This window comes from uncultured Campylobacter sp. (assembly GCF_938041645.1).
In the GTDB taxonomy this organism is placed as follows: Bacteria; Campylobacterota; Campylobacteria; order Campylobacterales; family Campylobacteraceae; genus Campylobacter_B.
In genome coordinates, this window is sequence record NZ_CALIST010000022.1 from 110,334 (window position 1) to 168,004 (window position 57,671).

Below are 57,671 nucleotides of genomic sequence, written 5' to 3' on the forward strand. Positions count from 1 at the left end.
ATATTTAGCGCAGGCAAAAATCTAAGGGTGCACTTGCCGGATTTTAGGATCAAAAGTCCGTTTTGCAGGGCTTTATTAAAGATCTCGCTCAGATTTTTTTCATCGCGTAGCACGAGGCCTTGCATCAGACCGAGCCCCACGCGCTTTTCGATCAGGCTAGGATAGTCTGCGGCGATGGCGTCTAGTTTTTTGATAAATCTTTTTATAGTCTTATCAAGCTTACCGCTCGCTTTTAAAAACTGAAGCTGCGAAAGCACCGCAAGCGCCGTAGAGGTCGCCAAAAAGTTACCGCCGAAGGTGCTGCCGTGCTCGCCCGGAGCGAAAATGTTTTGCTGCGCCACGCACGCGCCGATCGGTACGCCGCCCGCAAGCCCTTTGGCAAAGGTGATGATGTCGGGGCGGATGTCGTAAATTTGCGACGTCGCAAACTCGCCCGTGCGATATACGCCGCACTGCACCTCGTCGGTTATTAAAAGCAGCTTTTTCTCTTTCAAAACAGCCGCCAGCCTTTGCACGCTCACCTTATCCAGAGGCTTGATACCGCCCTCGCCCTGGACTAGCTCGATCATCACGGCGACGCTATTTTCATCGATATGCGCGATGATATCGTCGATATCGTCGAAAAATTTAAACCCGGGCATATAGGGCGCGAAAATTTCCGGATGAAATTTCTCCTGCCCGGTAGCTTGTAGCGTCGCTAGCGTGCGACCATGGAAAGAATTTCGCAGAGTTAGAATTTCAAATTTTTTATTAGGGAAATTTACGGTGCCGTATTTGCGCGCCATTTTGATCGCAGCTTCGTTAGCCTCCGCGCCCGAGTTGCAAAACACCGCGTATGTGCGGTATCCCAAAAGCTCGCTAATCTTTTGAGCCAGGGCTTCTTGAGGCAAAATTCTATAGATATTTGAGCCGTGGATGATCTGCGCGGCTTGCGTGCCGATCGCTTCCAGCACGATCTCATTTGCGTGCCCCAGGCAGTTTACGCCGATGCCCGCGCCAAAATCCACGTAATCCTTGCCCGCTTCATCATAGACTATCGAGCCCTCACCTCTTACTAGCGCCACGTTTACGCGCGCGAAATTATCCATCAAATAATTCATTGTTTGTACTCCACTTTAGGCAGATGCCAAGATTTGTAATAAGCTACCATGCGAAACGCAACCCCTAAAACCAGCAAAATAAGCACCGAAACTACGCCGCCAAGTCCCAATCCATCAAGCACGAAATATATCAAGCCCACGCCCATGCTTATCGTGCCATAAAGCCCCGTATGCAAAAACCACGGCACTTCGTTCAGCAGCACGTCGCGCAAGATGCCGCCGCCCACGCCGTTGCAAAATGCGATCAGCACCACGCCGAAAACGTTATGATTATAGCTTAGCGCAACCATCGCCCCGACGATCGAAAAGCTTACGACGTCGATCGCATCGGTTAGAATAAATAAAAATTTACCCTCCAAATCGCGGTTCTCGTAAAGTTTGGCAAAAATGGCTACGGCGCTTACCGCAAGCACGATGGTTACGGGCGCGTAGTGCGTGAATGAGTAGATCTCGCGGCTTACCAAGGTGTCGCGCATGATCCCGCCGCCAAGCGCCGTCAAAAATGCCGCAATAAAGATCCCAAGCCAATCGCAGCCCTTCTTTACGCCGAATAAAAACCCGCTAAGCGCCGCCGAAGCGATGCCTATGCACTCCGTAAACTCTAAAATACTCATATCACAAACCGCTAAAATCCTTTTAAAAACGCATTTTACAACAACTAAATATAAATTTGGGTAAAGCGCGACGGGCGGGAGAAATTTAGGCGCGGTGAGATAAATTTCAGAGCGGCGGATAAAATTTGAGCGCGGCGAATTAAAATTCTACGAGATAGAATTTTACGAAACAGAATTTCTCTAGATAAAATTTTACGCGGCAGAATTCTACGCGGCTAAAATACGGCGTCGCTTCCGCGTAAATATAAAATTTAGACTTGAAATTTCTTGAAATTTATAAATGCCTGTGAGATAAAATTTCACAGAATTTTATCGCGGCTAAAACATACGGCGTCGCGGTCTGGCGCAAATTTTAGCTTTAAATTTACGGCATAGCTGAGCTAGAAAGAATTTAGCGCCAACGAGACCGGCTTTATATTTGGCAGCTAACGGCGCATAAATTTTGATTTGAAATTGCGCCCTTGTTTTGGCGCCGTGTTTTGGCGCCATAAAATTTCATCTTATTTTACGATGACCTAGCCCGAGTGGAATTATACGTAAAATTTTAAAATTTAGCGGTCGAATTCTGCGTAAAATTTTACGCCGAGCCCCCGCTAGATTAGCGCAGCCGCTCTTTTAAAATTTCCCAAATGCCGGGCATTGCCAGCAGTCCATTATGCGGCGCGGCGGCTATTTCATAAAATAGATCGCCCGCCTTAAGAGATCCCGCAAGATCATACGAGTGATGCACCGGTATCAGCTCGTCGGCGGCGCCGTGGATGAGCGTGATCTGCGTACCGCGTGCCGCTTGCAAAAATTCCGCGGTCGGAATCTTGTAGCGGATCAAAAATTTCGGTACGAAGGGGATTTTTTCGTGCGCAAGCCGCTCGAAGCTAAAATATGGCGCGAGCAAAATCAGCCGCGCCGCATCCCACTTCGCAGCCTGCTGCGCGGCGATGCCGCTTCCGATCGAGTAGCCGATCATCGCGAGCTTCTTGGACGAATGCTGCGCCAAAACGTAGCGGCTCATCGCATCGGCGCTCGCAAAAAGCTGCTGCTGCGATGAAATTTTGCCGTACGATTTGCCGTAGCCCGGGTAATCGAAAATATAAAAATCGTATCCCAAAGCCGCGAAATCCGCGCCGTATACGCCCCAACCGCTCACATCGCCGAAGTTGCCGTGAAAGAACAAAATCGCGCCTTTAGGCTCTGCCGCGCTAAATTTCAGCCCGTTTATCGATCCGCCCTCAAACGGGATATTGATCTCTTGAAATTTTATCGCAGCAGCGTTTGCATTATTACCCGCAGCGCCGTTTCCTGCGGCGTTTTTGCCGACGCGCTCGCCGCTAGTTTGAGCGTTTTTGTTTTTGATCTCGCCCGCTACGGCGCCGTTTTCTTTTACGCCACCCTCCACAGAAGCGTTTTCGTCCGCGACGCGGCTTGTCGCCGCACTATTTTGCGTAGCGGACGTCAATGCCTCTAAATGCTCGCCGCTCTCGGGCGCGTTTACAAGTCCGATGAATTCGGAATTTTCAAAGCTAAATTTGAAGTTTTTATCTAACGGCTCGCCCAAAAATATCAGCCGTTCCTGAAAGATATAAAGTCCCGCTAACACGCAGACATAAACACACGCCGCGATAACGCACAGCCTAAGTAAAACCCTCATCGCCGTTCTTTAAATTTAAAACCGAGACGCAAAAACGCGCGGCGGCACGCGAAATTCCGCCTAGCCGCTAAACTTTAAACTCGCTCAAAAACCACTGAAATGCTAAGATCAGCCCCGGCGCGCGCACGATCTTTTCGTCGAACATAAACTCTCGCGCTTTGGCTGCAGGCAGGTAGAAAAGCTCGATATTCTCGCCATCCACGCCACCGCCGGCTCCTAGCTTCATAGATTCGTCGATGCACGCGAAGTACAAAATTTGGCGGTTTGCCGCAAAGCCCAGGGCGCTGTAGTAGCTCGTGATAAATTTCAGATCCTTCACGGCATAGCCGGTCTCTTCGAGCACCTCTTCGATCGCCGTTTGCTCCTCGCTGATACCCTTGTCCAAAATGCCCGCGCAAAGCTCATAGGTGTAGCCCTTCTCGGGCGAATTTATTAAATTTTCCTCTTGATAAAACCACACGCTGGGGCGAAACTGCTTGACGAGCAAAAGCGCGTCGCGCTGCGTATGATAAAGCAAAATCGAGACGCTATCGTGCACCTTGACGCAGTCCCACGCGCGCGCCACGCCGTCCATTTCGAAATTTAGGCGAAATGGTTTAACGAAATTTGAGCCTTTAAGCTCCGAAATTTTAAAATTTTTTATAGTAGTATCCACGTCGCAAGTCCTAAAAAGCTAAAAAATCCCACGATGTCCGTCACCGTGGTAAGCAGCACGGAGCTGCCGACGGCGGGATCGATATTTAATTTTTTAAGCGTGATCGGAATGACGGCGCCGAAAAGCCCCGCGAGCGTTAAATTTAGCACCATCGACATCGCAATCACCAGCCCCAAAAGCTTAATGCCGAACCAAAAATACGCCACAAACCCCATCAGCGTAGCAAAGATCAGGCCGTTTACGAAAGCGATCGTGATCTCGCGAAAGAGAACCTGCTTTTTGTCTTTAAACGCTATCTCGCCCAGGGCTAGGCGGCGCACGGTTACGGTAAGCGCCTGCGTGCCGGTATTGCCGCCCATGGAGGCGACTATTGGCATAAGCACGGCAAGTGCGACCAGCTTTTCGATAGTGGCGTCAAAAAGTCCGATGATCGTGGAGCTTACGATCGCCGTGCATAAATTTACCGCTAGCCACACAGCGCGCGCGCGACCCGCCTTAAAGATCGTAGTCTCGTCGTCTTCGGCTTCGTCATCGACGCCCGCGAGGTTGTAAATTTGCTCGGTGGCGCGCTCTTGGATGAGATCGTGGATATCATCGGCGGTGATACGCCCGATGAGTATGCCGTTAGCATCGACAACAGGGATGACGTTAAGGTCAAATTCTTCAAAATCCTTGATCACGTCGTCGATCTTATCGGTATCGGTGGCGAAGTGGATTTTATTTTCGGCGCCGAATTTTTGTGAAATTTGCTCCAGCGTGAGCGAGAAATCGTATAAAATCAGATCGGATGTCGAAAAGCTCGTAAGCAGGTGCCCTTTTTTATCGAGCACAAAGAGCTGAAAGACGTTCTCGATCTCATCCTTTTCGCGCATAACGCGCAGCATCTCGACCGCCTGTCCCAGAGTCTGATCCTGCCTCGCACTAAAGACCTCGGTCTGCATATACGCGCCCGCCTCATCTTCGCTATATTTGGAGATAGTAAGAATATCGTGGCGATCGTCCTCGTCAAGCCCATAGAAAATCTGCTCGGCCTTGTCCTCGTCGATTTCGCCGATGTTTTGCAAAAGCTCCGCCTGATCGTCACTTTCTAGCTCCTCGATCGCTTTGACGATCTTTTCGTGAGGTAGAGTTTCGATGACGTCTTCGAGCATATGCTCGGGCATCTCGAGCGCCGCATCAGCAAGATCCTCAGGATCTAGCTTTTTTAAGAATTCTACGTATTTTTCTTCGTCGTGCTTCTTTAGAGTTTTTAAATGCTCCGTAAGATCGGCGGCGCTTAGCTCATGTTCAAGCGTATCGCCTAGATGCGCATCAAGAAGCGCTTTGGCTTCCTCGACGTCATCTAGCTGCTCTTTATTTTCCATTTTTGGCCTTAATTTATCGTGATAAGCGACTCGTAGTTTTCAAATTTAGTAGGGTTTTTCGAGCCGTCTTTAGCCGCAGCCATTCTGGCGTCCATATCTTTGACGAGAGCTTTAAATTTAAGCTCTTCGGCGCTTATAACGTTAGTTTTTTCAATCTTGACTACCTTAAGCGGATCTATCGCCTGCTTATTTTTATAAAGTCCGAAGTGCAGATGCGGTCCCGAACTAAGCCCGGTCGAGCCCACATAGGCGATTAACTGACCTTGCTTGACACTAACGCCTGCTTTTGTGCCGCTAGCAAAGCCGCTAAGATGTGCATAAAGCGTACTGATACCGCCGCCGTGGTTGATCTCTACGGTGTTGCCGTAGCCGTTTTTACGCCCTACGAAGCTAATCTTGCCCGCCCCTGCGGCATTTACCCTAGTGCCTTTGGGGGCTGCATAATCTACGCCTAAGTGCGCGCGATATCGCTTTAAAATCGGATGAAATCTTTTAGGGGTAAAATACGATGAAATTCTAGTATAAACAAGCGGTGTAATCAGCAGAAAAGATTCGACCTTTTTGCCGCTTCGGTCGTAGTATTTATCATCGAAAAAATATAGCGATTTGGGCTTTTTATTTTCCTCGATCATTCCTGCGGTGATATTTACTCCGCCAAAAGGCTTGCCAAGGCGCGTTTTTTGCTCGTATAGGATCACGAGCCTATCGCCCTTTTGCAGCTTTTTAAAATTTACCTCGTTTTTAAAAACAAGCATAAACTCATTCGCTAAAGCCGCATTACCCGTAGCTTTGATGATGTCTTGATAGGGCGAGCTTTCGATCTGAATTCCTAAAGAGTAGCTGTTTTCCTCATAAACTATCGGAGTATAAACGAATCTAAAAGTGCCGAATTTATCGCGGTAGATGTGGATCTGAAGCTCCTCGCTGACGGGAATTAACAGCTGAGAGACGCGACCTGCTGGATCACGCAAAATTTGACACTCCACGCCAGCTCGTACCTCGGCGGCAAGCTCCTGATCCTCTTTATCCAGGTCATAATATACAGACGCGGGAATGCCCGCAGTTTCCATAAATTGTAGCAGACTTACACCATCGGGCCAGGCAAACTTCTCTACGCTGAGGTTGTTCGCAAAAACTACGCCTATCCACAGAAAAAGCAATATAAAAATTCTAGTCATATAAAAACCGCTTTAAAATATTATTTTAAGGCGGGATTGTAACGAAAAAACGCTTATATTTCGTAAATACCGCGGAATTTTATCGCTAATTTCAAAGTTTTATGTATAATTAGCCGAAATTTTATTCAGGAGCAGAATTTTGAAAAAAGCTTTACTTATTTTAGGTCTATTTTTAAGTGCGGCGATAGGAGCGGAATTTAACATGCCGCGATACGAAACCGCCCTACTTAGCGTAACGGATGGTTCTGGCGAGATCACAGATAGCCCTACGATTGCCGTAGGTAGCAGCGGAGTGGTGATGCATAATTTCGGTAGCGGCGCAAGCTCCATCATCGCGCGTGCCGTCGTGACGCAAAAAAGCGCAGGCAAGGCAAAGGTGCGATTTGAGGTTTTTGATATGTTAGCTCAAGAGGCGCTGCCACTGCCTAAAATTTTACCCTCAAGCGGCGATAAAGTGATCTTAAATTTCCTCTATGACCGCGCCATAATCGTCGCGCCTAATGCTGAAATTTACGAGCAGGTTATCAAGGCTTTTCCAAATATAAATTTTATCCACCCAGATCTTGGCGGCGCCTATCTTAGCTACAATCACAAGCCAAATCCTAGCCGAGACGATTTTCGTAAAATTTGCGCGCAAAACAGCGCCGGACTGATTTTTATCGCGATGGATAAACAAGGCGTATTTGCCGACTGCGTCAGCTTCAAGCCTTTGCGCACGTTCGCTAGCGGCAGCGTGGCTTATTATCAGCTGCCGTTTTACTCACGCGTGGGCGAGATAAAGACCGTCATTTGGGACTTTACTAATGGCCCGATCAGCGATTACGACAAACACTACCGCTATTTGCTGGGCTTAGACGGCGATGAATAGCGTCGCGCGAGCGTTTTTTACAAGTCTATTAGGCGCGGATAATGCCTATTTTGACGAGGCTCATCGCACGGCATACTGCTACGACGCGACGAAAAGGCGCTGTCTGCCGGACGGCGTGCTTTTCCCGCGAAGTGAGGACGATGTCAGTCAAATTTTAAAATTCTGCAACGAAAATTTAATCCCCATAGTTCCAAGAGGCGCAGGTAGCGGTTTTACGGGTGGATCTTTAGCCGCAAACGGCGGAGTGATTTTGGCATTTGAAAAACATATGAATAAAATTCTAGAAATAGACATGCAAAATCTACTCGCCGTAGTCCAACCCGGCTGCATAAATATCGATCTGCAAAAAGCAGCTGCAGTGCGCGGGCTTTTTTATCCGCCCGATCCCGCAAGCCAGGATTATTCCACGCTAGGAGGCAATGTCGCCGAAAACTCCGGCGGTATGCGCGCCGCAAAATACGGCATCACCAAAGACTACGTAATGGCACTGCGTGCGGTACTGCCTAATGGAGAGGTGATCCGAGCGGGCAAACGCACTATCAAAGATGTCGCAGGCTTCAACGTGGCAGGAATTTTAATCGCAAGCGAAGGTGCACTTGCCGTCATCACCGAAATCACGCTCAAACTAATCCCGATGCCAAAGCTTAAAAAGACCGCGATGGGCGTCTTTCCTAGCGTAGATGCGGCAATGAATGCCGTGTATAAGACGATGGCTGCCGGTATCACGCCCGTGGCGATGGAATTTTTAGACGCGCTGTGCATAGCCGCGGTCGAGGAGAAATTTCACAAGGGCTTGCCGAAGGGTGCGGGCGCGATTTTGATCTGCGAAACAGACGGCAATTTAGAAGCAGTGCTTTTGGAAGAGCTCGCACTCATAAAAGAAATTTTCGTTCAAAACGGCGCGAGCGACTTTCGCGTCGCAGAAAGCGAAGAGGAGCGTGCGGGCATTTGGTTTGCGAGACGCAACTGCTCGCAGGCGATCAATATCTACGGCACGCTTAAGCTAAATGAGGACATCACCGTCCCGCGCTCGCAGCTGCCCGAGCTACTGCGCCGTATCGCGCGCATCGGCGATAAATACGACGTGCACGTGCCCTGCTTCGGGCACACGGGCGATGGCAATGTCCACACCAACGTCATGGTCGCCGACAAAAAAGATGAAGGTCAGGTGCGACGCGGACATGACGCAATCACCGAAATTTTCAAAGCTGCAGTTGATCTTGGCGGTACGCTCAGCGGCGAGCACGGCATCGGGCTAAGCAAAGCAGAATTTATGCCACTAGCCTTTAGTGCAGCGGAGATGGAGCTATTTCGCGCGATCAAAAGGGCGTTCGATCCAAAAGGTATCTTAAATCCCGGAAAAATGGGGCTTTAAATTAGGATCGTCATCCAACTTCTACGGTGATTTGAAATCGATTTATCCCACTTATCTCATCTAAAATTTTACTTTCTTACAATATGCCTACTTAAAATTTATCTTGCTTGCAATTTAGCTTATTTACAGGCTACTTCGAGTTAGTTTTAAGCTTGATCTACCCATTTACAGATCAATTTTGCTTACTTTGCAATTAATTTTATTTGCCTTGCAATGAATAATTTTACTTATTTATTGACAAATTCCCATTCCCTTGTGAATTGATTTTATTTACTTCGCAAATTAATTATCCCGTGCGATCTTCTTCGGATATTTTTGCCATATCAGCTGTGATTACATAGCTACTCGCTAGTTTGCGCAATTTTTTCTCTTTCAACGATATATAATTTAGCACCATGATTATGATGAAATCCCTATATCGCGATGGGTAAGTCTATGACAAGTTAAAATTCTGTCAATAAAATCCACAGCATAGATTAAATTCTAAACTTCCAAGATACTGAAATTTTAAAATCACTATCTATAGATATTATCGCAATATGCGAAATTTCAGCAATAAAATTTAAAAATGAGATTCCACGAAATTTCATAAAATTCATAAAGCTCCGCAAAATTTCTACGCTAATTTCGATCTCACCGTATTATCATCTAGCTAGCCCTGCCATCTATTTAGTCGCATTAGCCTCGCTTGCATTTATTTTATTCATCGCGGCTACTACATTGCAGCTAAACTCAGCTCCCAGCTTGCAGGCTTTGTCGTAGTAGATCATCGCCTTATCCAGATCCGGCTCGCCAAATTCCTTCTTTGAATACGCTAGCCCGACCCTTTGGCATCCCTCTGCCAAAGCGGCATCACAAGATTTGAGGAAAAACTTAAGAGCGCCCTGATAGTCTTTCTCTTCGTAGCTAGCAACCGCAGCGTTCAAGCAGCCCTCGCCTAGTCCCAAATCGCATGATTTGGCAAAAAATGCGAATGTATTTTTCTTATCAGCATTTTTATAAGAGATTATCGCGGCATTGTAGCAAGCTTTGGCAGCTCCCAGCTCGCACGCTTTGGAATAAAACCGCGCGGACTTGCCCTTATCTTTCGTAGTTTTATATAAATTTTGCTCGTCGTAATATAAATCCCCCGCGATAGCACAGCTATTTTCTAGCCCTGCTTCACAAGCTTTTTCAAATGGCTTTTTTGCTGCTTCATAATCGCGCTCCTCAAGCAAATATGCTCCATAGTCTTCGCACGAATTAGCCCTACCGACGCCGCATCCGACAAACGAAATCGCCTGCGGGAAAAATATCTGCGCGAGCAAGTAGGCTGCTACGATTAGTGCGGCAATCGACGCTAAAATTTTCATTTTTGCTCCTTTTAAATTTTAAAAATAATTATAGCAAAAAGCGAGGGATAAAATTTTAATTTTTGATAATAGCTGTGAAATTTGCGGCGAAATTCCTGCAAAATTTCTATCAAAATCCCAAGCAAAATTTTAAATAAAATTTTAAACGGAGCTTTGAGCGGAATTTTAAAAAAGCAAATTAAAATTTTACTTGCAAGATTATTTTTATGGCTGGCTTGCCTCAATTTTTACTCGCACGTCTATATGACTGTCCACGGCTATAGTATTTATAATAGGACTAAAACGTATTTAATCCTTGAGGTCTTAAGCACCTGCAGCCTCTGCAATGGCGATTTATCAGGGCGATAATCTAGTGTGTAAAATATTTTGTCGCATACCAAGCCCGTAGCAAGCATCTTGCCACGCCCTAGAAAACTTTTGAAAATTTCGCATTGCTGCTTAGAAATTTTAAAAAATTTTACGCCGCCAGCCTTTAAGTTTTATCTTAGAAATAGGCTTTTCTATGCCAAAATCGCAGGCATAATGCGTCTTTAGGCATTTTTTGCTCCGATACCCAGGCTTCTTAGATCCACGCCACTTAGATATGGTGAGTCTTAAAATAATCAAGACTGCGCAGTATCTGTATCGCGTACGTAAATTTCATATGTGTATGCTGCACCCACACATCATCCATGAGCACTATATTTGCCGCGATTCCGCGCGCTGTATGCCAAAAAAGCATATCGACCGCGAGCAATAAATTCCCGCTTTTCGCCGCTTACACGATCCATGAAATTTTATCCTCTCGGTCTTTAAATTTACGCTTCTTTAGAGCCGAACTCTATCACAACCTCCTCCTCGCCGAACCACATCACGGAGTTTTTCATATCGCAAAACCTCGCCTCATCCGCCATCAGCTCCGCTAGCACCGCTCGCCCTACCTCGCTGTTTCGCGCATCCGCAAACGCTTGCACGCTCTCATACCATAGCTCGCCCATCGCGTCGTAGCCAAACGCCGCCGTCTCGCGCTTGGTGCTTTGCCCCTCGGGGAAAACGGGCATGGTTTTTGCATAGCGGACGATATTTAGTGCCTTTTGATTAGCCAAAACCTTTTGCGAATGCGCCGCCCAGTGCACCAAAAACTCCTGCTGCGTGATACCCGGCGCCCTTTTTACTAACATCGTGATCTTAAACATAACCGCTCCCTAAATGAAATTTATCGCAAATTTGCGCCCTATTCTATGATGCATCCGCGTTTTTGCAATTTTGCTTAGTGTTCTTTGCGTCTAAATAGGCTTTGCGAGAACTTAAATAGCAGCCGTGCGCGCGAGCACAGATCCCAAAATGCATAAGCCTCACTACTTAAAGCTCAAACCGCCGTCAATCTCCACTCGGTTTAACCGCCTAAAGCGTCATTTACGGATGCTCCGAAATAAATTCCGCAGACTCTTTGCGGGCAAATCAAAATTCTGCCGAGCTTTAGCAGACGATGAAAATTTTACCGACTTTTGACGCGCATAAATTCCGTCCGTTTAGGCGGGCAAGATAAAATTTTGCAAGCATTAAGTGATCGGCAAAACAGACGAATGGCAATTCTCTCTTGCGTCGCCGCGTGTAAATTGCGTTGCTGCACACGCGCCTAGCCCTTACTCGCCAAAAACCTCTGCAAAATTATCGTTGCAGCGATGCTATCAAAGCGCGGATCCTTGCCGCCGCCTTTAGTCCCTTTGCTCGCAAACTCCGCCGCTTCGGCGCTCGAAAAGCTCTCGTCTTGAAATTTTATCTCGCCGTCAAAATCCAGCAGCGAGGCGAAGTGGCGTATGCGCCTGCTCATCTCCTCCTCGCTCGCCCCGCCGCGCGGCACGCCCAGCACTAGCACGCTGGCGCCCTTTTCGCGCAGCAGCTCGCTTAGCTCGCGCGCGGCTTGGATACGGTTTTTGCGCAGGATCGGATCGCACGGAAGCGGCGTCTTATCATCCGGTGCCGCCGCCACGCCGATACGTTTAAGCCCAAGATCGATCGCAACTATCAAATTTCATCCTTTACTTACATTAAATTTTATGGAATTTTACGGAATTTCGCCATTAAAATTATGCCACCAAAATTCCGCGATCGGAATTTCATAGCTAAATTTCATCGCAGAATTCCACCGTGGAATTTTATGAAATTTCATACAAAATAGGCATAATAAATTTCACTCGCTCGCGCCGCTTGCGAGCTATTAAATTTAGCGTGCCACGAGCTTCAAATTCCAAAATTTCGATCGCTGCACCTGGCAGGTACATCCGCACTGAGTCCACGCGAGCTGCACGTAAGCGACACCCAAACTCACGGCGGGCATAAATCCTGCCATGCAGGTGCCGGACGTGCAACCAACCCACCCCACGCAAAATCAAAATTTTAAAGCAAACCCGCACTCACGCGACGGAGCAGAAAAAAGCCCCCCCTACGCTTTATAACTCGTAAAATTTTGCCGCCGTGACCAAAATTTTCTCTTGCGACAAATTCAGCCTACCACGCTTATGCTGAAATCTGCAGCCAAATTTACCCGCAAAAATTTAGCACGATAGGCAAGCAAACATTTAAAACGCTATTTCAGAAAATTTCATGCATTTTAACACTTAAATTCCGCGCCGCAAAGTATTTATAGATCGCGAGAAGCATTCACAAACCGATCATTACCGCAAGCGGAGGCGAGCGGCGCTGCACAAACAAGCCGCGCGGGTTTGTTTTAAGCTCAAGTGCTACTTGCGGAAGGTAAAATTTTACCGAGCCGCCTTTTTCTAAATTTAAACACCGGCCGCGCAGACTACGCGCTGTACAAACAAGCCGCACCGGCGGGCAGCGCCTATCAAACCACGGCGAGCAAGCGCCTGCCGCCGGCTACTTTGCCACGATCTTTGCGCCTAAAATTTCGATCCTGCCCTCAAGTTCATATTCGTAAATTTTATCGCCGAAGCGCTCGATCGCCGCTTGCAGATCGGAATTTAGCGCTAAAAATTCCATCACCTCATCCTGCACGCGCTCGGTGCTTTGCGGCGTCTGCGGAGCTAAAGACGCGACAAACTCGCCAAAATCCGCAATCAGCCGCGCCTGAGATTTTGCGAGCAGATCGTTCGTGCCAGCGCTCTCGTCCATGCGGTGCGGCAGCACGTACACGGGCACGCCCATCTCGCGAGCTAGGCGCGCGCTTTGCAGCGAGCCGCTGCGAGGCTCTGCCTGAGCGACGATCAGCGCTTCGGACAGCGCCACGACGATGCGGTTGCGCTGCAAAAACTGAAATCCGCGCGCGCTCACGCCGTCCTCATACTCACTAAGCGCGAGACTGCGTTCGTAAATTTTGCCGATCATAGCGGCGTTTTGCGCGGGATAAATTTGATCAAGGCCGTTGCCAAAAACCGCGATCGTGTTTGGAAACGCCCCTTCGTGCGCGGCTATGTCGCAGCCGATCGCCGCGCCGCTTACGACGCAAAAGTCCGCATCGCTCAAAGCGCGCGCGAGGCGCAGGATCAAATTTTTAGTATAAACACTCATCTTGCGCGAGCCTACGATCGAGATGCGGCGCTTTTGTAACATCGCCGGCTCGCCCCTAAAATACAGCTGCGCGGGCTCGCTCGCACCGAGCCTTGCTAGGCTTTGAATTTTAAAACCGAGCTCACTCGTAGTACTCATAAATTTCGTCCAAATACACTAAATCGACCTCGCCTAGGATATCGGCGCTGTTTGCGAGTGCGCGCAGAGTGGAGCTTTTGGGATGGCCGATAGCGATGGCGTAACCCTGCTTTTTAGCAAGCGCGACGGCTTCACGCAGCTTTTTGCGCACCGCAGCGACGCTGTTTTGATTATCTAAAAACACATCGCGATGTACATATCGCATACCAAGCCCGTTCATCGCCGCCTTAGCCTTGGTAGCGGGGCTCGTGCGCGAGTCGATAAATAAAAATCCATGCTCGTTCATCGCGCGCAGCAGGTTTTGCATCGCGCGCTCGTCGGCTGTAAATTTGGAACCGGTGTGGTTATTTATAAATTTAGCGTTCGGAAAGTCCGCGCGCAGCTTCGCTATGACGCCGTTTAGCTTCTCGTAATTATCCGAAGCTCGCAGCGTCGCGGAGTTATTTTTAGCAGAGCTCGCCTCCATCGGCAGATGGATAGCGTAATGCTCAAAGCTGCGAGCGAGCGAGCGCGTGTCCTTGCGCTGATACTCGGGCGGGAAGATGGACGGCGTCACGCGCACGGGCAGCGCAGCGATCTTTTGCGCCTGCTCGTCGGTGCCTACGTCGTCGATGATGATTGCTAGCTTTGCACGAGAGCCTGCAGGCAGTGCTTTACGCGGCGATTTAGAAAGATCGTCCGTGCCGCTAGAAACGTGGCTTTGTGCGGTAGAATTTATGGAATTTTCTGGCGCGGAATTTGCCGCGGTAAAATTTAGGTCAGGTCCGCCGCTAGCCGAATTTGCGACGACGGAATTTGCGGAAGCCATAGAATTTACGGAATTTTGCGAATTGTCGTTTGCGGAATTTTCTCCTACGGAGTTCTGCCGTGCGGGCTCGATGCTCATCTTAGGCGTAGTTACGTTTTGCTCGGCGATCTTATCAAGCTCCTTTTGAATCAGCGCCTCCTTCTGTGCAGCGCTTAAACGCGGTCGTTTGCCGTGAGAATCAGAAGTGCTTTCGGGGGCTTGTTTGCGCGAGCTTTGCTGCAACGCGGCTTTATTGCCCGAAAATACGAGATCCAAAACCGCGTAGGTAACCGCACCGCTTAAAAAGCATAAGATTACGACAAAGGCGATCGCTATATAATTGATCGGGCGCTTTTTGCGACGCCCGCGTGGATTTGTATTAGCCAAAGCTTAGCCGAAATCAGTTTTTATCTTTATTTACGAGCTTACCCTTAGCGATCCATGGCATCATCGCGCGAAGCTTCTCGCCGGTTTTGCTAAGCAAGCTATTTGCCGTGATATTGCGCTCGGCGTTCATTCGCACGTAGCCAGCTTTGCGCTCGAGGATGAAGTCTTTTGCAAACTTACCGTTTTGGATCTCCTTTAGCACCTCTTTCATCGCCGCTTTGCTGCTTTCGTTTACGACGCGGTTACCGCTTACGTAATCGCCGTATTCTGCGGTGTTTGAGATCGAGTAGCGCATATCGGCCATACCGCCTTGATAGATGAGATCCACGATCAGCTTCATCTCATGCTGGCACTCAAAATACGCCATCTCAGGCTCATATCCAGCCTCTACGAGGGTCTCAAAGCCTGCATTGATGAGCGCGCAAAGTCCGCCGCAAAGCACAGCCTGCTCGCCGAAAAGATCGGTCTCGGTCTCTGCTTTGAAGGTTGTTTCGATGATGCCGGTGCGACCGCCGCCGATCGCGCTTGCATAGCTTAGAGCAAGCTCTTTGGCCCTGCCGCTTTCGTTTTGCGAAACGGCGATCAGCATCGGTACGCCGCCGCCGCTTACAAACTCGTTGCGAACGGTGTGGCCCGGGGCTTTCGGAGCGATCATAATGCAGTCTATGCCCTTTGGAGGGACGATCTGTCCGAAGTGGATATTAAAGCCGTGCGCAAACGCAATCGCGTTGCCCTCGCTTAAGCTCGGCTCGATCTCCGCTTTGAAAATGTCGCTTTGAAACTCATCAGGCGTTAGGATCATTACGACGTCTGCGGCCTTCGTAGCCTCGCCGACGCTCATTACTTTAAAGCCCTTTGCCTCGGCCTTGCTCCAGCTCGCTCCGCCCTTTTTAAGGCCCACGATGACCTCTACGCCGCTATCGCGCAAATTTTCGGCGTGAGCGTGTCCCTGCGAGCCAAAGCCGATCATAGCGACCTTTTTAGCCTTAATCAAACCCAAATCGCAATCTTTGTCGTAAAAAACGTTTATTGCCATAACGCATCCTTTTTTAAAAATTTAGGCGAGATTGTAGCTAAAATTTGCTTTTATGCAGATAAACCGCGCGCCGCAAGGGCGGATAAAGAAATTTTGAGCTATCATTGAGGCATAATTTAGCTTTAAAAGGAGCGAAAATGAAAGTGGGATTTATCGGCGGCGGAAATATGGGCGAGGCGATGATCGCAGCACTTTGCGGAGCCGGCGGACGAGATTGCGCGGCGAGCGGAGAAAATTTTGCAGAGGATAAAGAAAATTCCGCGCACGGCGGGCGGAATTTTATGTCCGATGCTCAAAATTTTACCGCTTGCGTGCGGAATTCCGAGTCCAATATGCAAAATTCCGTTAGCGACGGGCAAAATTCCTCTTGCGTGCTGTCCGGCTCCGATACGAAGCTTCAAGTTCTAGCCTGCGCTAGAAGCAAAAACGAAGCCTTGCGCAGACGCTACGGCGTGCAAATTTTAGAGGGCGAGACGCAGCTGGCGCACGCGGCGGATATTATCGTGCTCGCGACCAAGCCCGCCAGTTACGAGGGGATTTTGCACCTGATCGCGCCCGAGCTCGCGGGCAAAATCCTGCTTCTTTTGGCGCCTAATTTCAAGCTGGAGCGCGCCCAAAATATCGTAGGTGCGGACGTTTTCGTGGCCCGCGCGATGCCAAACGTCGCTGCGGGCATCGGCGCGTCGGCTACGGCGCTGTGCTACGGCGAGTATTTTGATGAGGCCAGTCGGGAGATCGTACGAGCGCTAGCCGCCAAAATCGGCAAATTTTACGAGATAGACGAGGCTGGTTTTGCCGCATTTACGGGGATCGCAGGGAGTCTGCCTGCGTATGTGTGCGCCTTTATCGAGGCTGCGGCGGATGCGGGCGTGCGGGGCGGACTGCCGCGGGCGCTATGCTACGACGCGGTAGCGGCGGCGGTAGAGGGCACGGCGCGTCTGCTGCAAAGCGGCAGGCGCCCATCGGAGCTCAAAGACGCCATCTGCTCGCCTGCGGGCACGACAATAGAGGGGCTCGCGGCACTGGAGGCGGCGGGGTTTCGCGCAGCGGTAATGGCGGCGATCGAGGCGTGCATCGCCAAAGCTCGCAGTTAGCCTCGTCGCACCTCGTCGGTTTCGGATTTCAAACACGGCGCGTTTGCTGGCGCGCTAGTATCGAAATTCTGCGCGGGCGCGCTAGCTAAAATTTTGCCTTATCTTTAAATCGAATGAGTTCGCTGTTTCTGTAGCGGGGGAGTTTACTAGCCTTATGGTAAACGAGCCGGCAAGTTCGTATTGCATTTAAAATTTTAAAATTTAGAGATTTTGGGAAATTTTAGTTCAAAATTTCACTCTTAAAATTCTAAATTTGCAGGATTATAAATTTAGCGCTCGCGGCAGGGCAAAATTTTGATTTTTAGCGGCGCGAGCTCGGCGTCCATAACCATTAAAATCAAAATTTAGCGCAGCATAGGTAGATGCGCCCGCGACTTCGAACTTGCTAGATAAAAACTCAAGCGCGGAATACAAACGCTAATATAGTGCGTCTTACGCCGAAGTCTTATTAAGACGCAAATGTAAGCCGCAAAATTTTACCGTCAATGCGAGCAGCAAATCAACCAAGCCGCGCCGAAGCGTATTTTACTACCAGAGCAAGCCTCAAATCAAAACCGCATCTCATCGCCCGAGCGAGCCTTAAATTTAAACCGCGTTTCGCCGCCGAGCTGCAAACCAAACCTGCGCGCCAAATCCTACCGAGCTGCGCAATAAAATTTGACTTTCATCTGGCCGAAGCTTTGCACGCAAAGCCGCGATAAGCAATATTATATAAATTCCTTCTCCAAAGGCTGCATCGCATTGCCGTCTGCGTCAAAAAGCACCCGCCCGCACACCTCGCAAACCTCGTCCCTAGGAGAGAGCTCGTCCGCATCCAGCTGCCACGCTGACATCTCGCCGCACTCGCAGTTTATGACGTAAAGGATCTGCCTTTTGCGGCGCTTGCCCCACGGCGCGATGTCCCAAAATAGCTCCTCTCGCTTGCCTAGCTTTTTAAAATCTTTCTCGGCGTCCTTGTGCGCGACGAGCAGATAATAAGCGTCGCTATGAAGCTCCAAAGTAAAGAGCCTAAAATCGCTCTTTTTGAGCGCCTTTTGAAACTCGTTCATCAAAAATAGGCTCGCATCGCCGCGCTCGAAATCCTCTTTTTCCGCTTCTTTTTCGAGCCTTGCGTAAATTTTATCGCACTCTAGAGCCACGCCGCTTTGCAGCGCATCAAGCCTAGAGCGGATAAATTTACCCACATCGCCCGTCTCGTCCTCGCCGGCCCAGTCAAGTATCCAAACAAGCCCTTTTCCGATAAGCGCATCCCAAAACTCGCCGTCATCAAGCTCGCCTATCTTTTCAAAACCATCCGTTTCGCCCGCCGTCAAATGCTTTAAAACGCAGCACTTATCCTTCGTCATCTTCGCTCCTTTTGATTAAATTTACCGCCTATGTGGGTCTGTTTAAATTTTACTCTCAAAAAGCTTTAAGCTTACTTTTCGCAACTCCTTACGCCGCAAATTTAGCTCACGGCGGCGGGTAAAATTTCGCTATAATTTCACAAAAGCGCTAAAATTCCAACCAAAAAGGACGCGAATGCAAACAGATCTGCAAGAAAAGATTAAGGAGCTGCAACGCAAGATCGCGCGCGAAATCACCTATTTCCAGACGGGCGGCGTGAGGCCGCGAGGCGCGATCGATGAGTGCTGGATCGGTCGCGTGCTCGCCTGCGCGGCGGAAGAGGAGCTGCCTGTGGATCAAAACGGCGCGCCAATGCTTCCTCTGGCGCAGTTTTACCTGCCCGCGCTGCCCTACGTGCCGCAGGTCTTGGGCGGCGTCAAGCTGCTTGCGGTCTTCATCTCGCAGGATCTCATCGGCAAATCCCCTGAGCAGATGGACGGTCTGTGGAAGGTCCGCGAGTATAAAAACGAGGAGGAACTCGTCATAAAGGAGCTTACAAATCCGCGCTCGCAGATAAGGCCTTTTCCTTTGCAGCCAAAATTTGCCGCGGACGATACGCCCGTTTGGGACGGCGGCGGGCTGGATGCGGACGCCATAGATGAAATTTTGCGTCTTGAGGAGACGGAGGGGCTCGAGTATTACGACGACATCGCCTTGGAGTTTTATAACTGCACGAAATTCGGCGGCTACCCCTCCTTTTGCCAGTCGGGAGTGAGCTTCGGCGATGGCTATCAGTTCGTTTTTCAGGTCTCTTCAGACGAAAAGGCGGGCTTTAACGTCATAGACGGCGGCAGCTTGATGTTTGCTAAAAACCCGCAAAGCGGCGCGTGGAGCCTGTATTATGATTTCGATTAGGCGCGCGAAAGGCTTTAGCTCGCCCGCAAAATTCCGCCGCTTTAAACGGACGCCGGGAGCGAGTAAATTTACGATGAAATTTTATCTGCACTCGGCCTTGAGCTCGCTCGGTGCGGATTAAATTTTAACGGCGGCGCGCTCCGATCTAGGTTAAATTTAAGCCGCCGAGAGGCGAGCCGAATAGATGCAGGTGAGCCGAATACAGCGAGCGGGCCGTGAAAAATTTGGCACCGTAAAATTTTAAAATTTTATAGCCCGAGATTTCGGCTTCGAGCTTGAAATTTAAGGTGCGCTTGAAATTTTAACCCGCAAATTTAAAGGAGCGAAAATGAATGCAAACGAGCTTGCAAACATCTGGCGTAGGCCGATCTACCTGCCCTATCTGCAAGATCCGCTCACGCCCGAGGCGCTGCGAGCTGCAGAAGAGGAGCTAGGGCACGCCCTGCCGCGCGAGCTAGTCATGATGCTAAGCATCCAAAACGGCGACTACCTGCGCTACGAGCTAGAGGGCTACCCGCTGGACGCCATCAGCGGCATCGGCGAGGCGCATCCGTCGCTTACGCACTTTTGCTGGGGTGAGGAGCGTGAGTGCGTGAGCTTCGAGCTTGACGGGCTGGTGCCGTTTAGCGGCGACGGACACTGGTATCTGTGCCTGGACTACCGCGCGAGCGAACAGCCTGCGGTCGCCTACATCGACGTCGAATGCGACGAGCAAAGCATCATCGCGCAGGATTTCGCTTCGTTTTTGGCGCTTTTGCGGCTCGACACGGGCGGCAAAATCGCGCTGCAAACGAGGCTCGATCTAAATGGCACAAAGGCGCGGCTGGAGGAAATTTTGGGCGTGCGCGCAAGAGCCGCCGATCCGCAGCTTTACGGCTTTAGCGTGTATAATTTCGCTCGCGAGGGCGGCATGCTGAGCCTTAGCCCAAACGAGGTTCGGCTCGGATTTGCTAGGCGGGGCGAGCGGCGGTTTAAAGAGCTTAAAAACTTCAGCGAGCCCGCTCTGCGCTATGCTGAGCTGGACGCGGGCGCGATGATACTGGACGTTTTCAAAGAGGAGCTGATGGGTGAAATTTTGCGCAAGCTAAATGATGCGGGCTTGTGCGCACAGAGCCTAAAAGACGCGATCGGCACGTAAGCTTTCGCGATTATTAGTGAGTTTTGTGCGGGCTGCGGCGCGCATTCGCGTGATCGATAATGTGGACTTGCGCTCGTAAATTTAGCGCTCAAGCACCCGCCGCGCAGTCTGCGCTTTAAATGCGGGCGATAAACACCAAGCTACGCGCTAAATTTTGAAAAAGCTACAAAAGCCCTCATCGCGGTAAAATTTTAACTCACAAATATTCAGGCTGTACCGCGGGCATGTAAAAAAACCTACAGGCAAGCTAAAATACGGCGCGAGCGGACACAAATATATGCGCAGGGAGGCGCAAAATGCGCAAGCTATCGCGAACGGCGAGCGCAAATTTAGCCCGCTGCGGTAGGTAAAATTTCGCTATAATTTTGCCAATTTAACAAAGGAGAAAAGGGTGAGCGTAGAATTTCGCGTCAAAAATAAAAAGCGACCGCTATTTATGGGGTATTCGGACGCCATGAGCGTTAGCAAAGCATTGGATTTCCTGCCCGATCTATCGGTATTTGGCATAGACGAGAGCGCCGAGGACTTTGACGAGAGGGCGTTTTTTAAATCGCCTTTGAGTGAGTATGAATGTTTGATTTTGGGCGTGTGGGGCAAGAGCGGGCGCGGAATGGAGCTAAGATATGACGAGGAGCAGCAAAGCTACGCCGTGCGCGTAAATACGCCCGCGACGGTATTTGATTGGGTTTTGGCGATCTCATATCTGCAGGCGCTATCTAAGCAGCTAGGAAGCGAGATCACGGATGAAAACGGCGAAATTTACGCTCACGACAGGATAGAGCAATTCGACTACGAGCGCGATATAGCGGCGGGGCTACATTCGATAGATCAGCATTTAAGCGGCGATACGGAGATAAATTTTTGCTATGGGGTGCAGAGGCCTTTTGCGATAAACCGCGCGATGATGGATGAAATTTTAGCCTCATACAACCCCGCCGCCGAGTTTAGCAAGCGGCTAACCGAGGTGCAGTACCTAGACGCTTACAGCGCGCACCAGAGGTTTTACCGAAATGGAGATGACGGCGCGATAATGGGCTCATACGCGCTCACGCAAGACCTACCCACCATCCTGTCTTACAAGCCGTTTGTGGAGTGGCAAAACGCGGAGATGCTGAAAAATAGCGACGTCGCGCGCTGGCAGATCGCGCTCATAGGCATAGAGGGCGACGAAAAAGACGCCAGTAACTACCGCGCCATCGCCGAGCTGGAATATGGCGAGTTTATCGCGCGCCTGCCGAAGCAAAACTACCGCTTCATCGATGCGAGCTATATTTTAGTTGACGGGCTAAACGTCAATCAGCTAAAGGCACTGGCGGGCTAAATTTTACTTGCGGTGAAATTCTACAGAATTTTATCGAGGATTGACGCCGCAAAATTTAAAGACACGGAATTCGCGGTAAATCTCGCGACGCGCGAAATTCTAAAAGACAGAATTTTATCGCGATGCAAATTTAAGAATTCCATCACGATAAAATTCCGTCGCGGTAAAATTTAGAAAGGTTAAAATGAAAAGGACCTACTACGATCTAAAAATTTACGATAACGGCATGATGCGAGGTGTGCTGCAAGAGGACATCGAGGCGCTGCCGTTTTTCGACTACTGGCAAAAGATGAGTCTTGGCTCGACGCAGGGCATATACATTGACGAAAGCGGCAAAGAGCATAGGCTCGTCTATCTGCACGACTGGGAGAAATTTTGTAGATTATTCGCTCGCGAACAGGAGCTACTTAAGCGCGCCCCGGTCGGTAGCGAAAATGAGCGATCCGATCAGCGCATCTCGATAGGCAGTGGAAGGATACGACCAAAGCGTAGCACATTTTGGCTGGCGGAGAAATAGCACTCGAGCCGCAATGTATTTCGATAGGCGACAAGTAATGCACTCTCTCACAGTGCAAGCGGATTTTATCCGCCAAATAGCGGCGCGCGTTAATCAGCCAAAATCGCCGCTTCGCTTAAATCCGGGTTTAAATTTAGCTCGTCTATGATAGATAAAAGCTCTGAAATTTCCTTTTTGATCCCCGCGGCGTCCCCTAAGCTAGGCGGCGGCGAAAAGAGCATCGTCTCAAATTTGTTTTTCGCTCCGTTTAAAAATAGATAAAGCTTATCGTCCATAAACGCCACACTCACCCCCATTTTCCCCGCGAATTTTTCCTTTAGCTCTCGCAGACGCTGCATAAACGCGGGCGTCAAAAGATACCTCGCCTCAACCTTATCGTCCGCAAAGACCCGAAATTCTTTACTAAAAAACAGGTCGTCCATCTGCTCTTTTTCGCCTAAAAATCTGGTGTTTAGCGTGCGGCTCGCGACTATAGTTTGCCCGCTAAATTTCTTGTAAAACTCGCAGACCAAGACCGAGCCGCTAAACGCCTGCATATCCTTCATCGCCTCCCATGCAAAAACTATCGCGGATAGTAAATTTAGCGCCGCCGAATCGCTTAGCTCCAGCGTCGCGCCGTTTGGAATGCGGATCGCTTCGCTGAGGTTAAATTTGACGCCTTTGTAAATGCCGCTGATTTGATCTTCGGCGCGAAACTCATCGGGCGAATAGATGCCGATTTTGCGAAATTCTTTACGGCTGATGCCGGCAAATGGATCGTAGTTAAAATTTGGACCAACCTCGCGGATGGCGGCGCGGACGAAAACGTCTTTATAAAACGCTTTGTAATCCCCGAGCTCGCTGGTCACTCGGCCTCTGTTAGCCATTAGCGCGGCGAGAAAAAACGGAATATAGATAATGATGAAAAATAGCGGTGCAAGGCGATTTTCAAAAAGATGCCCTACGGCAAACCCGCCGCCTACAGGCAGTGCTATTATAAATAAAATTCCCAAAAACAGATACTTTACAAATGCTAGCCGGCACTCTTTTTGCTTTTTTGCGGTGGCAACTATCGCTTCGTTTAGATTCAAAATTTTACCTTTTTCTAAATTTACGCAGCGGATTTCGCGCTCGGAGCGAATTTTAGCAAAATTTACGCCGCAAAGATACGGCGGCGCGAGTAAATTTTATTCGGCGGATTAAATTTATGAAATTTACGTCGCGGCGGCGATCTACTCGGACGTGCGCTGATTCAGCCATGCTCTCAGATTGCCCGCGCCCTCTTTTAGCACCCCAAATCCTGCCGCGGCAATACAGACAAAATTAATTAGCGAGCCCCTTCCGCCGACATTTAAAATCCCAAAGCCTACGATCCACAGCGCCGCGCCGAAACCCAGCGTGCACACGGCGGTCGCGATCCCCAGCTTGCGGCGCAAAGGGCTTGGTTTGCGTACCACCTGAACTCGAGTGATCACGTAGCTACCCGCGTATCCTCCGCGGATGAAATACGCGCGCGCAAGCTCGCCCTCCTCCACGGGGATATCGTTAAACTCGCCGCGCAGCTTCACGCCGTCTATCTCGAAAAATACCCAAATTTTGCTATTTCCTCTTGCAGCGTGGACGCGGAGATTTCGAACCTCGCCCGTGATCTCATATTCCAATTTACCTCCTCAAACAGCTTTGCGCTTTGCTTCCGCGCTAAATTCCGCGCCGTAAAATTTTAAAATCTAAATTTTGTCTTGCTTGCAGCGCCGCCCATAAAATTTTAAAGTTGAGATTCTGCTAGCCCTGAATTTAGAGCTAAGCCTTAAAAAATTTAATAGCGATAGAATTTCAAGTAAAACTTCGCCGCTAAATTTAACTAATCGCATGCATGAACTATCTGCGCCTCGTCGAATTGCGCACGTCACAAAATCGCGGCGAAATTCCGCGCCGTAAAAGCTCACAAATCCGCCGCGGCAATATCGCAGACAAAGCCCATCGAAAAAACTGATACCGCGCGACTAGCAGTATAAATATGCGATGCAAGGCGTATAGCACAATAGACGCCATACGACATACGGCGGACGGCGAGCAATACAAAACAGACGGCGCGCACGGCAGGCAGTATAAACCGAAACATGAGCGGGGCAACCAAGCGCCTACTTCTTTAAAATTTGCTCTTTCATGAATTCGTAGAGCTGGCAGGATTTTTTATTGCCCGCGTCGCAGCCCTTTTTGACCCATCCAAGCCCCTTGGAAAATCCGCGCAGATCCCCCTTGCTCACATATAAATAGCCTAAATTATTGCAGGCGTCGCCGTAGCCCAGCTCACAGGATTTGGTGTAAAGCTTCTCCGCCTTGTCGCGATCCTGCGGCGCGCCGAGGCCCTTATCATACGCAACGCCGGCATTATAGCAGCTATCCACTAGCCCGCCGTCGCAACCTCGCTCGAAAAAGCCCACCGCCTTTGCAGGATCCGCCGCGAGCCCAAAACCGCCCGTGAAATAGACCACGGCCGCATTATGACAGCTCTTGGCATAGCCCAAATCGCAGGCCTTAACGTAACGCTGCGCGGCGGCAACGAAGTCCCTACTCAGGTGCCCTCGCTGATACAGGTTGCCTAGCTTGTGGCAGGCTACGGCGACGTTTTTATCGCACGCTGCGTCATAAAATACGCCTGCCTGCGTCGCATTGCCCTCGCCGTCGTATATGGCTCCCAAATCAAAGCAGCTATCTTTCTCGCCTGCCTCGCAAGCTTTAGCAAAAGCGAGCTTGGCGCCATCGTAATCTCCGCGGGAGAGCTTGTCGCGCCCCAGCTGCGCGCAGCTTACGCCGTCGCCGCGGTAGCATTTAAATGATAAAACTGGCGACGGCAAAAAAAGCACCATAACCAAGACGCAAACGGCGATAGAAAGTGCCGTTATGTCGATGATCTTTCTCATATCTATCCTTTTTGCGGCGATGCGCCGCGGGGCTTAAGGAGCGGTCTTGCAGACAAATCCCGTCCGAGTAAATTTTGCGGATGAAATTCCCTCACATGAAATTTGATCTGCGCAAAATTTTAGTACCTCAAGCCTTGTTTTAAAATTTTACTTAAAGCTTCCGCGCCGTAAAATTTTAGAATTTCAAAATTCCGCAAGCGGTAAATTTACGACCGAATTTAAATTTTACGAACAAGGCCCAGTGCAGTAGCAATACCGCGAAATCGCTCGCAAAATTCTAAAATCAAAATTTTACGAGCCGCAAATTTAGAACTAGCTTTAAAATTTTATAGCGATAGAATTTTAAGTCAAATTTCGCGATAAAATTTCATCCCAGATTCCGCCGTAAAATTTCGCTTTGTATTTAAATCATAGAATTTCGTTCGTGAGATTTAGGGCGATCGGCGCGAAATGTAGCCTGTGCGGCTACATTTTTTCTTTCGCGTTTAGACCCATCAGAGCAAACGCCGTGCGGATACTAAGCGCCACGAGCGCAAACAGCTTGAGCTTCGCATCCTCATTCTCGCTGCCTACGACGCGGTTTTCGTTGTAGTATTTGTGAAAGTCCGCCGCGAGCGCCTTTAGGAAATCGGGCAGCTTCTGCAAGCCGCGCGAATTAAATGCGTCGTTTAAAATTTCATTCAAACCAAGCGCCGCAAAAGCTAGGCCGAGCCCCGCTTCATCTAGCGTGCCGAAGTCCGCGCCCAAGACGTCCGCCTCGCGCTTGCCCGCTTTGGTAAAAATTTGATTGACCCGCGCATGGGCGTAGTTGATGTAAAAAATCGGATTGCTGCTATCCTCGCGCGCGAGCTCGTCCACGTCAAACTCAAGCGGCGTCTCGCCCTTTTTACTGATGAAGATAAATCGCATCGCGTCCCTGCCGATCGCGGCGAGCACGTCGCTCATCAAAATCGCGTTGCCCGCGCGCTTGCTCATCTTGTAGGCCTGCCCGTCTTTGAGCAAATTTACCATCTGCATTAGGATGATCTCGAGCCTGCTTTCGTCATAGCCCAGAAAATGCATGGCGGCCTTTAAGCGCGCGATGTAGCCGTGATGATCGGCTCCCCAGATGTTGATGCATCTATCGTAACCGCGCTCAAATTTGTTGTTGTGGTAGACGATGTCGCCCGCAAGATAGGTCGGGCGCGCATCCTCGCGGATGACGACGCGATCTTTTTCGTCGCCAAGCTCGGATGAACGGATCCAAATTTTGCCCTCCTGCTCATACATCTTGCCGCTGCGCTCAAGCTTCCTAATCGTAGGCTCAAGCTCGCCGTAGAGGCTCTTTTCGCTAGCCCAGTTTTGGATGTGAATGCCCGCGTCTGCGAGATCTTTTTGGATGATCTTTAGCACTTCATCTTTAGCAAACTCCGCAAGGATCAAAACGCGCGATTCGTCGCGGAAAATTTCATCGCCAAGCTCGGCGCGCGCAAGAGGGATGATCTCGTCGATATACTCGCCGCGGTAGTATTTCTCGGGGTAGCTCACGTCCTCGCCCGCGAGCTCGCGCGCACGAAGCGCGATCGAAGTGCCCAAAAGCTCGATCTGATTGCCCGCGTCGTTGATGTAGTACTCGGTATCGACGCGGTGCCCCAGATAGCCTCCGATACGCGCGAACGTATCGCCGTAAACGGCGCCGCGCACGTGCCCGATATGAAGCGGACCGGTCGGATTGGCGCTGATGTATTCAAGCAAAATTTTTTGCGGCATAGCGGCGGAATTCCGCGCCTCATCGCAATTTGATGCTACGACGGAATTTGACGCCTCTGCAGAATTCTGCGAAATAAAATTTTGACTAGCGGCGGAATTCTGCGATTTAGCGGCGTCGTTACCGCTTATAGCCAGATTTGCAGCGGAGTCTTTGCAAACAGGCTCACTCGCGCAAAGCTTTTCCGAAGCTGGTAAAATTCCACGTCCAAGCTCGGCGTCGTTTTTCGCAAAATCACCGCCCAATCTAAGAGCATTTTCAGCAAGAGCACCCAACACGGCGGGCTTTAGGTGAAAATTTAGATAGCCGTTCACCGCCGTAGCGCTTAGAATTTCGCTATCTTTAAATTTAGCCGCAAGCTCCTCGGCGATGAGTTTAGGCGCCTTTCGCAGCTCCTTAGCCAGCGCAAAAGCCTCGGGCGAGGCGTAATGAGCCAAACTTTTATCTTTGGGTTTTTCTAAAACGACTTTGCGAGATAAAATTTTAAAAATTTCATTTAAGACTAAATTTTTCAAATCCTTTACGCCTTTTTAGTATCGCTGATTTCGGCGTCTTTGATCTCTTCCTCTGCCTTTTTCTCGACCTTTTCAGGCGTATCGTCCTCCATCTCTTTTTTGAAGGTCTTAATGCCCTTACCTACGCCCTTTGCGAGCTCGGGGATTTTTTTAGCTCCGAAAAGTAACACGATAATCGCTAAGATAATTAACAGTTGTTGAACGCTTACGCCCATTTTTTCTCCTTTAAATTTTCCAAATTTCGATTAGCTTGCCTATGTCGCGGCTTGCCGTTTCTAGTTTGATAGTTTTATAGATTGATCTTAAATTTTCATACGCCGCTTCTAGGCGGTCGTTTATTATGAAATAATCATACTCACCTAGGCACTCCATCTCCTCTTGCGCGTTTTGTAGGCGCAAAGCAATATCGGCAGGATCATTATCGCCGCGAGCGCGCAACCTATCTCTAAGCTCTGACAAGCTCGGCGTAGTAATAAATACGCTAGTAAGCTCGCTTTTAGGCACTTTACTGCGCACGATCTCATATCCTTGCACATCGATGTCAAAAATCACGATCTTACCCCGCTCAAGCTCGCTCGTAGCAGCTTTTAGCGAAGTACCGTAGTATTTGCCGTGGACCAACGCCCACTCTAAAAACTCTCCGCGCTCGATGCCTGCGCGAAACTCGCTCTCGCTTATGAAATGGTAATTCACGCCGTCCGCTTCGCCCGCACGCATTTCGCGCGTCGTAGAGGAGATCGAGAAGTATATCTGCTCGCCAAATTCTGCGATAAGACGCTTTATAAGCGTGCTTTTGCCGCTGCCGCTGGGACCGGAGACGAGCAAAATTTTGCCCCGCACTACCGATCTCCAAACGATATGTCGATATTGATCTTAAAGTCCTTCAGCGCGTCCTTAGCGTCCTTACTGCCCGCAAATTTCTCGATCGTGTTTGCGATGCCCGCTTCCAGATCATCGCGCAGTTTGGTTTTCAGCTCCTCGGCGCTCGGTTTTTTACCGTGCTCGTTACGCAGCGGCTCGCTTTTGGCGCTGGGCTCTAACTCGCTTGCCATAAGGCTGGCAAACTCCGCCGCAGCCGAAGCGGCAAGCTCATTCGGCATAGCTTGTGCGCCAAATTTCATCTCATTTACCTGCTCGGACGCACCAAATTTATGCGCTTTAAATTCGGTGCGCTCCGAAGGCTTTGAAGCATTAAATTTTATCTGCTGCGCGGCACTCTTTGCGAGCTTGTCGGATTTAAATTGCTCGCTATCAGCAGAGCTTGCGGCAAACGAGTTTGCGAAATCGCCCTCCATAGCGCGCAAAAATCCGTCCGCAAACCCGCCAGCAACGCTATCAGCTTGTTCTCTTTGCTTCGGTAAATCTGAGGCGTCTAATATGTGTGGTAAGTTTAGCTCCGAAAAATTCGGTGTAGGAGTAGAATTTATAATCCCGGTATTGCTAGAATTTGCAGAAGCTGCGAAATTTGCGCCAATTGAATTCCATGCTTCATTATGAGCAGACATAGGCGTATTCTGTGCAAGCCCGCCAGTAAATTCCATGCTTTGAAACGGAACGGCGTTATAAAGATTTTTACGAGGTATATCGCCCGCACCCGCTAACGCAATCGGCGTATCTGAAGCGACCTCGTATTGAGACGAAATTTGCGTTTTTTGAAAATCCGTAGCCGCTTTATTTTTATCATGCGCAGATCTTTTATCCTCTTTTTCATCAGAAGCAAACGCAGCCGCGGCAAAATTATCATATCCGCCAAACTCCTCCACGGGCATGCCGGCACTATCGAAAAGCCTGGAAAAATCCATATCAAATCCGCTGTTAACAGGCGCGCCGGCTGCATCTTGCACTACTTGCGAGGCAGAATTTTTTTCATCTGTTTTATAGGCAAATGAGCCGTCTGACTCATGCTGTTCAAGCGTAACGTCCGCAGAGTCTTTCGCTTCCTCTAGATTAGGCGCAGCGTCTACCCCTTTTTCAACAGCAGCTTCATTAGAGCTGCCAGCTCTTTGCAGCTCGTCTTGCTGCGCAAGCGGTAGAGTTTCGCTTGCCCGTGTGGCAGGAATTTCATCTTCTGTCTGCGATTTATCTGTTTTGAAATTCTTAGGATTTTCATCATCTAGCGCCGCTAGAGCTATCGGAGCGTCATCCTTTGCGAGTGGAATTTCGCCCTGGAGCGTATGATTATTTTCAGCAGGCTCGCTTGTGCCGATACTATTTAGCGGCACATCCTCAGGGATATCGCTAGCAGCCAAGCTTAGAGGCATATCGTCTGCGATATTATCCGCAATCTTTTCTGCGACGGCGTTAAGCGGCGTATCATCGGCGATGGTGTCCGCAAGAGCCGCTTCATCTGCAAGCTGTGAGAGCGGAATATCATCTGCGATCTCGTCCGTGCGCGGCATATCACCTACCAACTGCGAAAGCGGCACATCATCTGCAATCTCGGGCGCTATATCGTTTGCCAGCTGCGAAAGCGGTATATCTTTGCCAGAGTCATAAAAGCTATCCACAAGCTCTTCAAAATTACTGCCCAAAGCGGAATTCGCCTGGTCAATCGCATCGATCTCTTTCATTACAGAGCTTGCATCGGCAAATTCTTTCGCCATTTTTTCTTTCGCCTGCACGCTCATATTTTGAACCGAAAACTCGCTGATAAATGTAATGAGCTCAAGCGGCGAAAAAGGCTTAGTAAGGGTATATCGCGCTCCTGGCACCGAGACATTCTTAGGCGTCAGAAACAGCGTCTTATTAAGATCAAATTTTGAAATATCATCGCCATCTTCATAATTTTTTATCGTCAAATCATATTCACTCTCGTCTGCACTATATGCTACCAGGTCCGCACCGATGCGCTCGCAGCAAATATTTACGACACTTGCAACCTGCTCATTGTGATTGTCAAGTAGAATTTTCATTTATGACCTTTTAGAAAGAATTTGGGCTATTGTAAGATATTTTTGGTTATTAATTGCTTATATTTGCGCTAAATTTCGGTTATTTAGGCGATAAACTTTGCAGCATTTTTGCGCTAAATTCTCATCGTGAGTCACAAGCACGAGTGCGCCACGGCTGGATTTTACGTAATCAAAGATCACGCCCATGACCTCGTTTGCGGTATCCTTATCTAAATTTCCAGTAGGCTCGTCGGCGAAGATTATGCGCGGCTTTTTGCAAAGTATACGAGCGATACTCACGCGCTGCTGCTGCCCGCCGCTAAGCTCGCCCACGCCTTGCTTTAAAGTATGTTCGATCTGAAGCTTTTTTAAAATTCCATCATCTATCGCATTATTCGTAAGTTTAGCAGCGAGTTCAATATTTTCGCCAGAGGAGAAACCCTTAAAAAGGTAGTGGGATTGAAATATTATGCCAAAGTCGTTGCGGCGGACTTTAAGTCTCTCATCGGAGTTTAGTTCGTAAATACTGCGCCCGTTATAGATTACCTCGCCCGAGTTCGGTTTTAAGAGCGTGCATAAAATATGAAGCAGGGTCGATTTGCCGCAGCCGCTAACGCCCAAAATGGCGATGCTTTCCCCCTCTTGAACGCTTAAGCTTACATTTTCAAAGAGCGTATAATCATACGCGTGAGTAAGATTTACGCCCTTTAGAAGTTCCATATTTAGCCGATTTGAGCCGCTACTTCGGCTGCGAAGTCTTCGCTCTTTTTCTCTAGACCCTCGCCCACTTCGAAGCGGACGTATTTTACAATCTCGATCTTGCCGCCTAGTTTTTTAGCTTCTTCGTCAATCACCTGCTCAACAGTTTTCTTATCGTCCATCACGTAAAATTGCCCTAGCAGCGTGAGGCGCTGATCAATCTGGGTATTATCAGCGATGAAGCGATCGATCTGGCCCGGTAAAATTTTATCCCAAATTTTTTCAGGCTTATTTTGCTTGCGAAGCTCGTCTTTTAAAACTTTGATCTCTTTGGCTAAAATTTCGTCTGTTAGATGCGCGCGCGAGCCGAACTGCGGGATCTTATGAAGCGGTTTGCCCAAGCGCACAAACTCCTCATTTTCCTTCTCAAACTCGCCTTTAAGAGCCAAAAATTCCTTCTCGATAAAATCGGGATCAAGCTCTTTATAGCTGATAACCTGAGGTTTCATCGCGGCTGCATGCATGCAGAGATTTTTTATAAGCTCCTTCGCACCCTCCGCAGTTCGCTCGCTGTCACAAGCTGCTGCGATGATTACACCTACGCGGCCGTTTGAGTGCAGGTAGCCGTTTACTACTCCGTTTGCGCCCGCCTTAATCGTCTCAAATCTTCTAACGACCAAATTTTCACCGATCGTAGCAATCTGGCTCTTTAGATGCTCATCGAATTTAACGCCGTCGATGACACTGGAATTTAGCTCATCAATGCTGCTAATGCCCTTACTTTGGATATGTAGAGTGGTATTTTTAACTAAATTTATAAAATTTTGATTTTTAGCTACGAAGTCGGTTTCGGAATTTATCTCGCTTATAGTTGCGATCTTGTGATCCGCGCCCACTTCGACGCTCACTAGGCCCTCGCTAGCTAGGCGGTCGGCTTTTTTAGCAGCCTTTCCTAAGCCCTTTTCGCGAAGCAGATCGACGGCCTTATCCATATCGCCGTCTGTTTCAACTAAAGCCTTCTTGCAGTCCATCATCCCCGCTCCGGTGCTTTCGCGGAGCTCTTTTACCATTTGCGCGCTGATTTCCATTACTCTTCGTCCTCGCTTACGTCAAAATCCTCTTCGCTCATCGCCTCGGCTACGACTTCCTCTTTCTCTTCGTCGCTGACGGCCTCGCTCTGCTCGCCGTCCTCGCTCGCATCTTGATCGCGAAGCGCCTTGCCTTCGTTTATCGCCTCAGCCATCTCTTGGCAGAAAAGCTGAACTGAGCGGATCGCATCGTCGTTGCCGGGTATTGGGAAATCGACTACGTCCGGATCACAGTTCGTATCCAAAGGCGCGATAACCGGCATTTTTAGGCGGTTAGCTTCCGCTACGGCGATCTTTTCTTTTACAACGTCGATGACGAAGATCATATCGGGAAGGCCCTTCATATTGCGAATGCCGCCTAGATAAAGCTCAAGCTTCTCTTTTTTGCGGCGAAGCATTAGCGCCTCTTTTTTAGTTAGTAAATTTATCGAGCCGTCCTCTTCCATAGTCTCGATTACTTCGAGCTTGCGGATCGATTGCTTGATAGTGGAAAAATTCGTCAGCATGCCGCCTAGCCATCTGTGGCTCACATAAGGCATGCCGCATTTTTCGGCGTACTCTTTTAGCGTCGCGCCGGCTTGTTTTTTGGTACCTACGAAAAGTATGGTTTTACCCTCGGCAGCCGCGTCGCGAACTATATTATAAGTGTAGCGGAAGTAGCGAATAGTTTTTTGTAGATCTATGATGTAGATACCTTTTCTCTCGCCGAAAATGAATTTTTTCATCTTCGGATTCCATCTGCGCGTTTGGTGTCCGAAATGAACGCCGCACTCTAGCAAATCTCTCATTGTTACCATGAGTTTTCTCCTTGTGGGTTGCCCCGAAATTTAGGTTTCTCCTCCACACCCGTTAACATTTGTTTTTGACAAACGCAACCAAATTTTAGGATTGGTGTGTGTGAATTGAAGCTGAGATTATATTTAAAAATAGCTAAATTAAAGCTAAATTTAATATAATCCAAGCGTAGGCGCGGTTAAATTTTGCGCCGTAAAGATGAGACGGCTGCAAGAGGTACAAGCGAGATTATTCGTCAAATTTAAAACCCGCCAAATTTAAGAAAACGGCAAATTCGCTCTAAATTTCACTCAAAAAATCCCTTTTTCACGAGCTTGCCCTCTTTCACGCAAAACTCCCCTTTCGCGATCACGCTATCTAGGTTTAGAGCTTCGTCAAATACCGCAAAATCAGCGTCAAAGCCCGTTTTTATCTCGCCTTTGCCGCTTAGATTTAGGTATTTTGCGACGTTTTTGCCCATCATGCTTAGTGCTTGCGAGATGGTTAGGATTTTATTTTTCACGCAGGCTTGCAAGACTTCTAAATTCGTCTCGCACGAAGCGCAGCCGTAGCCCACTAACGCGCCGTTTTCGTCAAATCTAGGCACGCTGCCGTTGCCGTCCGAGCTCATCGTTAAGCGCTCTAAATTTAGCCCGTTAGCAAGCCCGTACGCGATAACTTCGTGAAGCGGGGCAAATTTACTTCCGCCGCTCGTGATGTCGATATAGCCGCCCATTTTTTGAAATTTGATCGCCTCGTCAAAGAGCTCCTTCGTTCGCGCGCAGTGCGTCGGCGAGAAGTAATTAACCGGGAACGAATAATCCTTGATCACGCTAAAAATCAGGTCAAATTTATCCGCAAGCCCGCCCATATGCATATGCAGTACGCCGCCTTTTTTCGAGATCATGCCGCCGATGCGGATCTGCGTCAGGGTCTTGATGAGCTCCTGCGCGGTCGGATAGCTGCCGCGGTTGTCGCTCATCGCGATCTTACAGCCGATGACCTTGTCGATGAGTACCAGATCGCGCGTGACAGAGCCCGTAAATGTGACGCTAGGCAGCGCGTAAGAGCCCGTGTGGATGAAGGTCGAGATGCCCTCGTATTCGAGCGCCTTAGCCTTTGAGTAGAGATTCTCTAAGCTCCTCGTGCACCCGTCGGTACCCAGCGTGCCTACGACCGTCGTGGTGCCGTAGCGGATGATCCCAGATAGCGTTATTTCGGGCGTTCGCGAATGATAACCCGCCTCGCCGCCGCCGCCCGTGATGTGCACGTGCTGATCGATGAGTCCGGGCGCTAAAATTTTACCCTCGAGATCATAAACCTCAAGACCCTCGACTCGAAAATCAAGCTCCTTAGAAACGGCTAAAATTTTACCTCCGCCGAGCAAAACGTCGCTCTTGCCGACGTGCTCGGGCGCGTATAGATCGGCATTTTTAAGTAACAGCATATTTTCTCCTTTGCTTTGAGTTTTTGATTTAAATTTTATGTTTTTAGCTTATTTTGACTACAATGTCACGCCGCAATCTCGCCTATTTTTCGCCGCTTCGTTTTACAGCGCCTCTACGTCGAATTTTATAGAGTTTCGGAAAATTTCAACAGCATTGCGGAGAAATTACATACCCTGCTTTGCTTTTCATCCACATAGCTTATTCATCACAAAGCCGCAGAAGCGCCCCGTGACGCCGTCTCTGCGGTATGAAAAATGCCGCTCGTTCTCGAAGGTGCAGCGTGGATCAAATTTAACGTTTCGTACCCCCGCAGCTGCGAGCTCGTCGCGCAGTGCGGCGTTCATATCGAAATGCCCCTGCGTTTTGTAGCGCTCAAACTTGCCCAGATCAAGCCCGCCAAGTTCGTAGTTTCGCACCTTGATATTCGCACCCACGAATACCTTCAGCTCCGTAGCGACGCAGCCGAAGCGCTCGCACATCAAATTTATCGCATTAGTGCAGATCCGCCCTATCACGCCCGCGCGCCCCGCATGCACTGCGGCAACCACGCCGCGCCGCTCGTCCGCGATCAGCACAGGCGAGCAGTCCGCTACCAGCACGCACAGCGCCACGCCGCGCAGATCGGTCACGAGCCCGTCGCAGGGCAGGATTTCATCGCTAGCTGCGCGTAAAATTTCAACTTTGTTTGAGTGGATCTGACGCATAAATTTTAAATTTTGCGGCGCGATGCCGAGCGCAGCGGCTAAAATTTCGCGGTTTTGCGCGACGTTTTGCGGATCGTCGCCTACGTGATCCCCTAAATTTAGACTTGCGTAGGCTCCGCCGCTTACGCCGCCAAGCCGCGTGCTAAAGCCCGCCAGCACGCCGCGTCCGTCTAATACAAACTCAAGATTTTCTCTGCAAATTTCGATTTTAGCCATCACGCGCCGCTTAATACAGGCTCAAAATTTTATCTACCGCGTCCCACGAAAGCCTGTCTTTTTCGCCCTCGGCGCTCGTATCGCGCGCCACAACAGTGCCGCGGCTGGCGGGCCGTCCGCCGGCAAAGCGCAGCTGCGCCGCGACGTATCGCGCGAGCAGATCGGTCTCGATATTTACGCGGCGCCCGATTTTGTAGGTTCCAAAAAGCGTATCTTTGAGCGTGAGCGGGATGATCGTAAGGCGAATGGCACAGCTTTGCGCTTCGCTTTTTAAATTTACGTCCAAGAGGTTTGGATCGCGAACGGAATTTGAGCCGCTAAAATTTTGCCCGCGCAAGCTTGCGCCGTTAAAATTTGCGTCGCGCAGCTCTTTGCGAATAAAATTTCCGCCGCCCGCAAGCACTTCGTTGATCGTTAGGCTCACGCCGTCGATCGCTACCGAGCCCTTCGGCGCTAGCAGCGGCGCTATATGCAGCGGCGCGCGGATAAAAAAATCGACGCCGCTTGCAAGCTTTGAAATTTTATAAATTTCGCCCACGGCATCGACGTGCCCTTGGATCAAATGCCCGTCTATGCGATCTCCAATCCGCATCGCTGGCTCGATATGCACAGAGCCGCGCAGGTTTTGTGCGACGATGACGCGCGCCGTTTCGCTCGAAAGCTGTACCGCAAATCCATCCGCAAAAAGCCGCGTCACGCTCAGGCATGCGCCGTTTACCGCGACGCTATCGCCGAGCGCGGGGCGGTATCTCGCGCGCAGTCGCAGCAAATCACCGCTAAAGCTCGCGACCTGCGCGATCTCTCTGATCAGTCCGTTAAACATTATGAGCCTTTGGAATTTTTACGTGATATTAGCGTAGAATTTTGAAATTTAAGGTTAATCGAAGCTCGGCGAGCGCGAAGCCCGCCGAATGAAGTTTGAAATTATTTTTTAGAAACGATGAAATCGGCTAGCGCTTCGATCGATTCGTCGTTAAGCGAAGCTGCTTGACCCTTCATAACGCCCATCATTCCAAATTTTCCCTTGCCCTCGCCCAAGCTGCCGTCTTTGTAGCCTTTTAGACTAGCGATGATATCTTCCTTGCTTAAGGTGTTTAGCGCAGGTACTTTGCCGCCAAGATAAGGCTTCTCGGCGTTGGCTCCATGACAGGCCACGCATTTTTTATATAAAGTAGCGCCGTCAGCGGCGAATACACTCGAACTAAACGCCGCAACCGCAGCACATGCAATAAGAACTTTTTTCATTCCTATCCTTTCTTTTTAAATTGTGGGTGCAGTATAATCAAAATTTAGTAAATTTCGGTTAAATTTTTGCAATTTGCGCCAAAGAGGCGAAATTCTATTTACTGCGAACTTTAGCATAGGGGCTTGAAGCGGAATTTGCGCTGTAAAATTTTAAGCAAATTTTACCTTCCCGCTGAAATTTCAATCATAGAATTTCGCAGCGAAATTCTAAGGCGAAATTTCATCTAGACGCTAAATTCCATCGCGAAATTCTGCGTAGAATTTTAAAATTTAACTGCTTTACTTTATGCGCGAAATTTCACCTTTTTGCATCTTATAAATTTTATCTGCGGCGCTGAAGTATTTATCATCGTGTGAGATCGCAAAGATCGTGTATCCGCGCGATTTCAGCTCGGGCAAAATACGCTCGTAAAACTCCGCGCGAAACTGCGGATCGAGATCGGCCGCAAACTCATCGAGCATCAAAAATTTGCGCCCGTCCATCAGCACGCTTACGAGCGCCAAGCGCTTGCGCTGCCCGCTAGATAGGCTCGTGGTGCTAAATTTTGCCCCCTTTAGCTCAACCTTATCCTGCAGGTGCGTAAGCGCTAGCCACTCGCGCGCGATCTCCGCATCGCCAGTAGCGTAGTCGAAGAGATAAAAATCGCTGAAAACCGCGCTTATGTTGTTGCTGTAGGCGCGCAGATCAGAGGGTTTAAGAGCCGCGCCGCCCACCAAAATTTCGCCTGCTTGCGGCGTATAAAGGCCCGCTAAAATCATAAAAAGCGTCGATTTTCCGCTGCCGTTTTCGCCGATTAAAAACACCGTCTCGCCCGCATTTAGCTGTAAGCTTACCCCTTTGATGCCGAATTTCCCGTCTGGATACGAAAAGCCTACGTCTTTAAGCTCCAAGCTGCGCCACGGCTGCATTTGCGCAAGCTCGAAGCCCTGCACGAACGGATCTAAGTTTAGCTCATTTATCTTTGCGTAGGCGATCTTGGCGCGTAGTACGCTAGGAAGCGAGAATATGAGCATCATCAAAGGCGCGCGCAAAAAAAGCACCGTAAGCGCGATCGTTACGGCGTTTGCGAGCTCCGCTTTGCCGCCGCTTAGTCCAAAATAAAGCACAAAGCCCACCGCGCCGAGCATCATCACGTTCATAAAATTACTCGCGAACGCGCCGTAAACCTCAGCTCGCAGCGAGCTTTGGCGTAAATTTTGCGCATTGGGCAAAAAGTCGTTTTCGTATAGGCTCTTTGCTTTGGCTAGGCTTAGCGACAGCTCCTTGTGCCCCTCGATCGCCGCGGCGTAGTTTTTATACAAAACGTCCTCGTTTTGGCGGTACAGATCGTAATTTTGCATGACTTTTTTCATCAAAAAGCGGTTGAATACCATCAGCGCGCCGATCCAAACGAATAAAAACGCAAACATCATAGGCGCGATGTATAGCACGTAGATGCCGCAAAATAGCACGATCATCGCGCCTTGGATAAGCTCGGATATGCGCATAAAGCCCTCGGTCAGGCGCGAAATATCGCTGGAAAGGGACGCAAGCAGGTTCGCCTTCGACGCAGCCTCGATGCGCTCGAACTTCGTATCGATGATCTGCTTGATGATCTTGGTGCGCAGATCGAATACAAAGTCGTTTTCCATCTTGCAAAGCATGATACGGCTTAGCACCGAAAGCAGCAGAAATAGCGCCAAGAGTGCGAAAAATAGCGCGATGATGCGCCCGCCTCTTTCGGCGCCGTCAAGTAGATATTTATTGATAAAGCTTAAAATCAAGATCCCCGAGCCGCTGTAGATCGCGTTTAGCGCGAGCATCGCGAGGATTTGTTTGGTATATTTTTTCATCATTTTGCCCCAACGAAATTTGAGCGCAATTGTGGCAAAATTCGCTTGAAAAAACGGTTAAATTTTAAATCCGTTCTCATTTCGCGAATAAAATTTTGCCCTGGTTGCGTAAAATTCCGCCGCTAATCTGCGAGGGATTGCGCCGTAAACATACGCGAAATTTTATCGAGAATCTGCGTTAAATTTCATTTTGATCACGTACCTTTTGCAGAGCATACGCGCTGTCGTTTATATAACGTAATTCCGCGCAAAGCGACGCGCAAAAGCAAAATTTACCGCAAGCGCATTAAATTTTACCTTCTCGCGCCAAGCCACAGCTTATTTTAATCCAAAATTTTGCTTGATGTAGATATGCAAAATATCGATCGCGGCGGGCGTTACGCCACTGATCTCGCTCGCGGCAAAAAGCGTCGGCGGCGCAAAGCGGCTTAGCTTCTGCACGATCTCGTTGCTAAGGCCTCCGATCTTGCTAAAATCGATCTGCGGCGGGATCGCAACGCCAAGCAGCCCCTTCATCCTCTCGACTTCGGCGCGCTGCATCGCGATGTAGAAATGATACTTGCACTGCGTTAAAATTTCATCCAAAACCTCATCGCTAAAGCCCTCAAAATGCGGTGCCAGAGCGAGCAGTCCCGCCTTTGAAAAGCCGCTTTGAGAAGCGATTTTTTGCAAGCTACAGCTTTGCGAAATGGGCTCTGCGCCGATACTTTGCAGCAGGCTAAGCGTCTGTTTCGAAGGAGTAATCTGCGTTTTTAGCAAAAATTCCATTCCGCTCTGCACATCAAGCTTAAACTTGCGCGCCCGCTCGTAGCTCGCCTCGTCTAAAAGCCCGATCTCGCGGCCGTATTCGCTTAGGCGCAGCACGGCGTTGCCCTCGCGTAGCAGCAGGCGAAATTCCGCACGCGAAGTAAACATACGGTAAGGCTCGTTCGTGCCCTTGGTAACGAGATCGTCGATCAAAACGCCGATATACGCCTCATCCCTACGCAAAATCAGAGGCTGCCGCCCGTGCAAATCAAGCACGGCGTTGATGCCCGCCATCAGCCCCTGCGCCGCGGCCTCCTCGTAGCCGGTGGTGCCGTTGATCTGGCCTGCTAAAAACAGCCCGCGGATCTTTTTGGTCTCGAGGCTGTGTTTAAGCTCGGTAGGATCGATGAAATCGTACTCGATCGCATAGCCCGGGCGGACGATTTTTGCATTTTCAAAGCCTCTGATCGTGCGCAAAAATGCAATCTGCACGTCGTAAGGAAGGCTCGTAGAGAGGCCGTTTACGTAATACTCCGTAGCCTCGCGCGTCTGCGGCTCGACGAAGACGTGGTGGCGGTCTCGATTTGGAAATTCATAAATTTTAGTCTCGATGCTCGGGCAGTAGCGCGGGCCGGTGCTTGAAATTTGCCCCGTAAACATCGGCGCGCGGGCAAAATTTTCGCGGATGATCTCGTGCGTGCGCTCGTTCGTATAAGCGATAAAGCAAGCAAGTTGCTTCGGCGCAAAATCTTTGCTGCGAAAGCTAAAAGGGCGCGGATCCGCGTCGCCGTCTTGGCGCTCAAGCACGCTAAAATCGATCGTCTTAGCATTGATCCTCGGGCAGGTGCCCGTCTTTAGCCGCCCCATTTGCAGCCCCAGACTTCGCAGCGATTCGGCTAGCTCGACGCTCGCCAGCTCGCCCACGCGCCCCGCTTGCAGCTTGTTTTCGCCTACGTGAATTAGCCCGTTTAAAAAGGTGCCGGCGGTGATTATCAGATGCTCGGTCTCATAAACGTTGCCAAGATGGGTCTTAATCCCGCAAACGCGCGGGCCGTCGCCTCGCTCGCAGGTTAAAATTTCGCTCGCGATCTCCTGGCTTACGTCCAGCCCCTGCGTGTTTAGCAGCAAATTTCGCATATAGATGCGGTATTCATCCATATCGATCTGAGCGCGCGAGCCGCGCACGGCTGGACCTTTGCTCTCGTTTAAAATTCTAAATTGTAGCCCGCACGCATCCGCCGCAAGCCCCATCTGACCGCCCAGCGCGTCAATCTCCTTTACCAGATGCCCCTTAGCAAGGCCGCCGATTGCAGGGTTACAGCTCGCAGCGCCGATCTGCTCGGCCAAGATCGTAATCAACAGCGTCTTTGCGCCCATTTTTGCGGCGGCTAAGCTTGCCTCTATGCCCGCGTGCCCGCCGCCCACAACGATAACGTCGTATTTCATTTTTTACCTTTAAATTTAAAGCCGCAATTTTAGCCAAAATAAAATTTCAAAACGATAAATCGCGCGCAGATACCATGGGTAGCGGCTCGCTATGTATTTTTCATACGCGTAAAATTTTACCGCGCCGCAACTTTGAAGCGAGTTTAATTTGCTCCGTCGCATAAGCAGAATGCGGACGAGCCGTCCGTAAAAATCGCGGTGCAAAAATCGGCGCGCGGAGGATGTAAAATTCCGTATAAAATTTTTAGCGCAAATTCCCGCGCCAAAATTTCATGCGCGAGCCTTGCTTTAAATTTCGCATTGTATAATTACGCATTTTTTCAAAAAGGTTAAGTGTTGATAGACAAATTTTATATTTCCGAGCTGAAAGATCGCGTGATAGGCGGCTGCGAGATTGCGAAGGAGCAGGCGCTAGAGCTGGCGCGATGCGAGGATTTAGACGCGCTTTTTGCGGCGGCGGATGAGATCAGGCGCGAGTTTTGCGGCGATAAATTTAATCTTTGCACGATCATAAACGTAAAATCGGGGCGCTGTAGCGAGGACTGCAAATACTGCGCGCAATCGGCGCATTTTAACACGGGCTGCGAGACTTACGGAATTTTGAGCGAGCGGCAGGTACTAAGCGCCGCGCTTGCAAACGAAGCCGAGCAGACGCACCGCTTCTCGCTCGTCGCCAGCGGACGCGGAATTTCTCAAAAAAGCTCCGATCTTAAGGCATACTGCACGATCTATAAGCGGCTGCGAAGCGAAACGCGGCTGCATCTGTGTGCCTCGCTGGGGATCGCTTCAAAGCCCGCGCTGGCGCTGCTTAAAGCAAGCGGCGTGCAGACCTATCATCACAATCTCGAGACTTCACGCAAATTTTATCCGCAGATCTGCACGACGCACAGCTACGACGAGCGTATCCAAACTATCGAGAATTGTCGCGCCGTGGGGCTTGACGTATGTAGCGGCGGGATTTTCGGGCTGGGCGAGGGCATGGAGGATCGCATCGATATGGCTCTGCAACTGCGAGAGCTGGGCGTTAGCTCCGTGCCGATCAATATCCTGACCCCGATTAAAGGCACTCCGCTGCAAAACGCCGTGCCGCTGGCGCACGATGAAATTTTAAAATCGATCGCGATCTACCGCTTCATCTTGCCGCGCGCGTATCTGCGTTTCGCAGGCGGCAGGCGGAATTTAGGCGAGCACGTGCGCACGGCACTTGGATGCGGTATCAACTCGGCGCTTACGGGCAATTTCCTAACCACCACCGGCGATAGCATCGCAAGCGATAAGGCGCTTGTGGCGCAGTGCGGGTTCGACCTCGCAAAGGGCGCGGATTAGCGGCGGTCGGGAATTAAAGATAAAATTTAAGAGGCGGCTATGAAGTTAAAATTTTTCCCTTCCCTTATTTTGGTTGTCTTGCTTGGAGGTTGCTCGCTGCTCCCGCAGGGCGACGAGGAAGCTCCATTCTTGGCGGACGCGAGCAGATGCGATGTCGCAAGCCCGCTAAGCAAGGGGCAGTCAAATCGCTGCGCGAAGCAGCAAAAAATTGACGCCGAAGTCGCGCGAAAGGCGCAAGAGCAAGCAGCTTCGCAAGATACGCTTAATTCATTTAGAGCGGATAGCGCGCAAGCGCAGCAAAGAGCGCAGGAGAGGTATATCGCCACGCAGCAAAGCTTAATGCAACAGCAAACACAGCAGCAACTGGAGCAGATGCAGCAGCGACATAACATGAGAAATTTACAAAACGAACAAAACTGGAACAGGCTGCGTAATCTTGAAAATATAAGCAGCGGCGGGATTTAGCCGTGAATTTTACAATTTGATCTAAATTTTAATTCGCGCGACTTTCATTCTAGATCAATTAACCTCGATAAAATATGATGAAATTTCAGCCAAAATGCTTCAAAATCAAATGAGGTCTTAAATTTCAAGGGCAGACAGCTGAATGATAGAAAATTTTAATTGATTTTAAGTGATGAAATGGTGACCCACAGGAGATTTGAACTCCTGTTACCGGCGTGAGAGGCCAGCGTCCTAACCACTAGACGAGTGGGCCGCGAAATTGAAAGTGAGATAATAGCGAAGTGTATATAAATTTTGGATTAAATTATATATTTTTGGCAAAAATAACACAAAATAAAATTTTCACCGAAAACTTAAAGCTTTTTGGCATAGCCGCAAATCTTGGTGCTCTAGAAAGTCCGATATGCCGCCCATTCTAGATGGCACATAAATAAGTTCCGTCGTTGCAGCCATAAGCCAAATCGATATCATAAAAGCTTGCTGCGCCTTGCTATCATCATCAAAAACGCTAATAATTTAATCGCGCTGATTCAAAGCAAACGATAAAGAAGTCAAATTTAGCATAGCTTTTATTTGGCTTCTAGGCTTTTTAGATACTCATATACTCTTTTATCCTCATTTTTCCTTGCCCAATCCGATGGAGTTACGCTTTGGTTATGAGAACATCTAGCTTTTGGATCGGCGCCTCTTTCTACTAGATATTTTACGATTTCTAGACTATGAGAACTTGCCGCATAATTTACCATGGAGCAGCCATCCCTATCCTTTGCTTTAAAATTTCCGCCGTATTTTTCCAAAAGCTTTACGAGCCTAAAACTCTTCTCATCGTCGTGTTGGCTTCCGAATACGCTCATCATCATTGCGTTATCGGTCAGTCTTTTTGCGCACTCTAGCATCGCGCGAAGCGAATTTTCGCTACCTAACATTACCGCCATTTCGATGGGGGTGGTATTTTCATGACCTTTAAAATTCGGATCGCCGCCCATTTCGCAGTATTTTTTAGCATCTTTGGCGTTGTCTGAATATGCCGTTTTGTGAAGCAATGTTTGTATCTCATCTATACTAAAATTCTCTTCGATTTTGGGTGCGACGGGATAGCTTTCGTCGTAAATCTCCTTTAATGAATTTGTACCGTAGTATTTACCCGGCTCGTCTTTAAAAATCAAATTTATACCATTTAAATCCGTAAGTTCTATAGAGTCGTTTGTTTTTAAATTTATTATCTTGTTGAAGTTAAAAACTAAATCATCCTTTTTAACCCCGCTATCAAAGATGAAAAAGTGGCTAAACTCGTAAGGAAATTCGTTTTTGTATTCAGGGTTTGACGCCGGATTTATCCTAGAATCGCCGATTTCTATCTTATCATGCCCCCATCTTTTGCCAAATATAAATATATTTGTACCCCAGCTTTTTGAAATTTTATCATCGTTCTCGCCCATTACGAAGATATCGTTTCCCCATGGGTCTTCCACATCGCTTCTGCCGCCCGTCAAAATATAGACGTTGTTATTTCCGGGGCAAACTATAGAGTGCCTCGTATCGCTTTCGGCTATAATGATTTCGTCTGAGTTTTGGTTGCAGCGAGAATTTATATCCCAATATATGGTTTTGCTAAAATTTAAACTCACGTCTTCTAATACGGTGGTATCAAATCCTTGCGTCACTAAAATCTTTTTAGGAAAATATCCTTTCGCCTGCCCGTCTTTGATAAATTTTTCCAAGCTTTGAAAATCGGTTATATTGCCTCCAAAACAGCTGCCGACCATCAAAAACAATATAACGATAAATCTCATACTCGCTCCTCTTTTCGAGATAAAATCTTAAAAATTATACAAAATTTGTAAGCAAAATTTACTAAAAACAGCTCAAATTTAAAAATCAAAAATAAACGTTTTTAATGCTTATAGTAATGGCACTTGAATAGTTGTAAATTTTAAGCTGCTCCGCTGTTTTTAAATTTAAAAAGTTAAATTAATTTTAAACACAATTTGCATAAAATCCCATTTCAAAAATGTATTACGCGAGTGGCGGCGGCAAATTCAAGCATCATAACGGCGATACCAGATTAAAGTCTCTATAGCGGCGATGGACATAAAACATCGCGGCGGTGCTAGGCTAATCGTCGCGGCGCGCCGGACATAGCCCTCGCAGTGCGCCAAGCATGAAGCGTTCGTAACGGAGCTAAATTTAAAGCCCGCGTGGCGATAATCAAAGTAGCGCCCGCCGCTCATCTGCGCAGTGCAAGCAGCGAACCGCGCATTAAAATTTAAAGGGATAAAATGAATAAAGCTTTTCAAAGAGCAAAGCTGCAAGGCACACTCGGCGCGCTCTGCCTACTGGTCGGCAGCGCGGCGTATTCTATAAAAGGCGAGATCGCGTACTTGGATTCTCAAATCTTAGTGTGGATTTTTGCCTTCACATTCCTTTACCACGCGCTTAAAAACATCCAAAATATCACGGGCCCGCAGGTCTTTATAATCTTCAAATACGCCTATAGCATCGCGCTTGCGGCGCTGCTATATTTTTCAGCCATTTATATACTCAGAAGATGTGATTGTAGTAGGCTGAAAATATACGTGCCGTATTTGATATTTGCAGTTACGGTCGCTTGGATAATTATAAATTTTAAGTTGTACGCCGCTACCGGATGCAAGCTTTTTGCCATATATGCCGCTCTGCTAATCGCAGGCATCGGCGCAGACGTCATCTACGGCATGATGTTTAAAATACCGGCTCCCGCCGCTATAACGATGGGCGTCATAAATTGCATGGAGCTATTAAATTTAATCTTAAATCCATTAGCGTCCGTAGTGCTGCTTCTTGCGTGGTTTAATATGAAAAACCCCGCCAAAGCAAAGGATCTATGGAGCCGGGCGGAAAGATAAAATTTCGATCGCGCTTATACTCGCGCGGGGTTTAAATTTAGACCGCGCGACGGCGCTTGCAGAGATAAAATTTCACGCCTGCCCGTGCTGTTTCGTCAAAGACACGGTCGCTAAGCCCGCCCGCTTACTATCCATCTACGCGGTGCAAGCCATAAGCCATATCGGCGCAACCCTCGGCAAGATCAAGCAAATATGAAATTTAAGCAAATGCCGCTTTATACGATTATAAGGCCCCTTCGCCGCACTCGTAGCCGAAAATTTTAATCCCGGTGTCGCTCTGCTCGTAGCGTAGCGCGGGGATTTTTTGCAGTAGATTTTTTAGCTTCGCTAGATCGTTTTTTCGTCCGCCGTCGAAGGCTCGCGGCACCCATACCCACGCGATCTCGTCGTATGCGAACGAACCTACCGTAAAGCTAGCTCGCTTTGAGCCCGCCTCCCATTTGGAGGAGTTTTTGATCGCGTAGAAGTTCGGATAGAGGATTTTTTTAATGATAAAGCATTTGCAAAATTTAAAATCCGCGAAAAACTCCGCCCACGTCGCATCCTCGGTAAAATAGCCCTTCGCGCGCAGGCGATTTTTCTCTTTGCGCAGCCTGATAGGCTCGTAAAATCGCTGCCAAGCCTTCGCGCAGGCATCCATAAACGCGAGTATGCGGGCGAAGTAAATTTTAAAAAGCGCCTTAAAAAGCTCCATCTACTTCTCGATCTGTGATTTTAGCGACTTATCGATTGCGATCTCGTTTGAGTTTATGTCGATCGTTTGAAGCGCCTTGTCCTGGAAGATAAATCCGACCTCCTTCGCGCCGAAGCTCTTGGCGATCGCCTCCAGTGTGTCGGTCGCGGATTTGTGGATCTTGCCGCCCAGATCGTTGATGATTTTTAGCGAGAGCTGCTTGACCTCGTCCTTAGCATCGTCGATGAGATGGTTTTTATCGCTCTCGTCAAAGCTCGCGCCGAATAGCCCGTTTAGCGAATCGGGCAGCAGAAACGGCAGCAGCTTGGCGTTTTTCTCGTCGTAAATTTTCATATCTTTGATCGAGTATTTGTATTTGCACGGCGGCATCTTGATCTCGTAGCGATCCTCGCCCTGCGGTAATATCGCAAAGCTGGGGCTTAGCAGGTCGTAAACGAACTCGATCTCAAACTCGAAGATGATGGCGATCTGCTTTTTCGTCATCAGCGGCGAAACGAGCGAGCCCAGCAGCCCGCTGCCTACGTTTTGCTTGCGCGTGACGATCTCTTTGGAGTAAATTTTAAAAACGCTCAGCTCGCCGATGCTTTTAAGCCGCGTGATGTCGGTGGCGATCTGCGGCTTGCTCGCCTGCTCGCCGCTTTTGCGCATCTTAAAAAACATAAAAACCAAGATGCAAAATATCACTAAATTTAGAAGAAAAGCAAAATTTTCCAAATTTCATCCTTTAAAATTTTATCGGTATTTTAGCAAAATACAGCGCCGATTTGTAGTGCAATTGAAATTTTACGATTTTTGCGACGCGAAATTTTAAAATCGCAAAAGAAATTTTAAAGAAGCGAGCCGCGATTATAAAATTTAACACGGACGTAGTCCGCCCCACCGCTAGCGTCGTCGGGGGATGGGTGGGTTTGTGGGCGAGCAGAGCAATGCGGTGCTGCGGGGTAGCGCCGCCTCTGCGAGAAGTGTGACCTCGCAATTGGGGCCCCCTTCCCGCCCCGAGAGAAATACACAAAGAGCTAAAATACTAAAATTTAACATAGTGAAATCTTTATAAATTCGAGCCCGCGTATGCGTTACACATAATCCGTAAGGGGGCGGCGCTCGGAGTTAGCGGGGCGCCCCCTTACCAACCCCCACCCGCGCGACGCTAGAAGGGCGAGCTACGCTCGCGTTATTTAAACTGCGGCTTGCGCCGCATATTTGAAATTTTAAATTCTACGTAAAATTTAAAATCACAAACGCAAAGTGTTTCGGCGCAGCGGGTATAAGCGGATGTAAATTTAAAATTTACCCGCTGCAAGCTGCAATCAGGATGCAAGCGAGTAAATTTTGCAATTTTAGGCAAATTAACGAGCGAAAATAAATTTTACAAACTCCCGCGAAATTTTACAAAATCTCCCTGAAATCATACCCTGCGTTTTTGAGAGCCCAGGCGATGTCCTCTTGATGAGCCTTACCCTTGGTCTCAAGAGTGATCGTGATCTGCGCGTCGCCGTACTCGATGTTGGTCGAGAAGCGGTCGTAGTCGATCTTGACGATGTTTGCGTTGGCGCGGCGCAAAATTTCGGTAAGCCCCGTAAGTGCGCCCGGTTTATCGACAAGCGTGACATTGATCGTCATCTTGCGGTGCGATTTTATGAGGCCTTTTTCGATGATGATGTTTAGCATCTGCACGTCGATGTTGCCGCCGCTTAGGATGATGCCGATCTTTGCGCCCGCGGGGAATGCAAATTTCGCGTTCATCAGCGCCGCTACTCCCGCCGCGCCCGCGCCCTCGACGATGATTTTTTGCTGCTCGAGCAGATAGAGTATCGCGCTTGCGATCTCCTCGTCATCGACCTGCACGAACTCATCGACGCACTCAATGATCGTGCTAAGCGTGATCTCGCTCGTATCCCGCACCGCGATGCCGTCGGCGATGGTGCGGACGGATTTGGAATTTAGTGGCTTTTTCGCGACGAAGCTATCGTGCATCGCGGGCGCGCCCTTGGCGGCTACAGCGATGATTTTGATGTCCGGATTGATCTGCTTGGCGCAGCTGCAAACCCCCGTCGCAAGCCCGCCACCGCCTACGGGAACGACGATGTATTCAAGATCTGCGACCTCCTCGATCATCTCAAGCGCGATCGTGCCTTGGCCCGCCTGGACGAACTCGTCGTTGAAGGGATGCACGAACGTCAGATTGTGCTCTTTGGCATATTCCAGTGCAAACGCATACGCCTCGTCGAAATTATCGCCCTTTAGGATGATCTCCGCGCCCAGAGCCTTCGTGCCGCTTACCTTAAGTAGCGGCGTGGCTTCAGGCATTACGATCACAGCATGCACGCCGAATTTTTGCGCGCTCATCGCTACGCCTTGTGCGTGGTTGCCCGCACTTGCGGCTATTACTCCATGCGCCCGCTCCTCGTCATTAAGATGCGCGATTTTATTATAAGCGCCGCGGATCTTATACGCGCCGGTGCGCTGCAAATTCTCGCTTTTGAGATACACTTCCGCGCCGTAAAGCTTGCTGAGCTTCGGCGCCAGAGCAAAGGGCGTTTTATAGACGAAATCGTTTATGGTGCGCTTTGCTTGGATGATTTTATTTAGATCAACCATCTATTTCCTTTCGTAATTTTAAATTTTGTTATTATACATATTTTAGGCAAAATTTTATCCCGCGCGCAGCCTAAATCCGCGACTTCGGTTTTAAGCTCACCTAACTCCTGCGCCGCAACAGCACGCCGCATTCGATATGCGCCGTATGCGCGAACTGATCGAAGATCGCAAACCTACGCACCTCATGCGTAGTGCAAAGCGAGCGTAAATTTTCAAAAAGCGTCTGCGGGTTACAGGAGATGTAGATCAAATTTTGAAAATTTTTTATGAAATCAATCACGCTAGGCTCCAACCCCGCGCGCGGCGGATCGATCAAGACGTGCGAAAAATCGTAGCCGAAAATATCGATCCCCTTTAGCCGCTCAAACTCGCGCCTGCGCGCAAACGCGCTCATCAGCTCATCCGCGCTAAGGCGAACGAATTGCGCGTTGCAAACGCCGTTGAGCTCGCAGTTTATGCGGGCATTCGCGATCGAGCTTTTTGAAATTTCGCTCGCCAGCACGCGGTTAAATTTAGCCGCAAGCGGGATGGTAAAGTTGCCGTGCCCGCAGTACAGCTCCAGCAGATCGCGCGCGGCGGAGTTTTCCGGGCGCACGGCATGTTTTTCGCAGCTAGAATTTTGCGCGGCGGGCTTCTCGCAGCTAGAATTTTGCGCGCTTTGCTTTTCGCAATCTAAATTTTGTGAGGCGGAATTTTGCACGTCCAAATCCTTGCGAGCGAAATTTTTATCCGCAGAGCTCTCGTCTTTGGACGTATAGTTAAATTTCACGGAATTTTTGCCGCTAAATTCTGCACAAGCGAAATTTGCTTTAACGGAATTTCGGCAAGCGGCGTCAAATTCGGCGGAATTTTCAGAAGCAAAATTTCGATCCGTAGAATTTCGCGGGGCGGGCTCCTCGCAGCCGTAATTTTGCGCAGCGGAATTCTCTGTTATGAAATTCTTTGCGGCGAAATTCTGTGCGGCGCACACCTCGCTCGTGCCCTCTTTGCCGAAGTCCACGCAGCTTCTCGCCCAGGCGATCATCTTTTCGTTCACGCCGCGGTTGGGCTGGATAAAGGCGTTTTCGCCGAAGCGAAATTTATAAACTCGCCCGTCCACGCAAAGCTCGTCCGTGAGGCTTAGCTCGCCGCTTAAAAGCTTCTGTCCGCGCGCGCGAGCCATGACCCTGATACCAAGCTTGTCCGCTAGTTCGCAAATCGCCTCCTGCTCGCGCTCGCCCAGGCGCTTGTGATAAAGCAGCGTCGCCAAAATCCCGCTGACGCACGAGATGAACTCGACGCCGAAGAGCTTCTCTTTTAAAGCTTCGCTACGCCTAAGCGCCTCTAGCAGCCGCGGCATTAAATTTACGATAGGAAGCGCCACTTTGGGGCATTCGTTAATTAAAATTTTCTTGCTACGTGCGCCGCCCATCGTGTATGCAAGATCAAATGCGCTATGCCAAATATCGTGCCAGATGCCAAATTCCGCCCTGATACGATAATTTTGCGGACTTGAAGCGAAAAATTCAAACTCGCCGTCAAAAAATTCTCTGAACTTATCGCTTATCAGCTGCTTTTTGTATGAAATTTGATCCTCATAGGGCTCGACGAGCGTGCAGCTGCCGCAGCTACCGAAGCTTTCGCAATTCATACATCCACTCTTTTACCCACCGTGCGCAGTAAAAGAATGATAGCTGCGATACCCAAGATCAGACATCCCCACACGCTAAGCCCAAAGCCCGCAGGCAGGTAGCCGCAAACGATACTGATGCCGCAAACGACCAGCGCATAGGTCATCTGCGTGCTTACGTGCTCGATGTGATCGCAGCCCGCGCCCATCGAGGAGAGGATCGTCGTATCCGAAATCGGCGAGCAGTGATCGCCGAAGATCGCTCCGGTAAGCACCGCGCTTACGTTTACGCACATAAAAACGTGAAATTCCTCGCCGCTAAGTCCGTATTTTTGCCCCACGGCGTGAGCAAGAGGCACGGCTAAAGGTGTGACGATGCCCATAGTACCGAAGCTCGTGCCCGTTGAAAAGGAGATAAACGAACTAAGCACGAAGATCACGATCGCAAGCGCAAAGCGCGGCGTAGCGTCGCTTAGAAGCTCGACCAAGTAGCGCGAAGTGCCGAGCTCTTTGATAACCGAGCTTAGCGACCACGCAAAAAGCAGGATTATGACGGTATTTAGCATGCTTTTCCAGCCGCCAACCCAGACCTCGATCGCCTCTTTGACGCCGTAAATTTTTTGCGCGATGCCCAAAACGACGGCGATGATCGACGAAAATAGCGCGGATTGAAACAGCACTACCGAGGCGTCCGCCGCGCTAAATGCGGTGCGGATCGATGTAAAGCTAAGAGGAGCTGCTTTGACCGCCTCCAAAGTCTCGCCCTCCAGCGAGCTGTAGCCATTGAGATAAAAGCCGATGACCGAGAGGACAATCATCGCGCCTAACGGGATTAGCGCATTTATCTTGCGAAGTACGACGCCCTCTTTGGGTACGAAAATTTGATCCTCTAAATTTTTGATTTTAAAATCCGCGGCTCCGCTCTTGCCGCCGCGAGATGCGATCTCTGCGCGATACATCGAGCCAAACTCCCTGCTCATCACGGCGGTGGCGACTACGAAAAAGATCATGAAAATATTATAAAATCTATACGGGATCGTCTCAACAAACACGGTAAAGGCGTTTATGTTTTCTATACCGATCTGCGAGTAGGCCTCTTTGATCGCAGAAATTTCGACTCCGACCCAGGTGGAGATCACCGCGATACCGGTAATCGGCGCGGCGGTCGCGTCGATGATGAAGGCGAACTTTGCGCGCGAAATTTTAAATTTATCCATCAGAGGCCGCATGATAGGGCCCACGATCAGCGCGTTTGCGTAATCGTCGAAAAATATCACGATACCCATCAGCCAGGTGTAAATTTGACCCAAAACGGGAGTGTCTGCGTGCTTACTAAGCCAGAGCGCAAGCGCCTTCGTACCGCCGCTTTTGGTCACCAAAGCGATGAGCCCGCCGATACACATAACCTGAAGCAAAATGCCCGCATTCCACGTATCCGCCATCGATTTTACCATGCGCGAGCACAGATCGGTAAAAGCGAAAAGTGCCGAAGCCGCGATATTTTGATCTACCATACCGATGAGAAAGGTTCCGCTTAGCACGCCCAAAAACAGCGACAAAATCACGTCTTTGGTGATAAAAGCAAGCACGATCGCCGCAACCGGCGGGATAAGCGTCAGCACGCCGTAAAGCTCGCTGTTTCGCACGGCGGGCTCCACGTCCGCAAGCGCCAGCGCGGGCAAAAAAATCGCCGTAAAGATAAGCAAATTTTTTAACATTTTAATCCTTGATATGGTTGATAAAATTTTAAAATTTAACCTCCGATCGGGGGCTAAATTTTAAAATTCTGCGCGCATTGCAGCAATTATTCATAATTCGCGTGCTTTCTTTTACGGCGATTTTTGAGCGCCTTAATCGCGCAGCAAACTCTGCTATTTTGCTGCGTTTGCAATTTTGCGAACGCATTTTTAAGCAATTTATCGCGCAGAAAAATCTCTCCGGTGCAAAATACCGCGCGCGGCGTAATCAAAAGCATTTTATAAACGCGTATTAAATTCTATTTAACATAGCAAAAGCTTCAAATCAAGGTAAAATTCCACAATGATGCAACGCTTACTTTGTCGCAAAAGCGATAAATTTCTCGCGCAAAATTTGACGAAATCCCGCTCTTGATAGCAAACCAAAATCCCTAGACAAAAATTTTATCGCGCATAAACGCACAAATATCGCCATTTTTAAAGCTCGTCTGCGCGTTTACAAAATTTCAGAGCATGCAACCTGCGCAAGCAAAGCGATAAAATTTTAAAGCGTTAAATTCTACCAACTCGCGCTCGAAAAATCCACTAAATTTATAGAATTTACAAAGCGGCAAAACTATAAATTTAAAGCTCATAAGGCTTTTGCAAACCCAAAACGACGACGAAGCGGCGAGCGACCCTTTAAATCAAGCCCGCTAATTCTCACGCTCAGGTGCATCTTGCGGATCGCTCGTAAAATCATCGCTTGCTTGCGTAGGACTTAGTCCAAGCGAGCGCAAATAGCTCTGCGTAGCCGCTTCACCACCCGCAAGCGCGTAGTCTAGCGCATTTAACCCCGCCTCATCGATCGCCTTTTCGTTTGCGCCCGATTTTACGAGCAATTCAACGATCTGCTTGGTACTTTTTTGCGCCGCAAACATCAGCAGTGTCTTACCCACGCCCGAACGTTCACAGCCGTCGCTACGCTCGCCTAGCGACGCTAGAGCCTGAGCTTCAGCGCTGCCGATCTGGCGGACATTTACGCTAGCGTGCGAGTAGATTAGCAACTTTACGAGCTCATAATTTTTTGCCGCGGCGGCGAAAAATATCGGAGTTTGCCCAAGTGAGTTTTTATAGCCAACCAAGGCGCCTTTAGAGATCATAAATTTAGCGCTTTGAACGTTATTCATCGCGTAAAATAGAGAGTTTTCCTCGCCCGCATTCACCTGCGCGCCTCGCTCGATCAAAGCGCCGCTAAAGCGCTCGTCATATCCTAGCAAAAGCGCCAGATCCAGGGCATTATCAAGCTCGTAAATTGCAAAATCCTTGCTAAAAAGTAGCGTACGAAACTCATCTGCACCTACTCCGCCTTTTAGCGCCAGCTCAAGCTCACCGTAATCTCCCGCCTTGCGATCCTTTGCAGCGTATGCGATAAATTCCGCTATCACGGCGCTTGCCAGCTCATCGGCGTCGTTTTTGTTAAATTTAGCAGCGAAATAATCTTTTAGCGACTCCCTGGCTGCCGGGATCTCGCCCATAAAATTGCCATAGGCGATGAAATTTCCAATCTTGCGCTCGGAGTAAAATTCTAAGGCTTCAAGCGATTTTTCACTGATTTGCACGTAGTTTTTCTCTTTAGCATAGCTCAAAAAGCCCTCGCCATCCATCCCCGCAAATGCCAAGGTTCGCTCAAGCCTTTTTTCGTTCAGCAAGGCTTCGTTACCGACACAATCGATATTTTCGTCTCTAATCTCAGAAGCCGCGCTTTTTAAATTTTGCAAAAATTCTGCGCCAGCTAGCGAGCCTTTACAGCCAAAATCGCTTTGCAGCAGCTCTTCGTCCGCAGGCTCTTTGCTAAAAAAGCCGCGCGGATCGCTTAGTATCTGCTCGCAAGAAGCGCCAAAAAGCGTGCCGCAAAAAACAAACGAACCCATTAGAATTTTTCGCATCGCTACCTCGAATTGCATTTGAAGCGTTATTTTACCTTTAAATTTATTTATTAAAACTTAGTGCAGGCGGTGGAATTTTATGGAATTCCTTTTAGCCTTATAAAATTTTGTGGAATTTTTAAAATTTTACGGCGCAGCGGCGAGCAGCGTTAAATAATGGTAGTTATAGGCGCAGCAATGGAGGGCACTATAATGAGGGCACAGCGATCGGCAGGCTAAAATTTTAAAATTTACGAGCGAGGCTAGCGGTAAAATAAAATTTTGCAAGCTGTACAAATCTAGCAGAATTCCGCGCGCGATCGCGCAATTAACTTGCCGAATAAAATTTTGCGCACTCTGCGCGGAGTGAAATTAAAATTTCGCCGCGCAAAATTCCGCGCTTAGCGCAAATTCCGCCGCGTTAAAATTTAGCGAATTTCAATCTGATGGAATTTAGCACGACCGTTACGGAGCTAAAGCACATCGCCGCGGCGCCGTACATCGGCTTTAGAAGCACGCCGAGCGCTGGATATAGCGCGCCTGCCGCGATCGGGATACACACGGCGTTGTAAAACAGCGCCCAGAAGAGGTTTTGCTTGATCGTCCGCATGGCGGTACCGCCTAGGCGGAATAGATACAGCACGCTTTCAAGGTCGTTTTTTATAAAAATCACGTCGCCCGCACCCTTGGCTACGTCACTGCCGCCGTTCATCGCGATGCCGATACTGGCGGCTTTTAAGCTCGGTGCGTCATTGACGCCGTCGCCCACGAAAAGCACCCGTTTGCCCTCATCCGTCAGGGATTTGATGAACTCATATTTGCCGCTTGGAAGCACTCCGCTTCTTACCTCGTCGATGCCGAGGTTGCGAGCGACGAAATTTGCCGTTTTGGCGTTATCGCCCGTTAGCATGACGGTTTTTACGCCGTTTTTTTGCAGCGCCTGCACGACGCCGCGCGCTTCGGCCCTGATCTCGTCGCTAAATGCGATGAAGCCCGCATACGAGCCGCCTATCGCGCAGTAAACGACGCCGAAGCCTTTGTCTAAAAGCTCCTCCGCTTCTACTTCGACGCCCGCATCTACGCCGCGCTCGCGCAGAAAGCCCGCGCTGCCGCAAAGGATTTCGCCGGTGGGATTTTTAGCGACGATCCCCTTGCCCGCGATACTTTCAAACTCGCCGTTAAATTTAGAAATTTCGCCGAATTTCAGCTCGGCAAATTTTACGATCGCCTTTGAGATCGGATGCTCGCTAAGCTTTTGCGCGCTTGCTAAAGCGTAGAGGTCATGGGCGCTCAGATCGCTGAAGCTTACCGAAATTTCGCCCTTGCTAAGCGTGCCGGTTTTATCGAAAACCGCGACGTCCGCGTCCTTTAAAATTTCTAAAATTTCTGGATTTTTGATTAAAATTCCAGCCTTTGCGGCGTTTGAGATCGCGCAAACGATCGCAATCGGCGTCGCAAGCCCTAGCGCGCACGGGCAGGAGATGATAAGCACGCAGATAGCGGCGGATGCGGCGTATGAGAGCCGCCCGTCAAGCGCCATCCACGCTATAAAGCTAGCAAGCGCGATCAAAATCACCGCGGGCACGAAGATATTTGAAATTTTATCCGCAAAGCGCGCGATCGGCATCTTTTTGTTGCCCGCCTCGTTTAGCAGATTTTTAATCTCGGCAAGCAGCGTCTGATGCGAAAATTTCGTCACCTTCACGTAGATGACGCCGTCGGTGCTGACGCAGCCCGCATTGACCTCATCGCCTACGCTTTTATAAACCGCCAAGCTCTCGCCGCTGATGAGCGAAGCGTCGATCTGCGCGCCGCCTTCTACGATAAGCCCGTCGCAAGGGATGCGCGAGCCGTTTTTTACGAGCACCTTATCGCCCGGCTTTAGCGCTTCTGCGCGCACTTCGGCTATCGTGCCGTCGTCCTTGATCAAAAGCGCGGTTTTAGGGCTTAGATCGATTAGCCCCTTGATGTAGTCGTTCGCCTTCATCTTGCTGCGCTCTTCTAGGTATTTGCCGAGCGAGATAAAGGCGATTATCATCGAGGCGGACGAGAAATAAAGATTGGTAAATTCGTTCTGCGCGCCGTGCGTATAGACCCACGCCGCGGCCGTTAGCGAATAGGCAAACGCAAAAAAGCTTCCCATCGCCACGAGCACGTTCATATCAAAGCTTCTGTTTTTCAGCGAGCCGTAAGCGTGATAAAAGAAGTTCTTGCCGCAGTAAAATAGGCTCACGCATGCCATCGCCGCGCAAAGTAGCGCCTTTGGAACGAAGCTCAAAAACCCGCTCATCTCCACCGCCATTACCGCCGCGGCTAAAATGAGGGCGAAGATTAGCCTAAATAGCGCCGCTTTGAGGTTGCGCCGCTTTTTGCGCTCCAAATCCTCGTAATCGACGGCGATATCATAGCCCAGCTTTTTGATCTTGGCTTTTAGCGTCTCCTCAAGCGCCGGATCGGCAAGTACGAACTCGCCGCTGCCGTTTGCGAAATTTACGTGCGCGTCCTGCACCCCCTCGATCTTGCGACTTACCCGCTCGATCGCATTGGAGCAGTTTACACAGCTCATCCCGACGATATTTAGAGTGATTTTACTTGACATTGCGTTAGTTTTTAGGCTAGCTTTTCTGCGACGCTAAAGCCCAAATCGTCCATCTCCTCTTTAAATTTAGCCTCGTCGCGCGGATCTAAGCTTAAACTCACCACTCCGCTTGCTACGTCCACCTCGATCTCGCCGAAATCGTCCTTGAGCGCGTTTTTGATCGTCCTCGCGCAGTTTTCGCAGTGGATATTTTGCGCCTTAAATTTTACGCTTTGTTTCAAAGCCATGAGCCTCTCCTTTGGATTAAAATTTTAAAACTTATACTACTTTTTAATAAATTTTATTTCAACGCCCGCTCCTGAAATTTAAGGGTTTTTCGTTATAATCACCCGTTTTTAAATTTAAGCTTTAAGGAATTTTATGGGACGAGCTTTTGAATACAGACGCGCTTCAAAAGAAGCTAGATGGGGGAAGATGAGCAAACTTTTCCCAAAACTGGGCAAGGCCATAACGATGGCTGCGAAAGAGGGCGGCGAAGATCCGCTGATGAACTCCAAACTGCGCGCCGCGATCGCCACGGCAAAGGCGCAAAATATGCCCAAAGACAACATCGACGCGGCTATCAAGCGCGCTAGCGGCAAGGATAGCGCCGATATCAAAACGATCTTTTACGACGGCAAGGCGCCCCACGGCGCACTTCTCATAATCGAATGCGCCACCGACAACCCGACCCGCACCGTCGCAAACGTAAAATCGATTTTAAACAAAGCTAAGGGCGAGTTCTTGCCGAGCGGCAGTTTGAAATTTATGTTTTCGCACAAGGCCGTTTTTGAGACTAAGCTGCCGAGCCGCGACATCGAGGAGCTGGAGCTTGAGCTCATCGACTTCGGTCTTAGCGAGCTTGAGATCAACGAGTTTGAAAACGACAAGGGCGAGCTCGAAAAGACGCTACTAATCTACGGCGAATACGAAAGCTTCGGCACTCTAAACGAGGGGATCGAAAAGATAGGGCTTGAGATCATCAGCGCAAGCTTAAAATTCGTCGCCAACGAAAAGCACGAATTTAGCGAGGAGCAGCTTGGCGACATAGACGCGCTACTCGAGCGGCTAGAGGACGACGACGACGTGCAGGCAGTTTACACCAACATCGCATAGGAGAAAAAATGGAAAGCTTAAAAATTTACGACATCGACGCAGCGGCTTTGGCGCGCGATAAATACGCCGTTATCAAAACCGAAAAGGGCGATATGAAGCTGGAGCTTTTCGGTGGCGAAGCTCCGCAGGCGGTTACGAATTTCGCCAGCCTCGCGCGCAGCGGGTTTTACAAGGGGCTAAATTTTCACCGCGTAATTCCAAATTTCGTGATCCAAGG

General features: G+C 49.3%; 51 protein-coding genes, 1 tRNA gene and 2 pseudogenes (2 of these 54 cut by a window edge). 13 read left to right on the forward strand and 41 right to left on the reverse strand.

The genetic code is table 11. The annotated features are described in order from the left end of the window. From Q0600_RS03735 to Q0600_RS03760, 6 genes are all read right to left on the reverse strand, one after another. Positions 1 to 1,100: the 5' portion of an acetylornithine transaminase gene (locus Q0600_RS03735; protein WP_298757047.1), read on the reverse strand. The gene continues 70 nt to the left of window position 1, outside the view; 1,100 of the gene's 1,170 nt are visible here — the first part of the coding sequence; its start codon is at positions 1,098 to 1,100; its stop codon lies beyond the left edge, outside the window. Further along, a complete protein-coding gene (locus Q0600_RS03740; protein WP_298757050.1) occupies positions 1,097 to 1,714 on the reverse strand; it encodes a TRIC cation channel family protein in 618 nt (205 codons plus the stop codon). The genes Q0600_RS03735 and Q0600_RS03740 overlap by 4 nt, the downstream gene beginning before the upstream one ends. Before the next feature lie 598 nt (positions 1,715 to 2,312). After that, the gene (locus tag Q0600_RS03745) at positions 2,313 to 3,359 is read right to left on the reverse strand and encodes an alpha/beta fold hydrolase (protein ID WP_298757053.1); all 1,047 of its coding nucleotides are present in this window, start codon (positions 3,357 to 3,359) and stop codon (positions 2,313 to 2,315) included. Positions 3,360 to 3,426: 67 nt separating this feature from the next. After that, a complete protein-coding gene (locus tag Q0600_RS03750) occupies positions 3,427 to 4,014 on the reverse strand; it encodes an NUDIX hydrolase (protein ID WP_298757054.1) in 588 nt (195 codons plus the stop codon). Further along, positions 3,999 to 5,378 (reverse strand): magnesium transporter, encoded by a 1,380-nt coding sequence (mgtE, locus tag Q0600_RS03755; RefSeq protein ID WP_298757057.1) that lies wholly within the window; start codon positions 5,376 to 5,378, stop codon positions 3,999 to 4,001. Before mgtE ends, Q0600_RS03750 begins: the two co-directional genes overlap by 16 nt. An 8-nt stretch (positions 5,379 to 5,386) precedes the next feature. After that, positions 5,387 to 6,556 (reverse strand): peptidoglycan DD-metalloendopeptidase family protein, encoded by a 1,170-nt coding sequence (locus tag Q0600_RS03760; RefSeq protein WP_298757060.1) that lies wholly within the window; start codon positions 6,554 to 6,556, stop codon positions 5,387 to 5,389. A gap of 139 nt (positions 6,557 to 6,695) precedes the next feature. Here Q0600_RS03760 and Q0600_RS03765 point away from each other — a divergent pair, with 139 nt between their 5' ends. Next, positions 6,696 to 7,424, forward strand: a complete 729-nt coding sequence (locus Q0600_RS03765; protein WP_298757063.1) for a plasminogen-binding N-terminal domain-containing protein — start codon at positions 6,696 to 6,698, stop codon at positions 7,422 to 7,424. Beyond that, a complete protein-coding gene (locus tag Q0600_RS03770) occupies positions 7,417 to 8,799 on the forward strand; it encodes an FAD-linked oxidase C-terminal domain-containing protein (RefSeq protein WP_298757066.1) in 1,383 nt (460 codons plus the stop codon). Before Q0600_RS03765 ends, Q0600_RS03770 begins: the two co-directional genes overlap by 8 nt. A gap of 665 nt (positions 8,800 to 9,464) precedes the next feature. Here Q0600_RS03770 and Q0600_RS03775 read toward each other — a convergent pair. Next, positions 9,465 to 10,151 carry a tetratricopeptide repeat protein gene (locus Q0600_RS03775; protein ID WP_298757069.1) on the reverse strand — a complete coding sequence of 229 codons (687 nt, stop codon included), beginning with the start codon at positions 10,149 to 10,151 and terminating at the stop codon, positions 9,465 to 9,467. A gap of 541 nt (positions 10,152 to 10,692) precedes the next feature. On the opposite strand from Q0600_RS03775, the gene Q0600_RS03780 reads away from it, so the two are divergent. After that, a complete protein-coding gene (locus Q0600_RS03780) occupies positions 10,693 to 10,890 on the forward strand; it encodes a hypothetical protein (protein ID WP_298757072.1) in 198 nt (65 codons plus the stop codon). A gap of 58 nt (positions 10,891 to 10,948) precedes the next feature. Here Q0600_RS03780 and Q0600_RS03785 read toward each other — a convergent pair whose 3' ends face one another. The 6 genes from Q0600_RS03785 to ilvC all read right to left on the reverse strand — a co-directional run bounded on the left by Q0600_RS03785 (position 10,949) and on the right by ilvC (position 16,012). Further along, positions 10,949 to 11,326, reverse strand: coding sequence for an EthD domain-containing protein (locus Q0600_RS03785; RefSeq protein ID WP_298757076.1), 378 nt, complete (start codon positions 11,324 to 11,326; stop codon positions 10,949 to 10,951). Positions 11,327 to 11,769: 443 nt separating this feature from the next. Next, positions 11,770 to 12,162, reverse strand: coding sequence for a Holliday junction resolvase RuvX (gene ruvX / locus Q0600_RS03790; protein ID WP_298757079.1), 393 nt, complete (start codon positions 12,160 to 12,162; stop codon positions 11,770 to 11,772). Between the two features lie 127 nt (positions 12,163 to 12,289). Next, on the reverse strand, positions 12,290 to 12,430 hold the full coding sequence (locus tag Q0600_RS03795) for a hypothetical protein (protein WP_298757081.1): 141 nt from the start codon (positions 12,428 to 12,430) through the stop codon (positions 12,290 to 12,292). A 583-nt stretch (positions 12,431 to 13,013) separates the two neighbouring features. Next, complete coding sequence (locus Q0600_RS03800; protein ID WP_298757083.1) at positions 13,014 to 13,802, reverse strand: DNA-processing protein DprA; 789 nt, start codon at positions 13,800 to 13,802, stop codon at positions 13,014 to 13,016. Then, positions 13,786 to 14,976: a divergent polysaccharide deacetylase family protein gene (locus Q0600_RS03805; RefSeq protein ID WP_298757085.1), complete on the reverse strand. Its 1,191-nt coding sequence runs from the start codon at positions 14,974 to 14,976 to the stop codon at positions 13,786 to 13,788. Before Q0600_RS03805 ends, Q0600_RS03800 begins: the two co-directional genes overlap by 17 nt. Positions 14,977 to 14,989: 13 nt before the next feature. Continuing rightward, positions 14,990 to 16,012 carry a ketol-acid reductoisomerase gene (gene ilvC / locus Q0600_RS03810; RefSeq protein WP_298757087.1) on the reverse strand — a complete coding sequence of 341 codons (1,023 nt, stop codon included), beginning with the start codon at positions 16,010 to 16,012 and terminating at the stop codon, positions 14,990 to 14,992. A gap of 137 nt (positions 16,013 to 16,149) precedes the next feature. Between ilvC and proC the strand changes: the two genes are divergently transcribed. Further along, complete coding sequence (gene proC, locus Q0600_RS03815; protein WP_298757089.1) at positions 16,150 to 17,106, forward strand: pyrroline-5-carboxylate reductase; 957 nt, start codon at positions 16,150 to 16,152, stop codon at positions 17,104 to 17,106. Positions 17,107 to 17,813: 707 nt separating this feature from the next. Here the strand turns inward: proC and Q0600_RS03820 are convergent. Further along, positions 17,814 to 18,452, reverse strand: coding sequence for a hypothetical protein (locus tag Q0600_RS03820; RefSeq protein WP_298757091.1), 639 nt, complete (start codon positions 18,450 to 18,452; stop codon positions 17,814 to 17,816). A 175-nt stretch (positions 18,453 to 18,627) separates the two neighbouring features. Between Q0600_RS03820 and Q0600_RS03825 the strand changes: the two genes are divergently transcribed. From Q0600_RS03825 to Q0600_RS03840, 4 genes are all read left to right on the forward strand, one after another. After that, a complete protein-coding gene (locus Q0600_RS03825; RefSeq protein ID WP_298757093.1) occupies positions 18,628 to 19,347 on the forward strand; it encodes a DUF1963 domain-containing protein in 720 nt (239 codons plus the stop codon). Positions 19,348 to 19,675: 328 nt separating this feature from the next. After that, entirely contained in the window at positions 19,676 to 20,485 is an 810-nt protein-coding gene (locus Q0600_RS03830; RefSeq protein WP_298757094.1) for an SMI1/KNR4 family protein, read from the forward strand. Positions 20,486 to 20,876: 391 nt separating this feature from the next. Continuing rightward, a complete protein-coding gene (locus tag Q0600_RS03835) occupies positions 20,877 to 21,806 on the forward strand; it encodes a DUF4299 family protein (protein ID WP_298757095.1) in 930 nt (309 codons plus the stop codon). 184 nt (positions 21,807 to 21,990) lie between these two features. Further along, positions 21,991 to 22,323 carry a hypothetical protein gene (locus Q0600_RS03840; protein WP_298757096.1) on the forward strand — a complete coding sequence of 111 codons (333 nt, stop codon included), beginning with the start codon at positions 21,991 to 21,993 and terminating at the stop codon, positions 22,321 to 22,323. Positions 22,324 to 22,412: 89 nt separating this feature from the next. Here Q0600_RS03840 and Q0600_RS03845 read toward each other — a convergent pair whose 3' ends face one another. From Q0600_RS03845 to mnmG, 16 genes are all read right to left on the reverse strand, one after another. Further along, a complete protein-coding gene (locus Q0600_RS03845; protein WP_298757097.1) occupies positions 22,413 to 23,393 on the reverse strand; it encodes a DUF3137 domain-containing protein in 981 nt (326 codons plus the stop codon). Positions 23,394 to 23,534: 141 nt separating this feature from the next. Next, on the reverse strand, positions 23,535 to 23,963 hold the full coding sequence (locus tag Q0600_RS03850) for a hypothetical protein (RefSeq protein WP_298757098.1): 429 nt from the start codon (positions 23,961 to 23,963) through the stop codon (positions 23,535 to 23,537). A 480-nt stretch (positions 23,964 to 24,443) separates the two neighbouring features. Beyond that, complete coding sequence (locus tag Q0600_RS03855; protein WP_298757104.1) at positions 24,444 to 25,226, reverse strand: tetratricopeptide repeat protein; 783 nt, start codon at positions 25,224 to 25,226, stop codon at positions 24,444 to 24,446. A gap of 465 nt (positions 25,227 to 25,691) precedes the next feature. Next, positions 25,692 to 27,488, reverse strand: coding sequence for an arginine--tRNA ligase (gene argS, locus Q0600_RS03860; protein WP_298757107.1), 1,797 nt, complete (start codon positions 27,486 to 27,488; stop codon positions 25,692 to 25,694). A gap of 5 nt (positions 27,489 to 27,493) precedes the next feature. Beyond that, positions 27,494 to 27,703 (reverse strand): twin-arginine translocase TatA/TatE family subunit, encoded by a 210-nt coding sequence (locus Q0600_RS03865; RefSeq protein ID WP_297944621.1) that lies wholly within the window; start codon positions 27,701 to 27,703, stop codon positions 27,494 to 27,496. A 10-nt stretch (positions 27,704 to 27,713) separates the two neighbouring features. Further along, positions 27,714 to 28,328 carry a guanylate kinase gene (gene gmk / locus Q0600_RS03870; RefSeq protein ID WP_298757110.1) on the reverse strand — a complete coding sequence of 205 codons (615 nt, stop codon included), beginning with the start codon at positions 28,326 to 28,328 and terminating at the stop codon, positions 27,714 to 27,716. Beyond that, positions 28,328 to 30,400 carry a hypothetical protein gene (locus Q0600_RS03875; protein ID WP_298757113.1) on the reverse strand — a complete coding sequence of 691 codons (2,073 nt, stop codon included), beginning with the start codon at positions 30,398 to 30,400 and terminating at the stop codon, positions 28,328 to 28,330. The genes gmk and Q0600_RS03875 overlap by 1 nt, the downstream gene beginning before the upstream one ends. A 57-nt stretch (positions 30,401 to 30,457) precedes the next feature. Next, positions 30,458 to 31,099, reverse strand: coding sequence for an ABC transporter ATP-binding protein (locus Q0600_RS03880; protein ID WP_298757116.1), 642 nt, complete (start codon positions 31,097 to 31,099; stop codon positions 30,458 to 30,460). 2 nt (positions 31,100 to 31,101) lie between these two features. Continuing rightward, on the reverse strand, positions 31,102 to 32,166 hold the full coding sequence (gene tsf / locus Q0600_RS03885) for a translation elongation factor Ts (protein ID WP_298757118.1): 1,065 nt from the start codon (positions 32,164 to 32,166) through the stop codon (positions 31,102 to 31,104). Continuing rightward, complete coding sequence (gene rpsB, locus Q0600_RS03890) at positions 32,166 to 32,963, reverse strand: 30S ribosomal protein S2 (protein WP_297896475.1); 798 nt, start codon at positions 32,961 to 32,963, stop codon at positions 32,166 to 32,168. The genes tsf and rpsB overlap by 1 nt, the downstream gene beginning before the upstream one ends. 284 nt (positions 32,964 to 33,247) lie before the next feature. Continuing rightward, positions 33,248 to 34,387, reverse strand: coding sequence for a beta-aspartyl-peptidase (gene iadA / locus Q0600_RS03895; RefSeq protein ID WP_298757122.1), 1,140 nt, complete (start codon positions 34,385 to 34,387; stop codon positions 33,248 to 33,250). A gap of 186 nt (positions 34,388 to 34,573) precedes the next feature. Then, the gene (locus tag Q0600_RS03900; protein ID WP_298757124.1) at positions 34,574 to 35,308 is read right to left on the reverse strand and encodes a polyphenol oxidase family protein; all 735 of its coding nucleotides are present in this window, start codon (positions 35,306 to 35,308) and stop codon (positions 34,574 to 34,576) included. Positions 35,309 to 35,318: 10 nt separating this feature from the next. Next, positions 35,319 to 36,131 (reverse strand): riboflavin synthase, encoded by an 813-nt coding sequence (locus Q0600_RS10550; protein ID WP_366517536.1) that lies wholly within the window; start codon positions 36,129 to 36,131, stop codon positions 35,319 to 35,321. A 101-nt stretch (positions 36,132 to 36,232) separates the two neighbouring features. After that, positions 36,233 to 36,553, reverse strand: a complete 321-nt coding sequence (locus tag Q0600_RS03915; RefSeq protein WP_291936277.1) for a c-type cytochrome — start codon at positions 36,551 to 36,553, stop codon at positions 36,233 to 36,235. Between the two features lie 279 nt (positions 36,554 to 36,832). Continuing rightward, the gene (locus Q0600_RS03920) at positions 36,833 to 38,386 is read right to left on the reverse strand and encodes a cyclic peptide export ABC transporter (RefSeq protein WP_298757127.1); all 1,554 of its coding nucleotides are present in this window, start codon (positions 38,384 to 38,386) and stop codon (positions 36,833 to 36,835) included. A 318-nt stretch (positions 38,387 to 38,704) separates the two neighbouring features. Then, positions 38,705 to 40,579: a tRNA uridine-5-carboxymethylaminomethyl(34) synthesis enzyme MnmG gene (mnmG, locus tag Q0600_RS03925; RefSeq protein WP_298757130.1), complete on the reverse strand. Its 1,875-nt coding sequence runs from the start codon at positions 40,577 to 40,579 to the stop codon at positions 38,705 to 38,707. Between the two features lie 333 nt (positions 40,580 to 40,912). Between mnmG and bioB the strand changes: the two genes are divergently transcribed. After that, positions 40,913 to 41,905, forward strand: a complete 993-nt coding sequence (gene bioB, locus Q0600_RS03930; protein WP_298757132.1) for a biotin synthase BioB — start codon at positions 40,913 to 40,915, stop codon at positions 41,903 to 41,905. 39 nt (positions 41,906 to 41,944) lie between these two features. Then, positions 41,945 to 42,370 carry a hypothetical protein gene (locus Q0600_RS03935; RefSeq protein WP_298757135.1) on the forward strand — a complete coding sequence of 142 codons (426 nt, stop codon included), beginning with the start codon at positions 41,945 to 41,947 and terminating at the stop codon, positions 42,368 to 42,370. Positions 42,371 to 42,548: 178 nt separating this feature from the next. Here the strand turns inward: Q0600_RS03935 and Q0600_RS03940 are convergent. Beyond that, positions 42,549 to 42,623, reverse strand: a tRNA-Glu gene (locus tag Q0600_RS03940). Between the two features lie 316 nt (positions 42,624 to 42,939). Next, a complete protein-coding gene (locus tag Q0600_RS03945; RefSeq protein ID WP_298757138.1) occupies positions 42,940 to 44,163 on the reverse strand; it encodes an ankyrin repeat domain-containing protein in 1,224 nt (407 codons plus the stop codon). 486 nt (positions 44,164 to 44,649) lie between these two features. Here Q0600_RS03945 and Q0600_RS03950 point away from each other — a divergent pair, with 486 nt between their 5' ends. Continuing rightward, positions 44,650 to 45,255, forward strand: coding sequence for a hypothetical protein (locus Q0600_RS03950; protein ID WP_298757141.1), 606 nt, complete (start codon positions 44,650 to 44,652; stop codon positions 45,253 to 45,255). 223 nt (positions 45,256 to 45,478) lie between these two features. Here the strand turns inward: Q0600_RS03950 and Q0600_RS03955 are convergent, their stop codons facing one another. From Q0600_RS03955 to Q0600_RS03995, 9 genes and pseudogenes are all read right to left on the reverse strand, one after another. Then, a complete protein-coding gene (locus tag Q0600_RS03955) occupies positions 45,479 to 45,949 on the reverse strand; it encodes a hypothetical protein (RefSeq protein WP_298757144.1) in 471 nt (156 codons plus the stop codon). Next, on the reverse strand, positions 45,950 to 46,663 hold the full coding sequence (locus Q0600_RS03960; RefSeq protein WP_298757147.1) for a DUF4230 domain-containing protein: 714 nt from the start codon (positions 46,661 to 46,663) through the stop codon (positions 45,950 to 45,952). 672 nt (positions 46,664 to 47,335) lie between these two features. Then, entirely contained in the window at positions 47,336 to 48,547 is a 1,212-nt protein-coding gene (gene ilvA, locus Q0600_RS03965) for a threonine ammonia-lyase (protein WP_298757149.1), read from the reverse strand. Between the two features lie 100 nt (positions 48,548 to 48,647). Further along, positions 48,648 to 49,118 (reverse strand): annotated as a pseudogene (locus Q0600_RS10555) (methyltransferase domain-containing protein); the annotation flags it as partial. A 390-nt stretch (positions 49,119 to 49,508) separates the two neighbouring features. Beyond that, positions 49,509 to 50,177: pseudogene (locus Q0600_RS03975) on the reverse strand (tRNA (uridine(54)-C5)-methyltransferase TrmA); the annotation flags it as partial. Next, positions 50,174 to 51,874: a Na+/H+ antiporter NhaC family protein gene (locus tag Q0600_RS03980; RefSeq protein WP_298757152.1), complete on the reverse strand. Its 1,701-nt coding sequence runs from the start codon at positions 51,872 to 51,874 to the stop codon at positions 50,174 to 50,176. The gene Q0600_RS03980 and the pseudogene Q0600_RS03975, both read right to left, overlap by 4 nt. A gap of 674 nt (positions 51,875 to 52,548) precedes the next feature. Next, positions 52,549 to 53,799 (reverse strand): ankyrin repeat domain-containing protein, encoded by a 1,251-nt coding sequence (locus Q0600_RS03985; RefSeq protein WP_298757155.1) that lies wholly within the window; start codon positions 53,797 to 53,799, stop codon positions 52,549 to 52,551. 382 nt (positions 53,800 to 54,181) lie between these two features. Next, a complete protein-coding gene (locus Q0600_RS03990) occupies positions 54,182 to 56,359 on the reverse strand; it encodes a cation-translocating P-type ATPase (RefSeq protein WP_298757159.1) in 2,178 nt (725 codons plus the stop codon). 11 nt (positions 56,360 to 56,370) lie between these two features. After that, a complete protein-coding gene (locus Q0600_RS03995) occupies positions 56,371 to 56,586 on the reverse strand; it encodes a heavy-metal-associated domain-containing protein (protein ID WP_040304091.1) in 216 nt (71 codons plus the stop codon). Positions 56,587 to 56,719: 133 nt separating this feature from the next. On the opposite strand from Q0600_RS03995, the gene Q0600_RS04000 reads away from it, so the two are divergent. Then, positions 56,720 to 57,454, forward strand: a complete 735-nt coding sequence (locus Q0600_RS04000) for a YebC/PmpR family DNA-binding transcriptional regulator (protein ID WP_177388917.1) — start codon at positions 56,720 to 56,722, stop codon at positions 57,452 to 57,454. A gap of 8 nt (positions 57,455 to 57,462) precedes the next feature. Beyond that, positions 57,463 to 57,671: the start of a peptidylprolyl isomerase gene (locus tag Q0600_RS04005; protein ID WP_298757164.1), read on the forward strand. 286 nt of this gene lie beyond the right edge of the window; the window shows 209 of its 495 coding nt (coding positions 1-209); its start codon is at positions 57,463 to 57,465; its stop codon lies beyond the right edge, outside the window.

Coding starts and splice junctions, on each gene's coding strand:
- Q0600_RS03740 (WP_298757050.1), bottom strand. CDS start 1,714: ATGAGTATTTTAGAGTTTACGGAGTGCATAGGCATCGCTTCGGCGGCG.
- Q0600_RS03745 (WP_298757053.1), bottom strand. CDS start 3,359: ATGAGGGTTTTACTTAGGCTGTGCGTTATCGCGGCGTGTGTTTATGTC.
- mgtE (WP_298757057.1), bottom strand. CDS start 5,378: ATGGAAAATAAAGAGCAGCTAGATGACGTCGAGGAAGCCAAAGCGCTT.
- Q0600_RS03760 (WP_298757060.1), bottom strand. CDS start 6,556: ATGACTAGAATTTTTATATTGCTTTTTCTGTGGATAGGCGTAGTTTTT.
- Q0600_RS03770 (WP_298757066.1), top strand. CDS start 7,417: ATGAATAGCGTCGCGCGAGCGTTTTTTACAAGTCTATTAGGCGCGGAT.
- Q0600_RS03775 (WP_298757069.1), bottom strand. CDS start 10,151: ATGAAAATTTTAGCGTCGATTGCCGCACTAATCGTAGCAGCCTACTTG.
- Q0600_RS03785 (WP_298757076.1), bottom strand. CDS start 11,326: ATGTTTAAGATCACGATGTTAGTAAAAAGGGCGCCGGGTATCACGCAG.
- Q0600_RS03800 (WP_298757083.1), bottom strand. CDS start 13,802: ATGAGTACTACGAGTGAGCTCGGTTTTAAAATTCAAAGCCTAGCAAGG.
- ilvC (WP_298757087.1), bottom strand. CDS start 16,012: ATGGCAATAAACGTTTTTTACGACAAAGATTGCGATTTGGGTTTGATT.
- proC (WP_298757089.1), top strand. CDS start 16,150: ATGAAAGTGGGATTTATCGGCGGCGGAAATATGGGCGAGGCGATGATC.
- Q0600_RS03820 (WP_298757091.1), bottom strand. CDS start 18,452: ATGACGAAGGATAAGTGCTGCGTTTTAAAGCATTTGACGGCGGGCGAA.
- Q0600_RS03825 (WP_298757093.1), top strand. CDS start 18,628: ATGCAAACAGATCTGCAAGAAAAGATTAAGGAGCTGCAACGCAAGATC.
- Q0600_RS03830 (WP_298757094.1), top strand. CDS start 19,676: ATGAATGCAAACGAGCTTGCAAACATCTGGCGTAGGCCGATCTACCTG.
- Q0600_RS03840 (WP_298757096.1), top strand. CDS start 21,991: ATGAAAAGGACCTACTACGATCTAAAAATTTACGATAACGGCATGATG.
- Q0600_RS03855 (WP_298757104.1), bottom strand. CDS start 25,226: ATGAGAAAGATCATCGACATAACGGCACTTTCTATCGCCGTTTGCGTC.
- Q0600_RS03865 (WP_297944621.1), bottom strand. CDS start 27,703: ATGGGCGTAAGCGTTCAACAACTGTTAATTATCTTAGCGATTATCGTG.
- Q0600_RS03875 (WP_298757113.1), bottom strand. CDS start 30,400: ATGAAAATTCTACTTGACAATCACAATGAGCAGGTTGCAAGTGTCGTA.
- Q0600_RS03880 (WP_298757116.1), bottom strand. CDS start 31,099: ATGGAACTTCTAAAGGGCGTAAATCTTACTCACGCGTATGATTATACG.
- tsf (WP_298757118.1), bottom strand. CDS start 32,166: ATGGAAATCAGCGCGCAAATGGTAAAAGAGCTCCGCGAAAGCACCGGA.
- rpsB (WP_297896475.1), bottom strand. CDS start 32,963: ATGGTAACAATGAGAGATTTGCTAGAGTGCGGCGTTCATTTCGGACAC.
- iadA (WP_298757122.1), bottom strand. CDS start 34,387: ATGCTGTTACTTAAAAATGCCGATCTATACGCGCCCGAGCACGTCGGC.
- Q0600_RS03900 (WP_298757124.1), bottom strand. CDS start 35,308: ATGGCTAAAATCGAAATTTGCAGAGAAAATCTTGAGTTTGTATTAGAC.
- Q0600_RS10550 (WP_366517536.1), bottom strand. CDS start 36,131: ATGTTTAACGGACTGATCAGAGAGATCGCGCAGGTCGCGAGCTTTAGC.
- Q0600_RS03915 (WP_291936277.1), bottom strand. CDS start 36,553: ATGAAAAAAGTTCTTATTGCATGTGCTGCGGTTGCGGCGTTTAGTTCG.
- Q0600_RS03920 (WP_298757127.1), bottom strand. CDS start 38,386: ATGAAAAAATATACCAAACAAATCCTCGCGATGCTCGCGCTAAACGCG.
- mnmG (WP_298757130.1), bottom strand. CDS start 40,579: ATGAAATACGACGTTATCGTTGTGGGCGGCGGGCACGCGGGCATAGAG.
- Q0600_RS03935 (WP_298757135.1), top strand. CDS start 41,945: ATGAAGTTAAAATTTTTCCCTTCCCTTATTTTGGTTGTCTTGCTTGGA.
- Q0600_RS03945 (WP_298757138.1), bottom strand. CDS start 44,163: ATGAGATTTATCGTTATATTGTTTTTGATGGTCGGCAGCTGTTTTGGA.
- Q0600_RS03950 (WP_298757141.1), top strand. CDS start 44,650: ATGAATAAAGCTTTTCAAAGAGCAAAGCTGCAAGGCACACTCGGCGCG.
- Q0600_RS03955 (WP_298757144.1), bottom strand. CDS start 45,949: ATGGAGCTTTTTAAGGCGCTTTTTAAAATTTACTTCGCCCGCATACTC.
- ilvA (WP_298757149.1), bottom strand. CDS start 48,547: ATGGTTGATCTAAATAAAATCATCCAAGCAAAGCGCACCATAAACGAT.
- Q0600_RS03980 (WP_298757152.1), bottom strand. CDS start 51,874: ATGTTAAAAAATTTGCTTATCTTTACGGCGATTTTTTTGCCCGCGCTG.
- Q0600_RS03985 (WP_298757155.1), bottom strand. CDS start 53,799: ATGCAATTCGAGGTAGCGATGCGAAAAATTCTAATGGGTTCGTTTGTT.
- Q0600_RS03990 (WP_298757159.1), bottom strand. CDS start 56,359: ATGTCAAGTAAAATCACTCTAAATATCGTCGGGATGAGCTGTGTAAAC.
- Q0600_RS03995 (WP_040304091.1), bottom strand. CDS start 56,586: ATGGCTTTGAAACAAAGCGTAAAATTTAAGGCGCAAAATATCCACTGC.
- Q0600_RS04000 (WP_177388917.1), top strand. CDS start 56,720: ATGGGACGAGCTTTTGAATACAGACGCGCTTCAAAAGAAGCTAGATGG.